Raw genomic sequence first — 57,671 nt, 5'->3', positions numbered from 1 at the left:
TCGATTTTAACAAAGAATAAAGTGCATTTTCTTGCAATTGAAGAGGGAAGCTTGAAATTTTCTACTTATAAGTTACTTTCTCAACTCGGTTTTCTTGTCCTTGTTGGAACATTTGATTTAATAGAAGAAATTAGAATGATTAAAGAGGATTGGGAGCTTGAAAAAATTAGGACTGCATGTGATATTTCTACCAAAGCATTTCTTGAGACTCTTAAATTCCTTAAAGAGGGAATTTCCGAACTTGAAATATCTGCAGAACTTGAATACCGTTTCAAAAAGTTTGGTGGCGAAAAACCATCTTTTGACACAATAGTTGCATCAGGAGAAAGAGGTGCTTTACCTCACGGGGTTGCATCCAAAAAACATATTAATGCTCACGAACCTATTGTTTTCGATTTCGGGGTGTTCTTCGAAGGTTTTGCTTCCGATACAACGCGTGTTGTCTCTATTGGTGAGGTATCACAAGAGGTTCGTGATGTATACAAAGTCTTAATGGAGGCTCAAAGAATTGGAAGGGAAGTTGCAAAGGAAGGTATTTTAGCATCAAATGTTGACAAAACAGTTCGTGACTTTCTTTCAGAGAAAGGCTTTGGGTCGTACTTTACTCATGGTCTTGGACACGGTGTCGGACTTGAAATTCACGAGCTTCCTTATGTAAACGCAAGGTCAAAATATACACTTTTAAGAAATATGGTAATAACAATCGAACCCGGATTATACTTTCCAAATAAATATGGCTTAAGGCTTGAGGATACTGTAATAGTTAAAGAAGACTCGATTGAGAATCTTATAGATCTTCCTCACGAAATAATTGTTGTTTAAATCTCTAAGTTGACTTTTGAAAGTGCTTCTAACATAGTATAGTCGGTTTGATCGATAAGGAGAGGGGTAATTGTAGCATACCCCTCTTTTACGTATTTTGAATCTGTTCCTTCTTCGTATGGGTCTTCAAGAACACCGCCAATCCAATAGAATTCCTTTTGAAAAGGATCCTTTCCAATAAAAACTCTATTTTTATACCTTCTTCTTGATAATTTTGCAAATTTTATACCAGTAATTCTGTTTGTGTTTGGGAAATTAATATTGAAGTAGGTAGTTTTAGAACCTACTATTTTTGAAAGTTTATCAATAATTTTTGTTGAAACATTTGCTGCCAATTCGAAATTTGGATTTTCGAAATCATTTACAGAAATCGCAAAAGAAAGAATTTTATTTATTGCTCCCTCTCTTGCTCCCGCAACTGTTCCTGAGTATATAATATCGTCACCGAGGTTTGGACCCTTGTTTATACCTGAAACAACTATGTCTATGGGCTCATTTATAAATACATCAATAGCAAGGAGGACACAATCGGCTGGAGTTCCTGAAACCCGAAGTGATAATTTTTCTCCAATGTGAAGTGGATATTTTTCAGCACGTAAAGGTTTGTGCAGGGTTGTTGCATGACTTCCTGCGCTCTGCGGTTTTTGTGGTGCAACAACATAAATATTGCCCAACTTAATTAGGTTTCTTGCAAGTACTTTCAACCCTTCCGATTCAATCCCGTCGTCATTAGTAATCAGAATGTTCATCTTTTTTTCACAATATAATGATATACTTTTATTGTGATTTTGCAAGGAGCTTGGCATGGATAACGAAATTGAAATGAATAGGCCTACATGGGTTGAAGTAGATTTGCAATCTATAAGGAATAACTTTTTGAAAATAAAAGAAAAGGTCTTCTTTCGAGATGTGATTTGTGTTGTGAAGGCAGATGCATATGGATTAGGAGCATCAAAAATTGCAGCCACTTTAGAAGAAGTAGGTGCAGACGGATTCGCTGTTGCTTCAATGGAGGAGGCATTAACACTGCGAGAGTCTCAAATTAAAAAACCAATACTTGTTCTTGGATATGTGGACACAAGAAATCTCCATCTTGCATCTCTAAATGAAATTCGAATAACGCTTTTTGATAAGGACTTCATAAAACGTCTTAAAGAGTACAGGAATGAAACACCTCTGAAAATACATGTAAAAATTGACACTGGCATGCATAGACTTGGAATTTCTTTAGAGGAGGTTCCATTTGTATTTGAGGAGTTAAGCAAGTTTAAAAGTGTGATTGTTGAAGGTGTGTATACACACTTTGCTTCTGCAGATTCCGATCCTGATTATACTAGGTTTCAAATAAGCCAATTTAATAGGGTGCTTGAATATTTAAAGGAAAGAAATGCATGTCCAAAAGTAGTGCATGCTGCAAACAGTGCTGCAGTTTTGAATTTTGAAAAGGCATACTATACAGCAGTAAGGCCAGGAATTCTTCTTTATGGTATTACTCCCAATCATCAAAAAATCCAATTAGAAAGTGATTTCAAAGAAGCAGTATCTATAAAAACAAGGATTGTCAAAGTTTCGTATTACAAGAAAGGAGAAAGGATTAGTTACGGTGGAACATATCAAACAGAAAAAGAGTCTCTCATTGCAACTGTTCCAATCGGGTATGCGGATTTTATTCCAAGAAATCTCTCAAATAAGGGTTATGTGCTTGTTAAGGGACTTAAAGCGCCAATTGTTGGAGTCATTACCATGGATATGATGATGATTGATGTTACGGGATTTCCTTATATACATCCTGGCAATGAAGTTGTTATTGTAGGAAGTCAGGGGGAAAATAAGATTACAATGGAAGAATTTGCAACGCTCTCAAATACAATCCCTTATGAAATTTTGACACGTCTCAACAAGCGGATTAAACGTATCTATAAATGAGAATTTGAAAAATTCTTTAATATCTAATATACTAAGTTAAGGAGGTAAAATACTATGGAGATAACAATCACAGCGAAAGGTATTGAGAAGTTGCCAGACTTTACAGAAGAAGAAATTAAGAAAAAAATTGGAAAGTTAGAAAAGTATTTTGATAACATTCAGCAGGCAAATGTAGTAATTAGTAAAGTTCGGGGCATTTTTGAAATGGAAGTGACAATTTTTGCTTCTCAGAAAATAATAAGAGGTGTTGGTAAAGGCTCTTTGATAGATGAAGCACTTGATAACGTTGTTGAAAAGCTTGAGACGCAGGTTAAAAAATTAAGAGATAGGTTGAAGGGTGAAAAACGTATTTCTAAAGAAGAGATTTTTGGAAATATAGAAGAAGAGGAAAGTGAATTCCCAAGAATAACAAAGATAAAGACTTTCCCAGTAAAACCAATGAGTCTGGAAGAAGCTATGCTTCAAATAGAACTGTTAGGGCATGACTTTTTCATTTTTAGAGATGAAGAAACAAACGAAATTAACGTTTTATATAGAAGAAAGGACGGTAACTACGGTTTAATTAAGCCGCAATAATAGACGATATGCTGTTAGATTTTTTAGATCCAGTAAAAAGAAATCTCAAAAAGTACTGGGATATTGTTAGTAAAATAAATGAGGTTGAAGAAGTTATCTCTCCTTTAAGTAACGAAGATTTAGCGAAAAAAACCGAAGAATTTAAAGAGAGGCTTGCAAGAGGAGAAACAACATCAGATATTCTTATTGATGCCTTCGCTGTCGTAAGAGAAGTTGCAAAGCGTACGCTTAATATGCGCCACTTCGACGTCCAAATTCTCGGAGGTCTTGTATTATTTTACGGCGGTATTGCCGAGATGAAAACAGGTGAGGGTAAAACGCTTGTTGCAACACTACCTTTGTATCTCAATGCTCTTGAAGGCCATGGAGGGCATCTCGTAACAGTCAATGATTACCTTGCAAAAAGAGATGCTCTCTGGATGGGTCCTATTTACAAGTTTTTGGGTCTTACGGTTGGCGTTATCCAGCATGAAGAAGCTTTTCTTGTAGATTGGGATGATAAAGAAAAGTTTACTGTAAAACTTGTTCCATGCACAAGGAAAGTTGCATACCTTGCAGATGTGACATATGGAACAAACAATGAATTTGGCTTTGACTATCTGAGGGATCACCTTGTTGTTTCGCCTGAAGACATGGTTCAAAGAGAACTTTACTATGCTATTGTTGATGAAGTTGATAGTATTCTTATAGATGAAGCGAGAACGCCTTTGATTATCTCTGGCCCTGCAGAAGAATCAACAGAAATGTACTATGTTGCTAAAAAGGTTGCAGATAATCTTATAAGGGATGTTGATTACGAAACAGACGAAAAGTTGAAGACAACATCCCTCACGCAAGATGGTGTCAAGAAAATAGAAAAATTACTTCATATCGATAACTTATATGACGAACGTTTTGTTGATCTTGTAAAGCATATTAATCAAGCATTGAGAGCAAAAGAATTTTTCCACAGGGACGTTGATTACATAGTAAAAGATGGTGAAGTGATAATTGTTGATGAGTTTACTGGAAGACTCATGTTTGGAAGGCGTTATAGTGACGGACTTCACCAGGCTATAGAAGCAAAAGAAGGATTAAGGGTACAAAGCGAAAATCAGACACTTGCAACTATCACATTTCAGAATTATTTCAGAATGTATAAAAAACTTGCGGGCATGACTGGAACTGCATTAACTGAGGCACGAGAATTTAAGGAAATTTACAATCTTGACGTTTATGTAATTCCAACAAACAAACCAGTTATAAGAGTTGACCATCCCGATGTTGTATATAAAACTGAAGATGCTAAATTTAGAGCGATTGTAAGAAAAATTGAAGAACTTTACAAGAAAGGCCAACCTGTCCTTGTTGGAACAAGGTCAATAGAGAAATCTGAGCGACTTTCTAAGATGCTTAAGCGACTTGGGATACCTCATAATGTCCTTAATGCAAAATATCACGAAAAGGAAGCAGAAATTATAAAGGATGCTGGTCAGTATAAGGCTGTAACAATTGCAACAAACATGGCAGGGCGTGGCGTTGATATAAAACTTGGCGAAGGTGTTGCCGAATTAGGTGGATTGTTTGTATTAGGAACCGAGCGACACGAAGCAAGAAGAATTGATAATCAATTAAGAGGGCGTTCAGGAAGACAGGGTGATCCTGGCGAATCACAGTTCTATCTATCACTTGAAGATGAATTAATGAGACTTTTTGGTGGAGATCAGGTAAAATCCATTTTAACAACGCTAAAAGTTGACGAAGATGAACCTATTGAGCATCCACTACTTTCAAGAATAATAGAAAATGCGCAGAAGAAGGTAGAGGCATATAACTTTAGTATTAGAAAGAATCTTCTTGACTATGACAATGTTCTTGAAAAGCAGAGAGAGGTAATCTACAAGGAAAGAGAAAAAATTCTAAAAGAACCTTCCATAAGAGATGAGATTGTTGACATGATAAAAGAAGTAATTGCCTCAACAGTTAGTGCACACTTTGTTGAAGAAGATCTCGACGAAGAAAGAAAAACTGAACTTGAAAAGGCGCTTTCAAATCTTATGGGTAGAAATATTAAACTTGGAGAACTTACGAATGTCAAAAAGGATGAGCTGATAGAACAAATTGAGGATCTCGCAGTTAAGTTATACGAAGAAAAGGAAGCGTGCTTTACTCCTGATGTTATGAGGAGCGTTGAAAAATATCTTCTTCTTAGAAATATAGACTCTAATTGGAAAGACCACCTCTATGCAATGGATGAATTAAAAGAAGGAATTGGTCTTAGAGCATATGGCCAAAAGGATCCTCTTCTTGAATATCAAATTGAAAGTAGATCGCTTTTTGATGCTATGCTTGATAGGATAAAATACGATACGGTATTCATGCTTTATCGAGTAGAGCTTGCCCCAAAAGAAGAGGAGAAAAGCAAAATCGACAAAGTTAATAAAAAGAAGAAAAGATGATTACAGACGAAACAAAGAGACAGATTTTAGAGACAATCGAAAAAATCGAAGCTCTTCTTGACCCTGTATGGCTCAAAGAACATGAAGATGCTGTAAAAGCATTGGAAAGTAAGACTCTAAATCCTGATTTTTGGAAGAGTCCTGATTCAAAAGAGACTTTAAAGCTTTTGTCAATGACTAAAAAAGAAATTGCAAAATTCAAACAACTTGAAACCGTTAAAAACGACCTAAATACGCTTCTGGAACTGTACGAAGAAGCCGAAGAACATCTCGATAAAGAAGCCCAGGAAGTTCTTTTCGATGCAAATAAACTTGTAAAAGAGTTTGAAATAGAGAGATTTTTAAGTGAACCATATGATGATCTTAATGCGTTTGTTTCGTTCTCGTCAGGTGCAGGCGGTGTTGATGCACAGGATTGGACTGAGATGCTCTTAAAAATGTATTTGAGGTTTTTTGAGAAAAAGGGATTTGAGGCAAAAATCATTGATCAAACTGTTGGAGAAGAGGCAGGCATAAAGAGTGCAACTGTTTACGTTAAAGGAGAATTTGCATACGGACTTCTTAAAGGCGAATCTGGAGTTCACAGACTTGTGAGAATCTCTCCTTTCGATGCAAACAGAAGAAGACATACCTCCTTTGCACTTGTTGAGGTTGTGCCAGATCTTGGGGAAGTTGAAGATATAGAAATTGATGAGAAGGATTTAAAGATTGAAATTTTTAGGGCAAGTGGACATGGAGGACAAAACGTCCAAAAAGTTGAAACAGCAGTAAGAATTACTCATATACCAACTGGCATTACTGCAACCTGTCAGGACGAGCGTTCACAAACTCAGAATAAGGCAATGGCAATGAAAATCCTAAAATCTAGACTAATGCTTCTTGAAAAGAAAAAACAAGAAGAAACTTTAAAAGGTTTAAAAGGTGCTTTTCGTTCAATTGAATGGGGAAATGAGATTCGCTCATATGTGCTACAGCCCTATAAACTTGTGAAAGATCATCGAACAGGAGTTGAGATAGGAAATGTTGATGAGGTTTTAGAAGGAGAACTTGATGAGTTCATCTGGGCTTACCTTAAATCCAAGAAATAAAATTCTTCAAACCCTAAAAGAAATTTCAGGGATTTTTATTGGCTCTTTTATTTATGCAATAGCAATTAATGTTTTTATTCAACCTAATCACATTGCTCCAGGTGGATTTATAGGTATCGCAATAATCCTAAATCACTATATACCATTTTTAAAGGTTGGTATAACTGTAGTTTTAATGAACATTCCTTTGCTTATTTTAGGTCTTAAAAGGATTGGTTTAAAGTTCTTCTTTGGAACAATTCTCGGAACAGTTCTTTCATCTATCTTAATTGATATTCTTGCTCCGTTTTTACCTTCTTTTACGACAGACCCAATGCTTGCAGCACTTTACGGTGGCTTTATTATGGGTGCTGGTATTGGAATTGTGTTTCGATTTTACGCTTCTACTGGTGGCACAGACTTACTTGCACAAATTATTTATGATTTTACTGGCCTTCCATTTGGTCAGGCTCTTATGGTTGTTGACGTTGCAATAATCATAGCGTCTGGGTTCGTATTCAAAGATATCAATGTACCACTTTATTCTATCATTGCAGAACTTGTTTCCAACTATGCAATTGACCTTGCGCAGGAAGGTTTTATCTCCTATAAAGTTCTTTTTATAATTACAAAAAAGGGTGAAGATATTAAAAACAGAATATTCGAGGAAATTGGAAGGGGTGTTACAGAACTCGAAGTGAGGGGAGGCTATACCCAAGAGCCATGGGATCTTCTTATGATTGCTGTAATCCATACCGAGGTTATGAAAGTGAAGCGAATTGTAATTGAAACTGACCCTGAATCTTTTACAATAGTTGGAGATTCTTCAGAAATTATTGGACAAGGTTTTAAATCACCAAAGGAGAGGTTATGATAGAATTAAAAAATGTTTCTAAAGTTTACCCAAATGGAACAATCGCACTCGATAAAGTAAATTTAAAATTTAACAAAGGTGATTTTGTAATTCTTATGGGAGAGTCTGGTGCTGGTAAAACTACCCTTTTGAAAATAATAAGAGGTGATGAAGAGCCAACCGAAGGTACCGTCCTTTTTGAAGGGGTAGATATTCAAAGATACAACAGAACAAGCCTTCGTAGGAAAATAGGTTTTGCTTTTCAAGATTTGACTTTAATTGATGACAGAACTGTGTTTGATAATGTCTCTCTGCCAATGCAATTTCGTGGAGCAAGTTTTAGAGAAATTCATAATAAAGTTGAGGCTGTTTTAAGCGAAGTCAGACTTAGGGAAAAAATGTATAAACTCGTAAAAGAATTGTCCTATGGAGAAAAACAAAGGGTTTCCATAGCGAGAGCGTTAATTTATGAACCGATTGTACTGTTGCTTGATGAACCTACGGGAAATCTTGACGTGGATACTGCAAGAGCAGTTCTAAATTTTGTTGAGGTCTTGAATGAGAGGGGCACAACCGTTATAATGTCAACACACCATCTAATTGAATTTGGTAATAAACCAAAAGGGATTATTAAAATTAGAAAAGGAAGGATAGTGGGAAAAGAATATGTATAGGCTATTCTATGTATTGAGACATACACTATTAGTTTTAAAAGAAACCAAGAAAATTGCTTTTATTACTGTCCTATCGCTTTTGGTCGGGATGCTTGCATTGGGCTCAACCTATATAATTGGGACAAAACTTTTTCAGAGTTCCCTTACTTTAAAAGAAAAGGTAAGAATTGTTGTTTTTTTTAAACAGAACCTAAACTCAAGTGATGTTGAATCATCTGTTTCAACTATTAGGTCTATAGATGGTGTAAAATCTGTAACACTAACTACTCCTGAACAAGCAAAAGACGAATTTATCAAAATATTCCCTCAATATCAAGGCATTTTAACAAGTTTAGGAAGGAACCCACTTCCTTACTCTGCAACAGTGGAATTGAATGATATTAGTCTCGGTAAAAGAATAACAGATATTATAAAGGATCTTCAAACTGTTGATGTTGTAGTTTTTTCTGAAGATACTGCAAATAAAATTAACAACCTTATTAATGTAATTTATGTCATTTTTTTGTCTGTAATGCTTGCAGTTTTTGCCGAATTTATTTTTACAGTTCAAAATACCACTACACTTTTACTTGATTACAGAAGAAACGACATAAGAGTCCTTAGACTTATAGGCGCTGATGCAGTTTTTACATTTATTCCTTTCACATTAATTGTTGTTTTCCTAAATTTGGTTGCCTGGGTTATATCTTATTATCTTATTGGAAAAGTCAACGAATTAAGTACAGGAATTGTTCAAGGGATAATTCCTTATGCAACTGTTTCGAGCAATGTGAATTTTAATGTGACTCTTTTCGCGCTACTTATCTTTTCAGTTGTTTCTTCTCTTATAGGAAGCCTTATATCTGTTTTGAGGTTTAGAAATGTTAAGTGAAATACAAGGACTTAATTTTAAAAAGATTAGCATTAAATTATTAGCAATAATTTTTATCTTAACGTTAATGTTTAATACCAATGTTGTTAAATCAGGGCTTGAAGAAGAGCAAAGGAAGCTTGCTCAGTATAAGGCTCAACTTGAACAGATTAAAAAGAATATTGTAAGTATTGACAATTCAACAAAGGAAATCAATTCGCTGATAGACAGTCTTTCAGATGAAGTCTCTTATCTTAAAGAGGAAATTAAGAAAACTCAGCAAAAGATAGATGAGCTCAATGCTCAGATTAAAGTTAAAGAGATTGAAATAAAAAATAAGGAAGAGGAGATTGCAAAAAGACAAAAAGACCTTGAAGAGGCAGTAAATCTCTCATATAAACTCACTGCAATTTCTCCAATAGAACTTCTCTATGAAGGAAATGACCCTGAATCTGTTTACAAGAGAATTACTTATATAGGTTATATTTCAGACTACACAAAGAAACTGATGGAACAAGCAGAACAGGACAAACTTCAACTGCAAAAGTTCAAAAGTGATTTATCTAAATCAGAAAAGGAGTACGAAGCAGTTTTGAAAGAAAAACAGGAACAAGAAAATATTCTTCTTCAAGAAATTGATATGAAAAATAGACTTCTTGAGACTCTCAAGCAGAAGAAGACATATCTTTTATACAAACAAAGCGAGCTTGAAGAAGAGATTAAAAAAGAAGAAGAGTTAATTCAAAAATTGATAGAAGAGCAGCGCAAGAAAGGAATTTACGCAGGAACTTTCATCTGGCCGGTTATTGGCCCCGTAACATCAGAATTTGGCATGAGATTTCATCCTATTTTACATATTATGAGAATGCATGATGGTATTGATATTGCAGTGCCAACAGGGACACCCGTAAAGGCATCTGCTTCTGGCACAATCATTGCAACAAAATGGCTTGAGGGATACGGGAATGTTGTAATTGTTTCGCATGGTCAAAACTTTTCAACCCTTTATGCTCATCTCAAGAGTTTTGCCGTAAAAGAAGGCCAGGAAGTTAAACAAGGACAAGTTATTGCGTATTCTGATAATACCGGGTGGTCAACAGGTCCACATCTTCATTTCTCAATCTATAAGATCGATCCAGAAACTGGAAAATCTATGCCTGTTAATCCGAGAAACTATTTGCCGTAGTTATCTTATTACAGGATATTGAATTTTTCTCCTTTTGTTTTCTGGAATGACATTCCACCAAACCCAGATTATAAATTGGCGTAAATATCCAACTTTGTCAAATCTACGAGTTGATGTATAAACTTTGTCAGTCCAAAGATAATAAAACTTGCCAAACCTTTTTGCATTCTTAATAAGGGTCAAATCTTCGTTAAATGTTAGAGATTCATCAAATTTTATTTTTCCGAACACATCTTTTTTTACTATTTGTATGGACATAGAACTTTGGCTTACCCATCTTCCAAAGTTATAAAAATTAAACCACGCTCTTGCTTTGAATGAATTATCAAGCGGTTTTAGCGAAGTTACAATTATTACAGCATCCTTCCTCTTTTTTACAAAATCGTCCAATTCTTTGAGAAAATCCTTATGTAGATGTGTGTCAGCATCGAGAAAAATTAACCATTCTGAATGCTCATCTGTAAGGCTTGCACCAATGTTTTTTGCAATTGATACACCACTTGTTTCAAGCTTTAGTGTGAGCAATTTTATCTTTGTATTTTTCACAAACTCTTCGATTAGTTCATTTGTTTTATCTTTTGAGCCATTTTCAACGACGATTACTTCATATTCTTTTTGCGGGTAATCAAGATTCTCCAAGTTACTCAATGTTTCAAATATATAAGCTTCCTCATTATGGGCAGGAATGATAATCGAAAAAAAACGTTTGTTTCTCCATTGCATCAAATTATAAGGAAATTTTCAAAGAAAAGAAAATTTTCAGAAATTGACTATATTTTAATTTTTGGTAAAATATTTTTACGCCATAAATATTTTGCGTAAATGTTTAGTTTAAAGAGGTGAATTATGCAAGATTCTGAAATGTACATAAAACTTTTAAAAGAAGTTATTGATAATAAGTACAGATTGATACAGGTTCTTATTGAGGAAGGACAAAAATTGTACAAGTTAAACCCAACTGTTTATAACCCGTTCTATGCTTCTGAGTTCATATATAGGGTGCAGGAATATCTTTTGAATAAGGAGAAAGGAAATAGGGAATAAAGTACTTCTTGCTGTAACTGGTGGAGTTGCAGCGTACAAATCACTTGAAATTCTAAGGCTCCTTGTAAAGAAAGGCATAAACGTTAAAGTAGTTATTACAAGGGGCGGAGAGAGATTTGTTACACCTTTTTCTTTTCTTTCACTTGGCGCAGAAGAGGTATATACAGATAACGACCAATTTTCTATTATTAACGGGTCTTCTATACACCTTGCACTTTCAAGGTGGTCAGACCTAATTGCAGTTGTTCCTGCTACCGCTGACTTTATTGCAAAAGTTGCTTCAGGAATTTCTGATAGTTTGCTTTTGACTACACTTCTTGCTTCGAAGAAACCTGTGATTGTTGCTCCTTCGATGAATGAGAACATGCTTCTTCATCCTGCAACCCAGAGAAACATTGAAATTTTAAAAGGCTTTGGCTATAAAATTATAGAGCCAGACGAAGGGTTTTTGGCGGATCTTGCAAAAGGTAAGGGTCGTCTTAAAGATCCAGAAGACATTTTTGAAGAAATTCTTGTTGAGTTAACTCCGAAGAAATTGAAAGGATTAAAAGTGCTTGTAACATGTGGTGCAACAAGAGAATACATAGATCCAGTTAGATTTATTACAAATGGTTCTTCTGGCAAGATGGGTATAGCGTTTGCAAAAGTTGCAAGAAGGTTTGGAGCGGACGTAACATTAATTGCAGCACATACCACAGAAAAATTACCAATGGGCATGAAGATTTTGCGGGTTGATAAAACTGAGGAACTCTTTGAAGTAGTTACAGATGAAGTAAAGAAATGTGATTTACTCATTATGGCGGCAGCACCTTCAGATTATAGACCAGAAGAAATGCTACATAACAAATTACCGAAACTTCCTGAACTAACCATAAAACTTGTTTCAACTGTTGATGTTTTGAAAGAAGCATCGAAATATAAAGATAACAAGATATTTGTTGGCTTTGCGCTTCAAACAAATAATATTATTGAGAACGCAAAAAAGAAATTAGAAGAAAAAAATCTTGATTATGTTTTAGGAAATTCGATAGAAAATATTGGAAGCGATTTAGGTAAAGTTATTCTGATGGATCGATTCGGAAATATTAGTGAATTTGAAGGTGACAAGGAAAGTATAGCAGAGTTTGTTTTGTCAAAAATATTTAAATTTTAATTAGGAGGTTAAAATGGTAAGAAATGAGAAAAAGCGATTTGTAACAACAGAATCAGTTGCAGAAGGTCACCCAGATAAACTTGCAGATCAGATCTCAGATAAAATTTTAGATGAAATTATAAAACAAGATCCGAATGGTCGTGTTGCTTGCGAAACTTACGTAACACATGGCCTTATAATAGTTGGTGGAGAAATTACAACAAGTGCATGGGTTGATATTTCGGAGATTACCAGACAAACTGTAAAAGAAGTTGGTTATACTTCGCCAAAATATGGCTTTGATTATAGAACTTGTGCAGTCCTTAATGCAGTTGGAAGACAGTCCCCCGACATTGCAAGAGGAGTAGATAAAGGTGGTGCAGGTGACCAGGGAATCATGTACGGTTATGCAATTGATGAAACACCTCAACTTATGCCTCTTCCAATAATGCTTGCACATGGCTTAACGCAAAAACTTGCCTCAGTTAGAAAATCAGGTGAACCGAAAAATCTTGCACCATTCCTTGGCCCGGATGGGAAAGCACAAGTTACCCTCAAATATGAAGAAGGAAAAGCAATTGAAGTGACTGATGTTGTTATCTCAACACAACATACAGAGGAACTCCTTGATCCAAGAACAGATGAAATGAGCAATGAAGCAAGACAACTCATCATAGAGCATATTGCAAAACAAGTGATTCCTTCCCATCTTCTCACACCGAACACAAGATACCATATTAATCCGACAGGAAAATTTGTTGTAGGTGGTCCTCAATCTGATACTGGCATGACGGGAAGAAAACTTGAAGTTGATACCTACGGTGGTCTTGCGCCACATGGTGGTGGTGCCTTCTCTGGAAAAGATCCCACAAAAGTTGACAGATCCGCAACTTACATGATGCGTTATCTTGCAAAGAATGTAGTAAAGGCTGGTATTGCAAAAGAATGCCTTATACAAGTTGCATATGTTATTGGTGAAACACAACCAGTATCCTTTATGGTTGATACCTTTGGCACAGGTATAGTACCTGATTCTGAGATTGAGAAGGTGCTCCTTAAACTTGTTGATCTTTCTCCTCTTGGGATAATAAAGCATCTTGATTTAAGGCGTCCTATATACCAAAAAACAGCAGCATATGGACACTTTGGTCGTGAAGAACCTGAATTTACTTGGGAGAAAACTGATTTAGTAGATGCAATAAAAGCAGAATTAAGAATATAATGAGTAAATTTGTGGGGGTCGCAATAGAGGATGCATATCTTCCTTTTGATCTTTTATTCTATGAGGCCCCCGATTTTTTAGATGTTGAGGTTGGTTCAAGAGTCCTTGTACCCTTTGGTAAAAAGAATAAGCCAAAACTTGCTTATGTCCTTAAAATTGTCGATACTCTTCCTTATCAATTATCTCAGGATCAAATAAAAAACGTAATTTCTGTTGTAGAAAAGAATCTTTTCTCTAAGGAAATTGCAAAACTTTTGCTTTTTGTTTCTGAGAATTTTCTCATACCGATACATTCACTTATAAATAAGATTTACGGAACCTATGTTGAGGGAGAATTAGTTCCAATTATAAGTGTAAATGACTTAAAATTGTTTTCCGAATTTAGAGATTCCCTAAAATCTCAAGATAAGAAAAATATTTGCGATTTGCTCCTTGAGGCATCTCCCATTCCGTTAAGTCGACTAAATGAAAAATCTAAAGTCAAAGTGAGTTACTTAAAACAATTTTTAAGGGAGATGGATAAGAAAAACCTTATAAAAATTGAATACAAGCTTCCATACCCATTAAATAAACTGCTTGTGATTAAAAATGAAGAACTTTTTGAAGAGTTAGTTCACAAAAAAGGTGTTTTTAAATCTGTTAAAAATGTACTCCTCCGAATTAAGAAAAATGGAGCTATCCAATATGGCGAGGCTATATATAAAATAAGAAATGGTTTAGCAATTTTGGAATCACTTCTAAAAGAAGGAGTTATTGAAGAAATTGATGAAAATGATGAAAATGATGAAAAAATATTTCCCTTGATAATTAGAGAAAATCCTAAAAGATTGATAATTGATGGTGGAAATTTAAAGGAAAGAGTTTCCTATATTTCTAATTTGGTAAAAAGTGAAATTCATGAAAGTGAGAGTGTATTAGTTGTTGTAAATGAAATCGCTCTAATTAAAAGGCTAAGTGAACTTTACGAAGGCAATTTTCCCGGATTAGTATTTGGGTATACAGGCAAAGAGAAAAGTGAGATTAAAAGGCAGTTAAGATTAGGTAAACGCATCATTATTTCAACGCCATTTTCTTTATTTACAGATATGCCCAATTTACGGTTCATTGTTGTTGAAGATGCTTCGTCAAAATATCATATCCCTCATGAGTACCTTCAGTTTGATACAAGGATCGTTGCCTATAAAAAGAGTGAGCTTGAAAATGCTTCTATTATTTTTTCAACTTATTCAATAGATGATATAATTTACTATTTTCAAAAAGAAAAAGGATTTGAACTTGTCGAGATTAAAAATCTAAAAAAACAGAATAAACGAATCATAGATATGAGAAGAGAGTTAAAATCGGAAAACTTGTCGCCACTTTCTCGTTATCTTGAAAGCAAAATTAAAAAAGCAATATCATCAAATGGAAATGTTGCACTTATTCTAAATAGAAAACCTTATTCTACTTTTATTGTTTGCGGGGAATGCGGATACGTTCACAGGTGTCCTGTTTGCGAAAGTCCTCTATATTTTGATAAAGAAATGAATTTACTTTTCTGTCCTGTTTGCGGGCACACTGAAGAACCAATTGAAAAGTGTCCTCGCTGCGGAAGTTTGTCCTTACTTTATTTAGGTTATGGTATTCAAAAACTTTCTAATTCTCTTAGAAATGCATTTAAGGATACGAATCTCGTTGTTATCGAAGGCGGAAGCGAAGTAATTTATGATTCAAAAAAATTTGAAAAGACAATTTTTCTTGGCACTGAAGCAATGTTCTCGCATTTAAATTTTGAAAATATAAGTTTTTTAGCATTTGTAAGTGCAGATACATTTCTTAACGGAAGCGAAATTAATACGTCTTTTGAAGCTTTAAAATATTTAAGAGAAGGTGCTTTTGAAACTTATCCAAATGATATTTTTATTCAAACATACGAAATGGAAAACTACATAATTGAAAATTTCAAAAAAGATGATGAGTTGGAGTTTATTAAACTTGAATTATCTTTTAGAAAGGAGTTAAATTATCCTCCCTTTGCTTTTCTTTATGAGTTTCGATTAAATAGTAATGATATTTACCCTATATTTAAAATACATGTGCAGGATACAAAAATTTATGGCCCTGTGAGGAAGCTATACCAAAATGAAAATGTATATGAATTAAGTATAAGAACGCAAATTATACCTAAGGAACTTTACAGTATTTTTACAGACTCTTTCTGCAAAAAAATTATTGGAGCAAGAGTTTTTCCTGCCCCAATAATCGTAAATAGAAATCCTGAAGATTAACTATCTTGTGCCAAGCACTACCTGAAAATCCATAAGTTTTCCGTTTCTTGAAACAGTTACTGTTATTCTGTCGTTTGGTGAGTAGTTTCTTATTGTTGAGATAAGGTCATCAGCAGTTTTAATTGTCTTTCCATTTACTGCCGTAATGATATCGTATTTTCTAATGCCACCCATGTAAGCAGGTCCACCGACTACAACATCAGCTACAAACGCCCCTTCGGTATAATGGATATTATAGGAGTTTGCAAGTTCCTGCGTCATTGTTGTAACCTGTACACCAAGGTATGGCCACTTTACTGTGCCTGTCTTTAAGATACTATCTATAACTTTCTTTGCAGTATTTGAGGAAACAGCAAACCCAAGCCCTTGTGCGTTTTGATAAATCATGGTATTAATTCCTATGACTTCACCTTTGAGGTTTACAAGTGGACCACCACTATTTCCCGGGTTGATTGCTGTATCTGTTTGTATTACACCATACATTGTGCTATCGCCTGTGTCGATATTTCTTTCAACGGCAGAAATAACCCCAAATGTAACAGTATGGTCAAGACCATATGGGTTTCCAATTGCAACGACGAACTCTCCAACTTTTAATTTTGAAGAGTCTCCTAATGTTGCGGTAGGAAGGTTTGTTGCGTTAATTTTTACAAGAGCAAGGTCTGATGTCGGATCTGACCCTAAAACTTGTCCTTTGTAAGTTTTTCCATTGCTAAGTGTTACTTCTATTTTCGTTGCATCTGCGATGACATGATTATTTGTAAGAATCAATCCATCTTCTCTTATTATAACTCCTGACCCGAGTCCTTGTTGCGGAATTACTTGCAAAAAGAAGGGTGAGACAACTTGTGTTGTTGATACAATTCTTACAACCGCAGGAGAAATTTTATTTGCAACCTCCTCGACTTGATTTTGTATGTCTATTAAATTTGTAGGAACCTGGACAGTTGTTTGATTTGATCCTGTTGATGCTTGTGAGGTTTGGTTTAAAACCCATGGGAAAAGCGTAGGGTTTTTGAAAACAATAAATGTACCAAAAATACCACCAATGATACTTCCAATGATAATACCCACAATAAGATAAACTATCCAACTTTTTCTCTCTTGATGTTCAAACTCTTCCATAATTTCACCTCCAACAACACAATTCTAAACATAAATTGTGAAGAAATTATGAAGAACTATTCTTCAAGCATTTTTTCTTTTATTTCTTTTACAGCCTTATCTATTTTTATACGTAGAAATCCGAGGTTAACTTTTCTGCTTGATACCACTGCAAGAAATCCATTTCCAATCGAAGAAAAGATAATAAAATCCATCTCGGTTTCTATGAGTACATGTTTTACTTTTCCTGAACCAAGCACCTTTGCTGTGGTTACGCTATTCCGGAAACTTGTCGCACACATGCCTGCAACTGCATCTGGATCAAGATCCTGTGGGAGATTTGCTTCCACTATTAAACCATCTGTGCTTACAATTGCAACCCCTCTTACGCCTTCAACTTTTGAAAGTTCATTTAGTATCGTGTCCATTCGACCCTCCTTTTCCCTGCATTATCTCAATACAATGAGGTATTGCTTCTTTTATTACAAAAAGCGACTCTATTGCACCTCTTGGATTACCTGGAAGATTTATAATTAATGTATCATTTCTAATACCTGATATTCCCCTTGAAAGAATTGCAGTTTTTACTGTCTTAAAAGTTCCCATTCTCATTGCTTCAGAGAATCCAGGCAATTCTTTTTCTATTACATCTTTAGTTGCTTCAGGTGTTACATCTCTTTTTGCTGGACCCGTTCCTCCGCTTGTAAGAATGAGATCAACCTTCATGGTATCTGCATAGTAAATCATCTTTTCTCGTAATAAATCTCTTTCGTCAGGGACAATCGATGCGTCGACCATTTCCCAGCCTGATTCTTCTATGAACTGTTTTAGAAGCGGAATTGTTTCGTCTTTGTTTATACCCTTACTTCTTGTGTCACTTGCAATGATTACCGCAACTTTCAGTTTTAAATTTCCCATATACTAATGATAGCAAAAATTTTCAATATTCAAATATAATTTTATATGGAATATTTTAAAACCATCGCAACAATTTTTGAGTGTGATTCAACGATGGATTTTGCCAGAACTGTCAAATATCTAATAAATCCTCCATTTGTGGTAAGGTCGTATATTCAAAGATCAGGACGTGGTCAGTATGGAAGAGTTTGGAGTTCTTCATTAGGCGGTCTGTATTTTACGGAGGTACTGCATTTAGATAATATTCTTGGGTTTTCTACTTTTCTTTCAATACCTATCATTAGAGTTCTTAAAAAATATGTTAATGATGTCAAAGTGAAATGGCCAAATGATATTGTTATTGGGAGAAAAAAACTTGCAGGGATACTTGTAGAAAAAAGTGATTTTGTTTATTCAGGAGTTGGTATAAATATCTCAAATGAAATTGATAATGAATTTATCAAAACTTCTACACGTTTATCTGACTATGCAAAAGTTAACGAAACTGATTTGTTTTACGAAATTTTAGAGGAAGAGGAAAGAGTAATTGGCGAATTTTTTAAAAACGGCTTTAAAAATTTCGTAAAAGAATACAACGAAAATCTCGTCTTTTTAAGGAATGAAATTGAAGTAGAGTCAAATGGAGTTATCAGAGGGATTGTTGAAGGTGTAGGAGAGTATGGTGAACTAATTTTAAGAACAAAGGATAAAATTGAGAAAATATTTAGCGGGACGATCCTTAACTTCTATAAATAATCTTTCAAAAATTTGTTAGAAATTTAACATTTCTTATTGATTTATGGTTTGAAATGTGTTATAATTTTTATGTATTTTTTCAAAAATCTATGGGAGGTAGATATGTCTATTGAGGACAAATTAAAACAACTTGAGGAGAAGAAAAGTAAAATTAAAAATCTAGATCCTCAAGCCGTGGAAAAGCAACATGAAAAAGGTAAACTCACTGCACGTGAACGAATTGATTTGCTTGTTGATCCAGGAACCTTTGAAGAGTTTGATCCATTTGTAAAAACACGCTCAACCTATTTTGGATTAGACAAAAAATTTATTCCCGCTGATGGAGTTATTACAGGTATTGGTTTAGTAAACGGAAGGAGAGTTGCACTTTATTCTCAGGACTTTACTTCTCTTGGCGGTTCTCTTGGGGAGATGCATGCACTTAAAATCGTTAAAATGCAGGAACTTGCTTTAAAACTTGGCATTCCTTTTATTGCAATGAACGACTCGGGCGGAGCAAGGATCCAAGAAGGCGTTGATTCCCTTAGAGGTTATGGGGATATCTTTTTGAGAAATGTTAGAGCATCAGGCGTAATTCCTCAGATTTCTGTACAGTTAGGCCCTACTGCAGGTGGTGCAGTTTATTCTCCGGCACTTATGGATTTTATCATTATGACAGAGAAGGCAACAATGTATATAACAGGTCCTAATGTAGTGGAGGCAGTGACTGGGGAAAAAGTTACTCATGAGCAATTAGGCGGTGGAATCGTTCACAATGAAAAAAGTGGTGTTGCCCATTTCCTCGCGAAAGACGATGAAGATGCAATAAATACCGTTAAAACACTTCTTTCGTATCTACCTGATAATTATCTTCAAGATCCCCCAATTGTAGAAACATCAGACTCTCCAAATCGTGAAACTCCATCAATTCTTGAAATTGTGCCTGACGAACCAAATGTGCCTTTCGATGTGAAAGATGTTGTAAAAGAAGTTGTTGACGAAAATTCATTTTTTGAAGTTCATGAAGATTTTGCACGAAACGCAGTTGTTGGTTTTGCAAGAATCAATGGCCGAACCGTAGGAATTGTTGCAAATCAACCAGTATATCTTGCAGGTGTTCTTGATATAAACTCATCAGATAAAATTGCTCGATTTATAAGATTTTGCGACGCTTTCAATATCCCTCTTATTACTTTTGTTGATACTCCAGGGTATATGCCAGGCACTGCGCAGGAGCACGGGGGGGTTATAAGACATGGTGCCAAAATTCTCTATGCATATTCAGAAGCAACAGTTCCTAAGATAACAATTATTATGAGAAAAGCCTACGGTGGCGCATATATTGCAATGTGCTCAAGACATCTTGGTGCAGATGTTGTATTTGCTTTCCCTCAAGCAGAAATTGCAGTAATGGGTGCAGATGGTGCAGCAAATATAATATTTGCGAAGGAAATTAATGCTGCAGAGAACCCTGAAGAAATGAGAAAGAAAAAAATCGAAGAATACAGAGAGCAATTTTCAAATCCCTATCTTGCAGCGGAACGTGGTTATGTGGATGATGTAATTAATCCAAAAGATACAAGAAAAGCCATTGCTTATATGCTTGATTTCCTAAGGAGCAAACACGAAGAGCCAATTCTAAAGAAGCACGGAAATATTCCTTTATAGGAGGGCTTATGAATTCTCAAATAACTGAAGGACTCCTGCTTGGATTATATGGAATGGGTTTAACCATTTTTATTCTTTTCTTATTGGGTTTGGTAATATTCCTTTTTAAGTTTTTGAAATTAAGCCCAAAAGAAAGTGTTGAAACCTTTGAAGAAGAACTAAAAAGTATTTCAAATGAAGCATACGGAGAATTAACTTCTAAAAAGATGGTTGCTTTAAGTGTTGCTCTTGCTAAATACTTTAGTGAGAAGGGAGTAGCGTCAGAAGTGAAAGTTTCACGAGTAACACCTACTTATATTAAATCAATAAAGGAGAAGAGGTGGAAAAATGGGTAAAATTTATAAAATAAGAATAGATTCAGAAGTTTACGAAGTAGAAATAGAAGAAGTAATCAAAGAGGCAACGCACAGAGTTTATAGAGAAGTTAAAGCGACTGAGAAGGTTCAACCAAAAGAAAATATCAAAGAAACAGCGCCAAAAGAATCAGAAGTTATAAAAGAAGAATCAAAAGAGGAAATAATTGAAAATAACGTTGAATATGTGTTAGCACCCCTTCCTGGAAAAATCTTAAAAGTAATGGTAAAGCCTGGAGATGTTATTAAAAAAGGGAGTGTGCTACTTACAATTGAAGCAATGAAGATGGAAAATGAAATTTTTGCGGGTTTTGATGCAAAAGTGGCCGATGTTTATGTTAATCCCGGAGATAAAGTTGAGACAAATAAGAAGTTGTTAAAGTTAGTGAGGTAGATATGGGTGGAATTTTAAACATATTGTCTCTTTCCGGTTTTAATGCGCTTACCATAAAAGAAGTAATAATGATTATTATTGCGCTTGTGCTAATTTATCTTGCAATCTTTAAAGATGCTGAACCACTTTTGCTTCTTCCAATTGGCTTTGGTGTGCTTCTTGCAAATCTTCCCCTCTCAGGCATTACTGATCCCCCAAATGGTTTCTTCTATATTCTCTATAAATCACTCGTAGAAACCGAGCTTCTTCCAATAATTATTTTTATGGGTATTGGCGCAATGACTGATTTTGGTCCACTCATTGCAAATCCATGGACTGTACTTATGGGAGCAGGTGCACAACTTGGTGTATTCTTTGCATTACTTTTTGCACTTCTTTTTGGGTTTAACATAAAAGAGGCTGCTTCAATTGGGATTATTGGTGGAGCGGATGGACCAACTGCAATTTACACAACAGTGAAACTTGCACCACACTTGTTAGGTCCAATTGCTGTTGCTGCATACACATATATGTCTTTGGTTCCGATTATTCAGCCACCGATAATGAGGCTTCTTACTACTAAAAAGGAGAGAAGTGTTGTTATGGAGCAACTTCGTCCTGTTTCAAGATTGGAAAAAATTATATTCCCTGTAGTTGTAACAATCCTTGTAGGTCTTTTGTTCCCACCAATAGTTCCCCTTATTGGTGCATTAATGCTTGGGAATCTTTTTAGAGAATCTGGTGTTGTTGAAAGACTTACGCACACTACCGCAAATGAGTTAATTAATATTGCAACTATTTTTCTTGCAACAACAGTTGGATCTACGATGAAAGGAGATACATTCCTCACGTTAAAAACCATCGAGATAATTGTTCTTGGCGTAGTGGCATTTGGTGGGGGAACTATTGGAGGGCTCCTTATAGGAAAATTGTTCTACATCTTTACAGGTGGCAAAGTTAATCCTCTTATTGGCTCTGCTGGTGTTTCCGCGGTGCCTATGGCTGCAAGGGTTTCTCAAAAAGTTGGACAAGAAGAAAATCCTGGAAACTTCTTACTCATGCATGCAATGGGCCCCAATGTATCAGGGGTAATTGGTACTGCAGTTGTTGCAGGAATTCTTATAACACTTCTCACGCACTAAGTATTTGTATTGTTAAGTTATAAAGCGGAGGAATTACCTCCGCTTATTTTTTTATTCGCAAGTCTAAACCTCAAATTGACACTGTTTGCATAACTTACACTCTCATCTCCCATTTTTATTCTTGCCTTATCAATAGCGCTTGCTAATTTTTCATTTTTGTCTTCATGGTGCTCAAAGAGTGTATAAGGTATGTGGCTTAAGTGTCTTGCTGTAACACCGAGAAGGCGCACTTTTTGCCCGTTGTAAATTTCAAAAAATAAATTAAGCACTTCCGAATAAATTTGTGAATCGAGGTTTGTTTTTGGAATATTTTTACTGTGTGAGAATGTTGAAAAGTCCTCATATCTTATTGTAAGAGTAATTCTTTCTGTAAGCAAATTTTTCAGCCTTAATCTGTAACACACGTTTGAAGATAATCGTCTTAAAACGCCTTTTATAATTTCTATATCATCTGTATCAAAATCAAGAGTCGTAGAATTTCCAACTGATTTTTCTTCTTCTTTTTCAAATTCGGCTATAACCTCTGAATTGTCAATACCGTGTGCTGCGTTATAGATAAAAACGCCATAAGTGTGGAAGACCTTAATAAGCTCATTTAACTCGATTTTTTGAAGTTGTTCAATCGTTTCTACATTGAATTTTTTCTTTAAGGCTTCCTCTATTTTCTTTCCCACTCCTGGGATTTTTGATACTGGAAGTTTTTTAAGAAAATGGTCCGCCTCCTCTTTTCTAACAACGAGCAATCCGTTTGGCTTTGCCTCTTTTGACGCAATCTTTGCAACGAGTTTATTATAACTTATCCCTATGGTTGAAGGAAGCGAAAATCTTTCAAAAATTTCTTTTTTAATATTAATTCCAATAGTTCTTGCTTCTTCATAATCCTTTGCCTTATATGTAAGATCTAAGAATGCTTCGTCAATTGAGAACCTTTCGACATTCGGTGCATATTTTATAAGTATTTCGTAAATGCCATCGGAAATTTTTTCATATAGGTTCGCATCGCCTTTCACTAAAATAAGGTCAGGGAACAATTTGAGTGCTTCTTTAACAGGCATTCCTGATTTAATTCCGTAGGCTCTTGCTTCGTATGAGGCCGTTGCAATGACAGACCTTCCATCTGGGTGATTTGTTACACCTATGGGCTTTCCTTTAAGCCATGGTCTTCTTACCTGTTCTATGGATGCAAAAAACGCATCCATGTCGATGTGCGCAATAATTTTTTCCATACACTAAATTATACGAAAAAAATTTCGTATGTCAAGTTTAGCTTTTAAGAGTAATTGATTTTAATGTGATATATACTAAAATTAATTAGGAATAAAAATTTTTAAGGAGGAAAAAATGGATACTGTAAGTGCAATTCTGAATTGGCTTTTCTGGATTTTTATAATCTTGTCAATTCTATCTCCTATATTCCAACAGAAGAACCTTGAACTTCAGAGACTTGATCTTATAAGGAAATTTGAGCAAAAAAGAAAATCAAGAGTTATTCTTCTTATTCACAGGCAAGAAACTATGAGTTTGCTTGGGATTCCCATAAGTAGATATATTAGCATTGAAGATTCCGAAGCGATTTTAAGGGCAATAAGGCTTACACCACCAGAAATGCCAATTGATATCATTCTTCACACCCCTGGCGGTCTTGTTCTTGCAACGGAACAGATTGCGCAGGCACTTGTAAGGCATAAAGGGAAGGTAACTGTTTTTATTCCTCACTACGCAATGAGTGGTGGAACAATGCTTGCTCTTGCATCTGATGAGATTGTAATGGATGAGAACGCTGTGCTTGGACCAGTTGACCCACAAATTGGTAATTATCCTGCAGCTTCTATAATAAAAGTTGTTGAGGAAAAGAATAAAGATAAAATTGATGACGAAACGCTTATACTTGCAGATATCTCAAAAAAGGCGATGGCCCAAGTTAAGGAATTTGTTAAAAAATTACTACTTTCAAATGGAAGGTCAGAAAGTGATGCAGAGAGAATTTCAACCATGCTAACAGAAGGGCGCTGGACTCATGATTATCCAATTACTTTCGAAGAAGCAAAGGAAATTGGGTTAAATGTATCTTCAGAAATGCCTCGTGAGATTTACGAACTTATGGATCTTTATCCTCAAAACCCCTCAATGAGACCATCAGTGCAATATGTACCTCTTCCCTATAAAGCACCAGAAAGGAGCGCCCCTCAAAAGCCTCAAAAATGAGAGACGAAAATATAAGCATAACTGAAAGTGTTATTAGAATAGGTGTTGGTATTCTCATATTTGTGTTAGGATACAGAATAACCGATTTTGTGGGAAGATATGAAAGCGGGGGGTATCCTCGCTCTTCTTTTTACAATTTTGTTTTTAGATTTCACAATGCAATTCAAATAATTTGCTTTTTTGTTGGTTTCATCCTTTTCTTTACTGGTGTTACAAGGTTTTCTCCACTTAAGAAGATACTCTCTTTACGAAAATAATTCTTAAACCAAAAATTGAGATTACATAATAGATGCGAACTTTTCTAAATCCCAATTTTTTGAATGCATTTTGAGAAGGTGTATTGTTTTCCTCGATTTCTACATGAGCAACTTTGTATCCAAGATTGCGATATTTATCGAGAACATATTTTACCTCAGCATAGATAGAAGAAAGTCCTCTAAATTTTTCAAATGTGAAGCAATCGTAGAAATATAATTCTTGTTTGTTTAATTTAAAAAGGGAGAATTTGAAAGGACTATCTGAGAAGAAACAAAATGAGGCAAATTCGCTCTCTATAAATGTAACAACCATTTTGTGTTGGACTGCAAATCTAAATTTTAAGGCATTGAGTTTCTCCTCTCCAAAATAAAAAGAAAGTTTGTTTAGTATCTCATTTTTTACTTCGGAAAGACTTGCGTAAACAGCATGTTCAAACTTCGTATTTGTTTCAAATGTTTTTACTTTGTCCAAATTCAAGGTGTAATGGTAAATCTTTTTTATTTCAAGCACAATCTATTATAATGTGAAAGTGGACGAAATTTTAGAATTTTTTAGAGATGTAATTGATAAAACGATATCAAACCTACCAAAAGACCTCAAAGATAAGATACAAAATTTGGAGTTTATCATTTTAGATTATCCGACAGAAGATTTTCTTGAAAGTAATGGACTTAAAAATCAGACTCTTCTTGGACTTTATGTTGGCGTTCCTTTAAATAAAAGAGGAGCAAATTATAACTGGGTCTTGCCAGACAGAATTTACATATTTATGCAACCTATTATTTATTTTGCAAATTTGGAGCGTATTCCAGTTGAGGAAAAGATAAGAAAAGTTGTGCTTCATGAAATTGGTCATTATTTTGGGATGGGAGAGGATGACCTAAGATTGCCGTGTTGCCTCACGTAATTTTCTATATGAAATATTATCTGGTTGCCTCATCTAAATTATATATGAAATTATTCTGAGTCAAAGGAAAAATCAGTATATCTAAGTCTCTTTTAAGTAAAAGAGGATTTAGTGTTTCATACATTCTCCTGAGATTCTTCTTTATTTCTTCAGATACTAACTCACATTAAAGAATCCTTTGATAGGGTGTCTTGGGTTTGTCGTACTTCTTTAATACCTTACTCCCAATTCTTGTTTTCTCTTTTAGTTTCATTGAAGGTAAGAAAAAGTTCGTATAGAGCCTCAATGTATTGTAGAGTTCATTCATTATCTTCAGTTCCTCATCCGTATCATACCTTATGTATCCTACAGCCCTTCTTACCACAGAATAGTTCTTCTGTTCCACAAAGCAATTATCATTCTTTCTATAAGGTCTTGCCCTTGTAAATGTGATATGCTCTTTTTCACAATAATTCAATAGATGTGCATTGATGAATTCACTTCCATTATCTGAATCAATACCTTTTATTGAAAAAGGGAATCTCTTCCCAATTTCCTTTAATGCATTGAATGTCCATATCTGTGCTTTGTTTTTTTAATCTTTTGTAACCTGTGCTCTTTTTCAACAGGTTATTGCCTTTGTTTCTGTCCATCCAGTATGTATGTCAGTCACATCAAGGGAATAGAGAAATTCTCCTCTTAGATTACCTCCATTGTGCCATGCAAGGTCTACTTCAACAAAGCCTGGCTCTTTCTCATTCCATTCAGAGAATGTCCTTATCGGAATGCTATGCTTTAATAGAGTCCCAGGTTTAGTTAGTGTTTTTCCTTTCATCTTTAACTTAAACTTATCCTTTTCTTTCTTAAGCAACAATCTCTTGTAGCAGGACTTATTGAAAGCAACTTTTCTTTTATCTCTTTAGAGTAAGGGAACTCATTAAAGTTCTCTAAGATAGGTATTATTTCTTTCATATACACATTCAGTCTTTTCCCACATAGGTAATCCGACATCTTCCATAGATATACAAGGGCATCGAAGACTTCTTCACCGTATACCCTTTCCCTTTTTCTCTTCCTTATCTTAAGTCCTTTACCACTATACAGATCATCGCCTATGAATACAGTTCTTTTTCCATTTTCTAAATCAACAACAACTTTACTTCCATATGTTCTCAATACATATGATGCATAACATCTTGAGTATCCTGTGAGTTTCACAAATTCATCAAGCATCCTGCTTTTCTCTTTCTTCGTTACCTTTTGGTATATCGCTGCCTCCTCTTTTATCACAGCCTTTCTCTCTTTCAGGGATAGAATCATAAAGCCTCCTTCTTTCAGTTTCTTTAGAACTTCTTCTACTTTTTTCATTATTTTACCTCCATTTCCATTTTTGAATAGATTTTTATATGAGGCAACGATTCAATTTCATATAGATTTTTGATGAGGCAATTCGAAAACTTTCAAATTTTTCAAAAAAGTACTAAAATTTTTTAGAGTGATAAAAAATAGTTCAATTTAGGTTGTTAAAAATTCTTTCCGTTTTTCTTCAAATTCACGGAACTTTTTTCAAGGTTTTTGTATCTATTATATGAGAGGAAAAATTTTACAAAATTTATGCAGATTTTCTGAAATCCTCTTAAAAGGTATTGACAAGAGAGAGAGAGAGAGAGAGAGAGAGACGATAAAATATAGTGGAAGAAAAATTATAGATTTGAGGGAGAGAGAACTCAAGAGAAATAGTTTCAATATTTTCTTGAGTATTTGTTAGGAGCGGAATCTCCCTCGGAAGGGAAGGTGATGCACTTAAATGAGGGCAAGGCTCCGAAGAAATGGAGGTGAAAAGAGGAAAAAAGAAGAAAAGAATTTAAACACACTTTTAGCAAAAAAGTTTTGAAGTTTGTAATAGATAAGTAAAATTTAACAAAGGAGGTTAAAATGAATACGAAGTTTAGAATGTTTTTGACTGTTTTTATTGTTTTAGTTTGCATTTTTTCAACTTTAAAGATTGTGCATACAAGTGGGCAGGAAGGAGTGAAACAGGATTTGATTGTCACAGAACTTTCAAATGTTCTAAAGGAGTGGTACTATGGGGTTCGTTCAACTAGTTTTAAAAACATAACCGTCAATGTTTCTCAGGCGAATGATATTCAACCTGTAAAAATTGGAGATGGAAAGGCTGAAGCAGTTTTTTATGTAAAAGCAACAATGATTCCAAAAGCAACATTAGAAGAAGCATCACAATCTCCTTTCTTAAAAGGTATGCAAAGGTATCTGAATGAAAATAAAACAAAACTTACTCCCGCTCAAATTAAAACTGTGGAATTAGCAATTAAAGAAAAATACGATGCATTAAAAGACATGGTTAGTAAATTGCATGAAGAAAATGGGACTTTTAAGGTTGTATGTGGTATTACGTCTGAAGGAACAATCGATAAAAACAGTGTAAAGATTTTCTATGATGTTTCTGTTAAAGGGGAGGCAAGATGGGAAGATACAAACAATTCATTTGTTTCTTCTACATTCACATACGACGTAGAGGAGAAGAGAGGTTACACTGAAATTAAGGGTTTAATTGAGAAATTATATTCGTCAAATGTTTCTGCAAATCCAATTTCTCCCAATAGTGTTTATCAGAATCTTTACAACAGAACTAATGCTAAAAATTATGCTGACCTGTATACGAGTGAAGCTCTTCAGAGTAAAACTATTACTTGCTGGATAAACAATACACCAGTAGTTTCTCAATATACAGATATGAGTTATTGGAACAATTCACAATACCCTTTGACGAAGTATTCTAATGGCTACTATGAACAGTTAGCTTGTAATAATTGCGCTGACTTTGTTTCCCAGGCAATGTATTACGGTGGAATGGCTATAGATAATTATTGGAACCCTTCAATTAGAAAAACAGGATTTGGTGGTAAGTGGTGTTGGACTTTTGTTCCCGACCTTACAGACTATATGGTAAGTAGAGGTGATTGGTCTTCATGCTCATATAATAGCTTAGATATTGGAGATGTAGCTGTATTTTGGCGTTATAATCAATATGGCCAAATTGAAAGGTATCACGTTGCCATGGATGATTACTCCTATGGTTATTATGGAATCTATTATAACTATTTTGCAGCGCACACAAATGACGTGAAAAACCACTACTACGATTCATCAAGCAAATATCTTTATAAAGTTAGTTGCTGGAGATTTACACCATGATGACAAGAAAGACAATTATTCTGTTTTTAATTTTGCTCGTTTTGTTTGTATCTACTTCTGGGTGCAATAATAAGATAGAGGCACCCTCCGAGAGTTCCATCCCATTTTTAACATTCTCAGTTAATCAAAAAGCAGGTTATGTTGAGGCATATCTAAATTACTGGGATATCGCAAATGGAAAGATTTTACAGACAAACAAGGTTCTGTATATAGTTAAAGCTCAACCAAACCGTACTGATAAACCTGGAGTTTGGGATTGGAGCATGCCGGTTCACTATTTTGGTCCTCCTTTATCCTGGGATGGGGAAAGCTACATTTATCTTTCAAGTCAATATCATAATGTAAAAAACTCCTTCAATTTCAAAATCACAATGTTTGATGATCCAATAGATTCTGCTAAATTCGCTTCTGGCAAGGTAATTAAAGATTATGACCTCTTTAATTATTCACAGAATCTTCAGGTGCAAATGAAAAATGTTGGAGGTATCAACTATCTAAAGGAGAAATATAGCGATTTTACTTATCGAGTGTTTGATAACAATGGAAAAAAACTTATAGAAAAAGAAATTAAAATCTCCCTCTATAACGATGTATTTCATGGAGGTGTCGATATAGGAGAGGCCTGTCTTTATGAGAAGGATAAGAATGAGGTCAAACAACTTCTTCTCTATTATGATAGTGTAGGAATGGGACATTTTCTTATCTGTACGATTAATTTAGAGAAAGGCACATATGAGTGGAATGAAGTAACTGGCCTTAAAGGATGCATTCCATATATGAACCAATCAGAGGTATCAATTATTGAAGGTAAATTCTATGTTCCTTTGTGTGGTTGTTATATCGGCGTTATAAATCCAGATGATTATACTTGTAAACTTTTCGATCAGCAAGAAATATTTAAATCTTTATCTTTTTATAATGCCCCGATTTATTGTGGTGGATACCCAGCAATTCCGGGTGAGTATAAGGACTTTCTTATTCTTAATGGCACTGTAGATTACGGAGAGAAAACTAAAGACGAAACTCTATCAGAAAATTACAGACACCTCTGGATAGCGTTTAACACTAAAACAAATGAGATTGCTTCGATACTGGAGTGGAGTTCTCTTGAGCCCAAATTCATCGTTGTAAGAGACAGGAATGGAAAGGAGTTATCAAAAGTAGAAACCGATAAACTAATAAAAAATATTAGCAAACTTTATAATGTTAACGGAGAGTCCTATATTAAAGGCTTTTTCATCTTTGAAAATTTTGTTCGATTTCCACATAAAAATGGAGGTTAAGAAAGCAAAGTTTGCAACTACTCTTCGTGAATTTGTTGCTAAATTTATGAGGAATAATAAGGGAGGTAAATGTCTCCCTCAGATTGTATAACACATATTTGAGAATGCAGAAACTATCTAATTAAAAACTCACTTATAAGTTTAAACATTCTTTTAAGAATGGGAAAACCTAAAACTTAAATCAGAAAAAATTTTTAGAAATTCACTTTAAAATTTGCACAACCGTCATGACTAAAAACAATTGATTAAACTATTGTTAAAAGCATGCGAAAGGAATGTATATAAATAAAGTCTAAATACTCTTGCCTAAATGAAGTAAATCTCCAAATTCTCCTTGTATTTTTGTTGCTAAGACATAGGCTTTATATAGAACCCGCTTAAGAAGGACACAGGTTACAGAGGAATAAATTTAAGCACATATTAAAAAGAGTTTTCCTCTCCAAAACATTAAAGACAGGATAACTATGCTCAAAATACATAAAACAAACCAAACTTGCACCACACATTTAAATCAGGCTAAAATGTGAAAAAAATGCCTCAAAACCGTGTTGCCTCACATAATTTTCTATATGAAATATTATCTGGTTGCCTCATCTAAATTATATATGAAATTATTCTGAGTCAAAGGAAAATCAGTATATGATTTTCTCTCTTCTTTCTCTTTCCTTTCCATTTTCCTTATCTTTTTATCATATGCTTTTGAAAGTTCTTTTGAGATTTTATCTAAGTCTCTTTTAAGTAAAAGAGGATTTAGTGTTTCATACATTCTCCTGAGATTCTTCTTTATTTCTTCAGATACTAACTCACATTCAAGAATCCTTTGATAGGGTGTCTTGGGTTTGTCGTACTTCTTTAATACCTTACTCCCAATTCTTGTTTTCTCTTTTAGTTTCATTGAAGGTAAGAAAAAGTTCGTATAGAGCCTCAATGTATTGTAGAGTTCATTCATTATCTTCAGTTCCTCATCCGTATCATACCTTATGTAACCTACAGCCCTTCTTACCACAGAATAGTTCTTCTGTTCCACAAAGCAATTATCATTCTTTCTATAAGGTCTTGCCCTTGTAAATGTGATATGCTCTTTTTCACAATAATTCAATAGATGTGCATTGATGAATTCACTTCCATTATCTGAATCAATACCTTTTATTGAAAAAGGGAATCTCTTCCCAATCTCCTTTAATGCATTGAATGTCCATATCTGTGCTTTGTTTTTTATTGCCTTTGTTTCTGTCCATCCAGTATGTATGTCAGTCACATCAAGGGAATAGAGAAATTCTCCTCTTAGATTACCTCCATCATGACCAACAAGGTCTACTTCAACAAAGCCTGGCTCTTTCTCATTCCATTCAGAGAATGTCCTTATCGGAATGCTATGCTTTAATAGAGTCCCAGGTTTAGTTAGTGTTTTTCCTTTCATCTTTAACTTAAACTTATCCTTTTCTTTCTTAAGCAACCTATCTATTGTAGCAGGACTTATTGAAAGCAACTTTTCTTTTATCTCTTTAGAGTAAGGGAACTCATTAAAGTTCTCTAAGATAGGTATTATTTCTTTCATATACACATTCAGTCTTTTCCCACATAGGTAATCCGACATCTTCCATAGATATACAAGGGCATTGAAGACTTCTTCACCGTATACCCTTTCCCTTTTTCTCTTCCTTATCTTAAGTCCTTTACCACTATACAGATCATCGCCTATGAATACAGTTCTTTTTCCATTTTCTAAATCAACAACAACTTTACTTCCATATGTTCTCAATACATATGATGCATAACATCTTGAGTATCCTGTGAGTTTCACAAATTCATCAAGCATCCTGCTTTTCTCTTTCTTCGTTAACTTCTTGTATATCGCTGCCTCTTCTCTTATCACAGCCTTTCTCTCTTTCAAGGATAGACTCATAAAGCCTCCTTCTTTCAGTTTCTTTAGAACTTCTTCTACTTTTTTCATTATTTTACCTCCATTTCCATTTTTGAATAGATTTTTATATGAGGCAACGATTCAATTTCATATAGATTTTTGATGAGGCAATTCGATTGCTTGGCATTTATTGAATAATCTTTTATAATTTGTTTGGCATGAATTGAAAGGTGGTGGGTGATGGAAATCGAAAGTCATCCCATTCTTCAGTTTAAGAGAATGGGAAGTGTTAAATTTTCCTTCGAAGGAAGATCTGTCGAAGCCTATCAAGGCGAACCTGTTGCAATGGCTCTTTATAGAAATGGCATTGATGTATTCTCAGAAAGCCCTAAATTACACCGTCCTCGTGGTATATTTTGCGCTATAGGTAAATGTTCCTCGTGTCTTATGGAAGTGAATGGTATTCCAAATGTGAGAACTTGCATTCTTACAGCACAAGAGGGGATGGTCGTAAAAAGACAAAAAGGCTTTGGGGAATTACCAAAAAATATAGACAGATTTAGAAGCGCACAGACTCTTTATCCAACAGTCCTTGTAGTTGGTTCTGGACCTGCAGGACTTGAGGCTTCGATCACACTTAAAAAAAATGGAGTTGATGTGCTTCTTCTTGACCAAAACCCAAATCTCGGTGGTCAACTTATAAAGCAAACGCATAAATTTTTTGGTTCAAAAAAGGAAGGTGCAGGTACCAGGGGCATAAAGATTGCAGAGGAACTTATTAGCGAGTTAATTAGCCTCAATGTGAATTATATTACCAATTCGACAGTATTTGCATATTATCCGAACGAAAACCTTGCCCTTGCCTTTAAAGACAATCAACTTTTAAAAATCTATCCGAAATTTACAATATTTGCAATAGGTGCTTCTGAAAAAATGATTCCGTTTGAAGGGAATGACCTTCCCAATGTAATGGGAGCAGGTGCAGCACAAACACTTATGAATGTGTACGGAATTAAGGTTGGCGAAAATATTCTTGTTGTTGGTGCAGGAAACGTTGGCTTGATTGTGTCTTATCAACTGTTGCAAGCGGGAATGAAAGTAAAAGCGGTAATTGAGGCGGCACCTAAAATTGGAGGTTATTTTGTGCATGCAGCGAAGTTAAGAAGATTTGGAGTGCCGATATACACACAAACAACTATTAAAAAGGCGATGGGAAACGGAAGAGTTGAGAAAGTTCTGCTTGTAAAACTTAACGAGAACTTTGAAGAAACAGGCGAAGAGTTTGAAATGGATGTTGATGCAGTCCTTCTTGCAGTTGGTCTTCAGCCGTCTTATCAACTATTGGCGCAGGCAGGTTGCGAATTAAAATATATACCATCTCTGGGCGGATATGTGCCATTAAGAAATGCCGAACTTGAAACTACAAAAAGGAATATTTATGTTGCAGGAGATGTAACAGGTATCGAAGAAGCATCAACTGCAATGATTGAAGGAAAAATTGCGTCTTTTTCAATTCTTAAGAAATTAGGGTTTGATGTGGAAGGCTCATTAAAAGAAACGCAAAATGACCTTGAGCGCCTTAGAAGTAGTCCGTTTTCATTGAAGATAGTTCAGGGGCTTAAGGAGGTAATGTATGAGTGATTACCTTAGAACAGGCTTTATTACAAAAGAGGATATAATTAAAGATTTTCCAAAGCCTGAGCAAATTTCAAAACATCCTGTTGCTATAAGCGAATGCGTACAGGAAATTCCGTGTAATCCCTGTGTTTCCTCGTGCCCAACGGGTGCAATTTCAATGGAGAATATCAAAGATCCTCCAAAAATAGATTATAACCTTTGTATAGGATGTGGCAAATGTGTTATGGTGTGTCCTGGTCTTGCGCTTTTTCTTGTTCATAAAACCAGTTCAGAGTATGAGATTACATTACCATATGAAATGCTTCCTCTTCCAAAGGCAGGTGATTCAGTTTACCTGTTAAATAGAGAAGGCATAAGAGTTGGAATTGGTATTGTAAAAAAAGTTTTAAAGGTGGAAAAAGATACACAGTCATCGATAATAACAGTTTCGTTTGAAGAAGACGATCTTATTTATGAAGTAAGAAACATTGAGGTTATCCATGGATAAGAAAAACATAATTATCTGTAGGTGTGAAGATGTTACATACGAGGATATTATTGAAGCATATAAGGAAGGTTACAGAGATATAGAATCCTTAAGAAGGCACCTAAAAGTGGGAACTGGTCCTTGTCAAGGGAAGACGTGCATACCGCTTCTTCAGAGGATATTATTTGAATTAAACAAAGAGTTTCCTAATAATATAACAGTTCGTCCACCAGAAACGCCAATACCTTTCGGAATCTTTGTAAAGGAGAGGAAAGATGAAAAACTATGATATTTTAATTATCGGTGGTGGCATAACAGGGCTTTCAACTGCATACTACCTTGTAAGAAATGGTGTAAAGAGTGTTGCGATTATTGAAAAAAGTTATGTTGGATCGGGCTCCACAGGTCGGTGCGGCACGGGTATTAGACAACAATTTACAACAAGAGAACATATCGTTTTGATGCGTGAATCTGTAAAAATCTGGCAGTACTGGGAAGAAAGTTTGCCATTGCCAATTCATTTTAGGCAAGGAGGATATCTTTGGCTTTTACGAAGTGAAGAGGCACTCAATGAATATAAAAACCACGTAAGACTTCAAAACCTTTTTGGTGTCCCAAGTAGAATTATATCAAGAGAAGAAATTAAAGAGATTGTACCAGATTTAAACCTTGAAGGAATTATTGGTGCATCGTGGTGTCCTACCGATGGCTCTGCATACCCACAGGATGTGCTTGATTCATTAAGGGTTTTTCTTATAAATAGTGGGATCAAAATTTTTGATTATGAAGAGGTCTTGGATTTTGAACTAAAGAGCGGAAGAATTACCGAGGTTATTACAAATAAAGATAAATACTCTGTTTCTTCTGTTTTGCTTGCAACTGGATCTGACACGAAAAGGTTAGCAAATAAACTTGGAATAGATATTCCTCTTGAGAATTATAAGCACCAAATTGTGGTTTCAGAGCCTCTAAAAATTTTTCTTTCTCCAATGGTTGTTGACGGATCGCTTTATTTTACACAAACTTACAGGGGGCGAATCATAGGTGGGACTGATACAAATGAACCACCTCAGGAAAATCTTGATACAAGTTACGAATTCGTCGAAAAATTTTCAAATGAACTAATAAGAGTGTTTCCGAAACTTGCTTCAGTAAGGCTCATGAGGCAATGGGCTGGGTTTTATGTCGTGACTCCTGACAAACATCCTATCATTGGTGGAACTCCTATACCAAATCTCTACATTGGCACAGGTTATTCAGGACATGGGTTTATGCTTGGGCCAATTGTTGGGAAACTTCTTGCACACTACATAACCCATGGGATGTTCTTTCTTGAAGAGGCAAATAATCTAACTTTATCACGCTTTAAAGAAGGAAAGTTGATTATTGAAAAAGCAGTTATAGGGTAAAAATATTTGTATAATTTTTGTAAAAAATCTTGTATAAACTAAAAAGTTTTGTATAATTTATCAACAAAATATTGGAAAAAATGGACAGAGATATTTTAGAAAGTTATAAGGTTGTAGTTAAAGCATTAAAGGATTACTTTGGAGAAACTGTTGAAATCGTTTTGCATTCGCTTCTCGATGGACAGTCAAAAATCATCGCAATAGAAAATGGCGAAATAACAGGGCGAAAAGTAGGAGATTCCCTTACTGAAGCAGGAAAATATGTAATAGAGAAATTGAAAAATGGGCTTGAATATTTTGGTCCCTATGAAAGTCTTTCCTATAGAAGGAAGAAATTGAGATCAATCACTATCGGCATAAGAAACAAAAAGGGCGATTTAATTGGTCTATTATGTTTAAATATGGACCTTTCAGGTATTGAAGTAATGAATAAATTTACTTCTTACTTTCTTACTTTTGAAGACTCACAAAAAGAAATTTTGAATAAAATTACCACACTCAATTATGATGAAGCACTTGAAAAAACTTTCAATGAGGTTTACTCGGTGCTTTCATCAAAAAGTTCTACAAGTAGTATTGATAATTTTTCTGTTGTTTCTGAACTATATAGACGTGGTTTCTTTAAATTGAAAAATTCTGTAAATTTTGTTGCAAAGAAACTTAGTATTTCAATCTACACGGTCTACGCGTATCTTAGAAAATTAGAGAAAGGAGTTTAGGATGAATCTTCAGGAGTATCAATCAAGAGAATTTTTCGAAAGATTCGGCATCCAAGTAGTTGTTGGGGATGTTGCAAGCAATCCGGAAGAAGCATTAGGAATTGCAAAAAAAATTGGGCTACCTGTTGTTTTGAAGGCCCAGGTTTTAGTTGGAGGTCGTGGAAAAGCAGGTGGTGTAAAAGTTGCAAAAACTGAAGAAGATGTTTTAAAACTTGCAGGCGAAATTCTTTCAATGGAAATAAAAGGTTTAAAGGTTAGGAAATTACTTGTCGCAAAAGCAGTTAATATAGTTAAGGAATTTTACGTTGGGTTTACCGTGGATAGAGGAAGCAAAAAGAATGTTTTAATTGTATCAGAAGCAGGCGGTGTTGATATTGAAGAGGTTGCAAAAAATACTCCTGAAAAAATCTACAAAATTTATATTGATCCTATTATGGGTCTTTTTTCTTATGAAGCAAAGAAGGCCTCTTTGTTGCTTACAAGGGATATGAATATTGCACCCAAGATAGCAGACATCATTGAGAGATTATATAAGGTTTATATTTCACTTGATGCGAATCTTGCCGAGATTAATCCTCTTGCAGTGGTAGATAACAGCGTTGTTTTAGCACTTGATGCAAAAATTGTTATTGATGACAATGCGATGTTTAGACATCCCGAACTTGAGGACCTTAGAGAGCCTACAGAAGAAGAGAAGCTTGAACTTGAAGCAAAGTCAAAAGGTTTCACTTACATAAAGTTGAATGGAAATATTGGTTGTCTTGTAAACGGAGCAGGTCTTGCAATGGCTACGATGGACCTTATAAAGCTCTTTGGTGGAGAGCCTGCAAACTTCCTTGATATTGGAGGTTCATCTTCTCCCGATAAAGTTGCAAATGCAATTGAAATGATTACACGAGATAAAAACGTTAAGGCGATTCTTATAAACATTTTTGGTGGAATCACTCGCTGTGATGATGTGGCAAACGGTCTTCTAAAAGCACTTGATATGACAAAGGTTGATGTTCCGATAGTTGTAAGGCTTACTGGCACAAACGAGGACAAAGCAAAAGAGATACTTAAAGATACACCTCTTATTTATACCGATTCAATGGTTGAAGGTGTTAAAAAAGTTGTTGAAGTTGCAAATGCGAGGTGAGATATGAGCATTCTTGTTGATGAAAATACAAGGGTAATCGTTCAGGGAATTACAGGAAGAGATGGTTCATTTCACGCAAAGGCGATGCTTGATTACGGTACAAATGTGGTCGGAGGGGTAACTCCGTTTAAAGGTGGATCGGATGTCTATGGAATTCCCGTTTTTGATACAGTTGAAGAAGCCGTGAGACAAACAAATGCAAATGCAACTGTAATTTTTGTGCCCGCTAAATTTGCGGAAGATGCAATATATGAAGCAGCAAATGCTGGAATTAAACTTATAGTAACGATTACAGAGGGAATTCCTGTCCAAAGCATGGTTAGAGTAGTTGATTATGTAAAGAAGTTAGGTTTAAGACTCATAGGTCCAAATTGCCCTGGCGTTATTTCTGTAGGTAAAGCAAAACTTGGCATAATGCCTGGAAATATTTTTAAAAAAGGTAAAGTTGGTGTTGTTTCAAGGTCAGGAACACTTACATATGAAATTGTTAAGCACATATCTGATATTGGTTTAGGGGAAACTACTGCTGTTGGTATTGGTGGTGATCCAATTATTGGAATGAAATTCATTGATGTTTTAAAAGAGTTTGAGAGTGATCCTGAAACTGAGGCGATTGTGCTTGTCGGAGAAATTGGTGGAACTGACGAAGAAGATGCAGCAGATTATATTGAAAAGCACTTTAATAAGCCTGTTGTTTCGTTCATCGCAGGAAGAGCATCACCAAAAGGTAAACGTATGGGACACGCAGGGGCGATTGTTACCCCCAACACAAGAACGGCAGAAGAAAAGGTTGCGTATCTTGAGAGTAAAGGTATAAGGGTTGGTAAAACACCTGTTGAAGTTGCAGAGATTCTAAGGGAGATACTCAAAAATGGCGAAAAATAAAGTAATCATTAATAAGAATTTTTGCAAAGGTTGTGGAATTTGTGTTTCTGTTTGTCCTGCAAAGATTCTTCGAATTGGAGAGGATTTTAAAGTAGAAGTTGAAAATGAGGAAAAGTGCATGGGTTGTGGAATGTGCGAAGTATTCTGTCCTGATTTTGCGATTGTAATAAAGAAGGAAGTGAAAGTATGAAAGAAGTGGTAATTTCTGGTAATGAAGCAATTGCATACGGTGCAATTTATGCGGGTTGTAGATTTTTTGCAGGATACCCAATAACTCCATCAACCGATCTTGCAGAAAAAATGTCGTATCTTTTGCCTCTAAATGGTGGCGTTTTCATCCAAATGGAGGACGAACTTGGAAGTATAAGTGCAATAATTGGAGCATCTTTAGCAGGCAAGAAGGCAATGACTGCAACTTCAGGCCCTGGTTTTTCCCTTATGCAGGAAGGACTTGGTTTTGCAAGTTATTCAGAAATTCCTATTGTTGTTGCAGATATTGAGCGAGTTGGCCCATCAACTGGTATTCCAACGTATCCTTCGCAAGGCGATGTGATGCAAACAAGATGGGGAACTCATGGATCCCATCCTGTTATAGTATTCTACCCAAGTTCAGTTTACGAATCATATAAATTGACTGTTGAGGCATTTAATTATTCAGAAAAGTATAGAACCCCTGTTATTCTTCTTTCTGATGAAGTAATAGGTCATATGAGAGAAAAGGTAAGATTAGTAGAAGATTTACCTGTAATCGAAAGGCTGAAACCTAATGTATCAAAAGAAGAATATTTGCCATTCGATTCAAGATATGATGTTCCCCCAATTGCAAACTTTGGAGAGGGATACCGCTTTCATATAACGGGTTTAACGCATGATGAAACTGGTTTTCCAACTTCAGATCCTGAAAAGGCTGAAACATTAATTGAGCGCTTGCATCGAAAGATCTACAAAAATATGGATGATATTGGTAAATTTGAAGCATTTTATACAGAGGATGCGGAGTATCTCATTATTTCTTATGGGGCAACTGCACGAGGCGCAAAGGATGCAGTCATTGAACTTAGAAGAAAGGGTATTAAGGTTGGTCTATTTAGGCCAATAACTATTTGGCCTTCGTTAGAATTGCCTCTTAGGGAAATTGCAGATGGAAAAAAAGTTTTTGTGTTTGAAATGAATCTTGGTCAATATGTCTTAGAGGTTGAAAGGATTTTAAAGAGAGATGTTGTTTTCTTTGGAAAAGAAAATGGCGAATTAATTACGCCAGAGGAGATGGAATCATGTATACAGAAATCTCTTTAGAAAATTTGCGTGAAAATAAACTACCTCATATTTGGTGTGCAGGTTGTGGTAACGGTATTGTGCTTGGCGCCATTTTACGTGCAATAGAGCGCTCAAAAATTGACAAAGACAAAATTGTCTTTGTGTCAGGGATTGGATGTGCTGGGCGTTCTTCTGGCTATGTAAATTTTAATACTCTTCATACCTTACACGGTCGCCCTCTTGCATTTGCAACAGGCATTAAACTTGCAAATCCTGATCTTCATGTGATTGTTGCAACAGGCGATGGGGATCTTGCAGCAATTGGAGGTAATCATTTTATTCATACAGCAAAAAGAAACATTGATATGACTGTTATTGTTTTTAATAACTTCACCTACGGTATGACAGGAGGGCAAGTATCTCCTACCACACCGGATAAAGCCTATACAACAACTACTCCATTTGGGGAAATTGAGGAGCCGATGGATATATCATATCTTGCAGTTGCATCTGGTGCAACGTATGTTGCACGCGAAACAATTGCAAGCCCTTTTGTTTTAGAGAAATATATTTTGAATGGCATTATGCACAAAGGATTTTCATTAATTGAAGCTGTGTCCTCATGTGTTACCGAGTTTGGCAGACGAAACAAACTCGAGGATCCTGCAATATATATTAAATGGTTAAAAGATAAATCAATTCCATATAGTAAGACAAATGCTCTTTCCGTTAAAGACGGAATTGTTGTTGGAGAATTTATTAATGTAGAAAAAGAAGAATTTACTGAAAAGTACTACGAAATGGTTAAGAAGGTGAGAAATGAGGAAAGAGATTAGAATTGCAGGTTCTGGGGGACAAGGAATAATTTCAGCAAGTATTATTCTTGCAGAAGCATCTGGCATTTACGACGGGAAGAATGTTCTTCAATCACAGGTTTATGGTGCTGCGGCCCGTGGTGAAATGTCGAAAGCTGATGTAATTATTTCAGACGAGGAAATAAATTTTCCGGAAGTAAGGATTCCTGATGTTTTGATTGCACTAACACAGGATGCATATGATGAGTTCACAAAGTTTTTGAAGAGAGATTCAATTGTCATTTTAGATGAATTTTATGTGTACCATTTAGATGATAAGTTAAAAAATTTCCCATTTTCCATAACAAAAACTTCTGTTGATATAACTGGTAGACAAATTTCTGCAAATATAGTTGCACTGGGTATTTTGTCGGGGTTAACAGGAATCGTAACACTTGAAGCGTTAAAGAGGGCTGTTGTAGAAAGATTTAAAAATAGAAGCGAACCTAATATTAAGGCGTTAGAAAAAGGATATGAATTAGGAACAAAGGAGGCTATTAATGGAAAAACATTCTAAGTTATCGCAAAAGGTTGGTTTTTTTGCAGGCATCTTAATCTTTCTTATCGTTTTACTAATTAAAACACCTCAGGGGATGGAAGTAGGGGCAAAGATAACAATCGGACTTCTCTTGTGGATGGCTATTTGGTGGGCAACTGAAGCGGTGCCATTGCCAATAACTTCTCTTTTGCCTCTTTTAATTCTTCCACTTTTTCAGGTAATTTCTGCAAAAGACATTGCAAAAAGTTACATGTCTCAAGAGATTATGCTCTTTGTAGGAGGCTTTTTTATTTCTGAGGCACTGGAAGAGTCTGGTTTACACACGAGATTTTCACTGTTCCTTATCGATAAAATAGGGACTTCCCCGAAGAAAATTATTCTTGCTTTCATGATTGCTGTAGGCTTTATATCTATGTGGATTTCAAATACTACTGCAACGGTGATGGCTTTGCCTATAGCATTGTCAATAATAGAATTTTATAAGGGCTTGATTAGAAAAGAAGGTCTTGAAGTTGATACAACTCCAGGCGAATTTAAATTTGCAACAGCATTGATGCTTGGTGTTGCATTTGCGGCAAGCATTGGTGGAATGGGCACTCCAATTGGCACACCTCCAAATATCATTTTCATGAGCATGGCGAAGCAAATGTTTCCGAATGCACCGACTCTTAGTTTCCTTGACTTTACGAAGTTCGGTGTTATATTTATAGTAATATTTTTGCCTTTTACATGGTTTATGCTTACTTCTGTTTTCTTTAAAGCAGGTTTTTCAGGGCTTAAGGAAAGCAAAGAAATTTTTGCAAACGAGCTACGAAAACTTGGAAGGATGGGTAGGAAAGAAAAAATTGTTGCAACGGTATTTTTTATAACGGTGTTTTTATGGATATTCAGAGCAGATATTAATTTTGGAACTTTTACACTAAAAGGATGGTCTACCGTTATTGGTGTTTCAAAATTTGTGCACGATTCAACCGTTGCGATTTTAGCAGCCTTACTGTTCTATGTAATTCCTGTTGATTTTAACAAAGGCGAGACTGTATTAAGCGCTGAATCCGTGAAGAAACTTCCATGGGATATTATCCTCATTTTCGGTGGTGGTCTTGCAATTGCAGATGCGATGGTAACAACAAAACTTGCAGATTATGTTGGAACAAAACTCACTTTCTTACAAGGTGTTAATCTTTTGTGGGTTATTTTTCTTGTTGGTGGCACAGGATTCCTCATTGCACAATTTACATCCCATACTTCAGCAACCTCCATATTTATGCCAATTGCAGGAGCAGTCGCGGTTGCAGCAAAGATTCACCCATATCTTGTAATGCTTCCAACAACTTTTGCAATTTCTTTGGCGTTTTCTTTACCTGCATCAACCCCGCCGAATGTTGTTGTAATGACAGGCGGTTATGTAAAGGTTAAAGATATGTTAAAAGCAGGGTTTACGATTGGTTTAATTGGCCTTGTAATTCTTGTGTTTTATATGTACTTTGTGGGCATTCCCCTTCTTAACATTGCAAGCATGCCTTATTGATTAAAAATTTATCTTTAAGGCCTTGATTAACTCAAGGCCTTTTTTATTTTTATTGACTTTTATTTTTTTGTTGATAAAATTTAAGGATAGGAGGCAACTTATGGGAATGTTTGATGATATTAAGAAGGAATTTCAGGACAAAGTTGATAAAGTCAATAATCTTGAAGAACTAAAGCAAATTGAAGTATTTTTTCTTGGTAAAAAAGGAAAAATACAGGAGTTATTCAAACAAATTAAAAGTATTGCCGATAAAGATAGGAAAGAATTTGGTGAAAACGTAAACAAATTAAAAGAGTATATTGAAAATACAATCAAAGAGAAAGAACGCAAACTTTTGGATATTTTAAAAGAGGAAAAATTAAAGAGTGAAGCAATCGATATTACTGCACCAGGACTTATTGTTGAAAGAGGACATGAGCACATTTTAAATAAAGTAATTGAGGAAGTGAAATCTATTTTTATTTCAATGGGTTTTGATGTCTTCTCAGGACCTGATATCGAGACAGATTATTACAACTTTGAAGCACTTAACATACCTGAGCACCATCCAGCAAGGGATATGCAAGATACATTTTACCTTGCAGAAAAAATGCTTTTAAGAACTCAAACGTCTCCAATGCAAATTAGAACAATGGAAAGTCAAAAACCACCTATAAGAATGATTGCGATAGGAAGATGCTACCGTAGAGATGCACTTGATAGTTCGCACTCACCACAGTTTCACCAAATTGAAGGTCTTGTCGTTGATAAGAATATCTCTTTTGCAAACTTAAAGGCAACCTTATCTGAATTTTCAAAAAAGATGTTTGGTGAGTTGACAAAGGTAAGATTCACGCCTTCCTATTTTCCATTTGTCGAGCCGGGTGCTGAGACTTCAATTACTTGTGTAATCTGTGGTGGAAAGGGGTGCCCAGTGTGTAAATACACTGGTTACCTTGAAATGGGTGGTTCAGGAATGGTTCATCCGAATGTGCTTAGAAATGTTAACATAGATCCAGAGGAGTATCAAGGGTTTGCATTTGGCTGGGGAATCGAAAGAATTGCTATGGTAAAATATGGTATTCCTGATATTAGGTATTTCTTGCAAAACGACATGAGATTTTTGAAACAATTTTAAGGAGGAAACATGATCGTCTCGTACAACTTATTAAAGGAACTTATAGACTTTCCATATACACCGAAAGAACTTTCCGAAAAACTCACTTATGTTGGAATTGAAGTAGAAAAGGTAGAAAACGTAGAGAAGCGATTTGAAAATGTTGTATCTGGGAAAGTGTTGGAGGTTTATCCTATTGAAGGAACAAAACTTTTTAAAGTAAAGGTAGATGCAGGAGATGGAATTGTTGAAGTTATAACGGCTGCAACAAACGTAAAACAGAATGATATTGTCCCATATGCAAAAGTAAATTCAAAAATAAGTGACGGAAGAATAATAAAGGAAAAGGAATTTGAAGGATATTGCTCTCAAGGGATGTTGCTCTCCTACGTGGAACTTGGCCTTGATCCGGACACACTGAGTAATGATGAAAAAGATGGAATTTTCATTTTGCCACCAGACACACCAATTGGAGTTGGTTTTGAGAAACTGTTTCCTGTTGAGGATACCTTTCTTGAACTTTCGCTTCTTCCAGATAGAGCCGATGCCTTTTATGTTTTAGGCGTTGCTCGATGGATTGAAATTCTTCTTGCAAGAGACGAAGGAAGGAGAGCAAATTTTGATAAGTTTAAGTTTGATTTATTTGATGATGCGAATCTCCCAGAAACCCCATTCCCAGTAGAAATTCTACATAAAGAGCACTGCAGTTTTTATTCGGGAAGGCTCATTAAAGATGTCACAATAAAAAAGTCAAGTTATAAGTTGAGAAAGAAATTATTTAGTTTGAGAATTCGTCCTATAAATAACATCGTTGATATTACAAACTATGTTGCACGAATGTATGGACAGCCACTGCATGCCTTTGACTTTGATAAACTAAAAGGGAAAATTATTGTGCGTCTTGCAACTGCCGAGGAAAAAATCAAAACTCTTGATGAGATTGAAAGAACACTAACCTCAAAAAACCTACTTATAACTGATGAAACAGGTCCTATTGCTATAGCGGGTGTAATGGGTGGCTTTGACACAGCAGTAACAGAAAATACTAAGAATATTTTCCTTGAAAGCGCATACTTTACGCCTTCGACTATATCAAAAAGTTCAAGAAGTCTCGGGTTAATTACTGATGCTTCTTCGCTTTTTGAGAAAGGTGTTGACCCCCAATTTACACCAACTGCTTCTCTTATTGCGACAAAATTGATTCTTGAGGAAGCAGGTGGACTTGCTTTTAAGGACAGAGTTACAGATTTTAGGAAACCTAAGGAAAGTGTTAAATTGCGTGTAAGTAAGGCGTCAAGTCTTCTGGGTGAAGAGATGCATGAAGAAGAAATTAAAAAGTATTTTGATATAGAAGGTTTTAATTATATTGAGAAAGAAGGTGTTTTTTCGGTAACACCACCTTCCTTTAGGCAGGATATTTCCATTGAGGAAGACCTTATTGAAGAAATTGTCCGTATGCGTGGATATAATGAATTTTCCGAAAAACCAATTATAGCACCACTTCGAAGTGGAACATTTGAGCCAATCCTAAAATTTAACGCTAAACTGAGAGATATTCTTCTACATCTTGGACTAAATGAAATAGTTACTTCTACCCTTACAAACAAAGAAATACTTACAAGATTTAATTTATATGAAGATAGTGTCATAAAACTTTTAAATCCACTTACAGAAGATATGTCTCTTTTAAGGCCAACTCTGTTTGTTGGAAGTTTTGAAGTAGCACAAAGAAATTTGAATATAAATGTTGAAAACCTTTCGCTCTTCGAAATTGGGAAAGTATTTTTCAAAATGGGAAATGAACTTAGCGAAGAGTATAGGATGTCAATTTTCTTGAAAGGTAATAGAATCGGGAAAAACCCGTATGGAAGGAATCTTCCGTATGATTACTATTATTTGAAAGGGCTTATTGAAAGTATATTTGAAGAATTTGGTATTAGTGCCCAATTTGTAAAATACGAACAACCACATATGCATCCATACCAAACAAGTAAGGTTATCGTAAATGGCAACTTTTTTGGCTATCTTGGAAAAATTAACCCAGATTTATTAGACGATGCATATTACGCAGAGTTAAAGGTTAACGAACTTTTCAAGGAAGCAAACCTCGAGAATAAATTCAGTCAATTTTCGCTTTATCCTCCCGTAAAAAGAGACATTGCAATAATTGTTGATAAGTCAGTTGAAGAGATCTTAGTTAGAAAGGCAATAAGAGACTCCAATATTAAAGAGTTAAAGTCAATTATATTGTTTGATATTTATGAAGGAAAACCACTTCCTGAGGGAAAGAAAAACCTTGCTTACTCATTGGAGTTTATCTCGTATGATCGAACTCTTCAAGGTGCGGAAGTTGACGAGTTTATAAAAAAGATAGAGGAAAATATTATAAACAAAACGGGTGGTACTTTAAGAAAGAATGAATAACTTTAAGGTTGCAAAAGAACTCCTTGAAATAAAAACGTTGCTTGAAATATCAGGCAATACAAGGGATGCCTATACATTTGAACACTCTGCTTTATCGATCCTTGCTCTTGAAAACTCTTTAGAAAAATACACAAATTTTAATTTTCTCCCACCATTTGTAAAGGAAGAAGTTTTTAACTTGCAAGGACTTGGTTATTCGCCACTTAAGGAGCAACTTGAGGCTAAGATACCGAAAGTTTTAAAACAACTTGCAAGCATCCCTGGTATTCGGGTTAGTGATGTCCTTAGGCTATATCATTCACTTAACATTGATTCGTTTGCTGAACTTGAAAAGGCAATGAAAAAGGGTATTGTTAAAAGATTCTTTTCAGATAAATTTGAAGAACATTTAAGAAGAGCCCTTTTTTATTACGAAAGTAGCATAAGGGAATTAAGTCTCTTTTATGCTTGTGCTTATGCTAATGCTGTAAAATTAGCGCTTGCTGGTTTTGGTAATATAAGTGTTGCAGGAAGTGTAAGACGTGGCAAAGAAGTGGTAAATAATATCGATTTTGTTTATGACTTTGAAGAAGACAATCTTATTGAGAATATTAATTCAAACTTCGATATTGTGAATTTCGTAAGAAAAGGCAATTTGATCCAATTCAAAGATATCGATGGTGTGCAACTTAAATTTTTTAGAGTACCAAAAGAATATTTCTATTCAGGTCTTCAATACTATACAGGGTCTAAACAGCACAACAAGGAAATTCAGGAGATCGCAAAGTCAAAAGGTTTTGATATTTCAAAAAGCGGATATGTTCTTTTAAGGGCGAGTTCCGAAGAAGAATTTTATGACAGATTGTCTCTTCAGTATGTTCCGCCTGAGTTAAGAGAAGGAGAAGTGGAAATTGAACTTTCTATAACGCATTCTCTTCCAAAACTTATAACACTATCAGATATTAAAGGAGATCTTCATGTTCACACTTCGTTTTCAGATGGTCTTTCAACAATTTCTGAACTTCACGAAGAAGGTGGGTTCTTAGACTATGAGTACCTTGCGATTACGGATCACTCAAAAGGATTGAAAGTTGCAAATGGGGTGTCTCAAAAAACATATTTAAAAGAAAGTACACTTATTGATCGGATAAACGCCGAAAAATATAGTCCATATTTATTGAAAGGAATTGAAGCAGAGATAAACTTTGACGGCACAGTTGACGTTGATGAAGTTGTTATGAGTAAAATCGACTTTGTAATAGGAGGACTTCATCAGTTTTCAAATACACGTTTTGAAAATACGGAACGGGTTAAAAAAGCAATAAAAAGTGGTATAATTAATATTGTGGCACATCCAACAAATAGAATAATTTTTGTAAGAAAAAGCATTGAGGTTGACATTGAAGAAATCTTCAATTTAGCCTCCAAGTATGGAGTAAGTTTAGAGGTTAATTTATTTCCTAACAGAATGGACTTAAGCACAGGTTTAATTAAAGAAGCTAGACGCGCAAATGTTAAATACTTTTCAGTTGGGACAGATGCACATAACAGAGGGCATTTGTATTTTATGAAATATGGTATTAAACTCTTAAGGAGAGCCTGGATGAAGAAGGAGGAGGTTTTAAATACGTATAGTTTGGAGGAATTGAAAGATTTGTTATGCGTGAAGACACATTAAAGGCGCTCGAATACGACAAAATTTTAAATAAACTTGAAGCACTTTCCTTTACAAAAGGCGGAAAGGAACTATCAAGAAATCTTTTACCTTATGAGTCTTTTGAAGAAACTACTGTTGCATTAAAAGAAACAACTGATGCGAAAAAATTCTTGGAGAAAGAAGGTGATTTGCCTTTTATCGAGTTTATTGATGTTGAGCCGCTATTCGAGAAGATTAAAGTTCTTTCTCTTGTAACTCCTGAGGAAATTTTAAGGGTTTCAGATGTTCTTTCTGCATTTTCGGAAATAAAAGAAATAGGAGAATCTTATAGAGAAACTTATCCTGAAGTCTTTAAATACATAATGAAACTTTCTAACTTTGAAGATATAGTAAAGGCAATAAGGAAAGTTGTAGGGAACGATGGAAAAATTGTAGATGATGCATCGCCACTTCTTAGCATCATTCGAAGAGAAATTAAAACGACATATTTAAGGATTCAATCTATTTTACAGGAGATTTTGTATTCCAGGGAAAATGAGGACGCAATTCAGGATAAAATCATAACTAAGAGAAACGACAGGTATGTAATACCTATCAGACTTAATTCAAAACCATCTTTCAATTACGTTGTTCAGGGAGAATCTGGAAGTAAACTAACACTTTTTGTTGAGCCCATGGCAGTGGTAGAGCTAAACAACAAACTTGTGGACCTATTTTCCAAAGAAAGAAGAGAAGAGGAACGTATCGTATTGGAATTAGAAGAACGTATCAGAAATAAATTTAGTGCAGTTGAAGAATCTTTAAATATCATTTATAAACTTGATTTTATCTTTGCTAAGGCGAGATTGTCATTAGAGTTTAAGGCATCAGAACCAATCCTTGTCAATGAACCTTACCTTGAGTTATATGAAGCAAGAAATCCGTTTATAAATGATGATGTGGTTGTCCCAATCGACATAGAAGTAGGGAAAAATTTTAAAATGCTTATAATAACTGGCCCTAATACTGGTGGAAAAACCGTTACACTTAAAACGACAGGACTTCTTACACTTATGGCAAAGGCGGGAATGCATATACCTGCCATTTCGAATTCAACGGTCGGTTTTTTTAGAGATGTCTTCGCTGATATCGGTGATGAACAGAGTATAGAACAAAATCTTTCAACATTTTCCTCACATATGGTAAGAATAATTGATATTTTAAAGAATGCAACGAAAGATGACCTTGTTTTAATTGATGAATTAGGTGCAGGGACTGATCCTGAGGAAGGTGCTTCCCTTGGGTTTGCTATTCTTAAAAGACTATACAAAATTGGTGCGTCTTCAATTGTAACTACACATCATGGAAAGATAAAAGAATTTCCATATAAGTTTAAAGAAGCACAGAATGCTTCTGTAGGTTTTGATGTGGATACATTAAGCCCTACATATAAACTGTATATTGGAATCCCTGGCGAGAGCCATGCTCTCATTATTGCAGAAAGACTTGGCATGCCTGAGGATGTCCTTAGTGATGCAAGAAGTGAACTTTCTTCAGATTTTATTGAAAAAGCAGAAATCGTAAGTAAAATGCACGAGGACAATAGAGCAATTGAAATAATGAAAAGAGATACTGAAGTTGCAAAGAATGAGGCGATGCGCTTAAAAGAAACATATGAGCAAAAATTAAAAGAACTTGAGGAACGAAAGAGATTAGAAATAAGAAAAGCGTATGAAGAAGCGCAGAGAATTATTGATGAAACAAAAGAAAAGATGAATAAGATTCTCGAAAATCTTGATGTATCTATAAAAAGCCAGAAGGAAATACAAGAAATGAAGAAGGCACTTAAGTCTGAAGAGCAGAAAATCGAAGAGCAACAAGAAAAAACCTTTGAAGAGGTGAATAAAGTTGGGCCCTCTGAAATAAAAGAAGGAATTCTTGTATATGTAAGGACGTTGAAGGCGCAAGGAATAGTACTCCAGGTGAAAAACGATGAGCAAAAAGCAATTGTCCAGATGGGTGCAATCAGGGCAACACTAAAATTTTCAGATCTTGAACCAGTTTCAGAAGAGAAAGTTGAAGTGAAGAAAGAAAAAAGAGGAGAGTTAAAGGAACTTTTTGAAGAGGAACTTCCAATGATGATAGACTTGCACGGTTATACAGTTGATGACGCAATTGATATACTCGACAAATATCTTGATAAGGCGTATTTACATGGTTTGCCTCATGTTTACATAGTACATGGAAAAGGGACTGGTGCTTTACGAGAAGCAATTTTGCAATATTTAAGAAATAATAAACGTATTGCTCGTTTCGAAACTGGAACTCCTTCAGAAGGTGGTATAGGTACCACAATAGTGTTTTTCAGATGAAATTTGTTTTTTTTGATTTAGAAACCACTGGGCTTAATAGAGACGATGAAGTTATTGAAATAGGTGCTATAAAGGTTGTTGATTTTGAGATTGTTTCTACATTTAAGACTCTTGTAAGACCTCATAAGTCCATTTCAAGATTTATTACAAATTTAACAGGCATAACCCTGGAAGATCTTGATAAGGCACAAGAAAGGAACAAAGTAAAAGAGGATTTTAAAAAATTTATTGAAGATTCAATTCTTGTTGCGCATAATGCATCTTTTGACAAAGAATTTCTTGAGAGATTTTTGGAGGAGCCGCTTCAGAATGAAGTAGTAGACACTCTTGAGCTTGCCCGTCTTATTTATCCAGAGTTGAGTTCTCATAGCCTTGAGAAACTTGTTCAAACTCTTAATCTAAAAAAAGAAAAGGCACATAGGGCATTTAATGATGCGTTAATGCTTTACGAATTGTTTAAGAAGTTATTGGAAGAAAGTAAAACATTTGCGGACGAAGACATGAAACTTCTTAAAGACATAATAAGTAGTTCGAGAAATTTTAATTTCCTATTTGAAAATCATGGAGATGCAGAAAAAACTATGCTAAAAATACGAAAAGAGGGTGAAATTCAAACTCTTCCTTTCAGTCAATTGAATTCTACGCATAAAAGGGGTATTTTTTACTTTGAAAAATCTTCAATTGATGAGTTAATTGTTCTGTTGTTAACTTCTGGAAAGTCGCTTATAGTTAGTTACTCAGAAAAACTGCTTGAAAATTTAAAAGATCGGTTGAGTAAATTTAAAGTGTTTGATGCAACTGAGTTCGAAAGTTTTATTTGCGTAGAACGCCTAAATTATTATCTTGAAAATACAGACGCAATACCAAGAGATCTTAGAGTGGACTTTGCAATACTTGCATCTTATTTACTCAAAACAAAAGACTTTGGATTGAGAAAAGCTCCACAACACATTCTTAAAAACAAAATTCTAAAAAACTTGTCTTTATGCAAAAGCAAGAGTTGCAATTTTAATGATATCTGTCCTTTTAAAGAAAGAGTTATGGAAATTGAGAAAAGCGATTTTGTATTGATGAAATATCCAAGTTTATTTAATGGACTTAAGTTTCTTTCGGATTTTAAGTTTGATAGCGTATATCTTCTTGAAGCGTATAGAATTCCAAAAGTTTTTTCGAGTTTAAAGATTAACTTTTCAAGAGAAGACATTGAAATGATTTCAAACTTTGATAGTTCAAGTAACTCATCTGAAATGTTAACGCTCTTCGATAATTTTGAAAACTCATCTAAAGAAGCACAATTCAAATTGGTTTCAAGCATAACAAATTTAGATGGTGATTATTTGGCGGACAAAACCTTCCGTTATAATTATGAGAATATCTCCATTGGATTTTCAAATGCTATGAAGATGTTTTCAACCATTTCATCAATGAGTGATTCTGTAAATTTAGTAAGTAATTATTTTATCCTCAATGGAGAAAACTTTATTGAAAAGTTTACAGGTTTAAGAGGCGTAGTTTCAACTCAAGCGAATGAAGAGAAAATAATGAATATAATCCCTCTTTTCTTACATGCTCCGAATGCAGATGAATTTTCAAGAGAGTTTCTTGATTTATACGAGCAGTTTTCTGATATTAAGCCAGTCCTTTTCATTTTTGAGAATAGAATTCAATTAAATAGCATAAGGGCAGAATTAAGAAACAAATATACTTGGATTGACGAATCACTTTCTAAAGAAGATGGTTTGGTTGACTTTGTTCAATATGAGTTTCCCGTAAAAAACAAATATAGATTGATTTTTGTGATTAAGTTACCAATGAATATTTTAGGATCTCAAGAAAATTACGCAATGTACTATTTGAAGAATTTTATTAAAGATTTTGTTTCGGATGAAAAGAGTGCGGTTCTCTACTTTGATGGAAGACTCAAAGACAGAAATTTTGTTTCAAAGTTTGGGGAAGCGTTTTTGACAACACCCATGCTTTTGGAAAGAAAAGAAAATCTTGTTCAATTTGTTAGGAAATATATCAATACTTAAAGGAACTTTTCCCTATAAATTCTCTTAATATGGATGTAGGCGGCACTTCGTCTGATTGGAGCGGTAAAACATGGTTGAGAAAGTTTAAAAGTCTAAGAGCCTCTGCATATTCTTTTTCTTTATATTCAATTGCTCTAAGGGGGACTTCAGCAAAGTTTCTTAAAATTGGAAGTTCATATATGAGCGCTGAATTGAACATAACATCTGCGTTTTCCTGATAAGGGAAAATATACTTTTCTTCAGCTTCAATGACATCTTTCCAGCGTTTTAGATTTTCTACGGCGGGAATTCCTCTAAAATGTACATCTCTTACAATTCTTCTAATGAGTCTTGTATCCCTTGTCGGAATACGATTAATATTATCGATGTTCACCTGTGAGAGAGCACTAACGTATATCCTGTATTTAACTTCTTCTTTTACGTCTTTCGTAAGGATTGGGTTTAATGCATGAATGCCCTCTATAATTATAAGACCATGTTCGTCAATCTTGACTTTTTTCCCTTTTTCCCTTTTTCCTGTTATGAAATTGTATTTTGGGATATCAACTTCTTCTCCTTGGATAAGTTTGTTAATGTGCTCTTGAAGAAGTTTATAATCTGTTGCTTCAATAGAATCGTAATCAGGGTTTCCTTCTGCGTTAAGAGGCGTTTTCTCTCTTTCAACAAAATAGTTATCCGTTGAAATTACATATGGCTTAAAGCCAAGAACTCTTAAATGAATATCAAGTTTTTTTGCGAAAGTTGTCTTTCCTGATGAACTTGGACCTGCAATAAGGACTACTTTTGCCTTTCTTTCTTGAATTTGTTGCGCTATTTCTGAAATTTTCTTTTCGTGGAGAGATTCTTGCATTTTTATTATGTTGGATATTCTGCCGTTTATAATGCTTTTGTTAAGTTCGCCAACGGTTCTTACGTCAAGAAGATTTGCCCACTTTTTTCCTTCATTAAAGGCTTCAAGCAATCGCTCGTATTTGGGAAGGGTGTTTAAGACATTTGGGTTTTTCCTATCTGGAAGCAAGAAAAACAACCCACTATTTACCCTTACTATATCAACGACTTTTATCATTCCCGTGAAGGGAACAAGTGGGCCTGCAAAATATAGGTAGATGTCGTCAAGTTCATAGAGAGAAATAACATCTTTTGCCAAGTATTCAATTGTTTGGATGTCTTCAAATCGACCTTCTTTTTCGAGTTTTCTTATTGCAGTTTCCTTTGTGAGGTCAAATTTTCTTATAGGTTTGTTATTCTTTATTAACTCAAAGAATTGGCTCTTTAATTTTTCTACAAGTTCGTCTGAACTATTTTCAATTTCTCCATAAAGCGCTTCCCCTATAGAATGCATTATTGTAAGTTTATGTTCTTTTGAAATCTTCTTTAATGCAACAGTTGCAAGAAAAGCTATACTCCTTTCATAAGTTCTTCTTCCTTCACCTTCTGTAACTGGAAGAAGCTCTATACTTCTCACTTCTTCAACTTCATCAAGAAATCCCATTAACTGGTTATTTACGATAGCACAGGTATATGGATATTGTGCTTTTTCTATTTCAATTATTTTCTTTCCCATAGCACTGAGATTATATTTGTTTTTTGGAAAATTTCAAATCCTATTTATTCTCAATAATGTCTTTGAGGTTTGTAAATTCACTAATTCTCCTCACCGCTTCGGTTGCTAACTTATTTGTAACATGCGTATATTTCATTGTTGTATTTAGGGAACTGTGTCCTAATAGTTCTCCAATAGTTATTGGGCTTATACCAGATTCAAGCGCAAGAGTTGCAAATGTATGCCTCAGCTTGTGAGGTGTTATCTTTTTTTGAATACCTGTTTCTTTTGCGTATCGCTTTACCATAAGTTGAATAGTTAAAGGAGAAAACTTTTTCCGTCGTTTGCTTTCGAAGAGATATTCTGAATGGTGTTTTTCCTTTAAGTGTTCCTTAATTATATTTGATAGTTCTAACGAAATTGGAACAAACCTTTCCTTATCTCCTTTCCCCTTGATTCTTACGTAATTTTCCCCAAGATTTACATCTTCGATTTTTATATTGATAAGTTCTCCAACTCTTACACCTGTATAGATGAGAAATGCTATGATGGCGAAATCTCTCTTGTTTTTCTTTACAACCTCCAAGAATTTTTTCACTTCATCCTTTGTTAAAAATGTAGGTAGTGTTTTTGATGTTTTTGGTGGGTCTAATGTTTCAAACTCAATATGAAGTTCTTTTTTAAGAAATTTTGCAAAGCTTCTTAAAATTAGCGTTTGAGTTGCCCTTGCGTTCTTTGAAATATTTTTCTTTAAAAAGTATTTTTGTATAGATTTTGTATCAGGTATTTGGAACTCTCTTAAGAAATCATTTATTATGTATAAGTAATTTTTAATTGTTAAAGGCGAATATCCCTTTAACATCAAATGCATTGAAAATTCATGAAGAATTTTCTCCTTGTTAAATTCTGCTTTCATATTTTAAATTATACCAGAAAAATTTTTAAGGAACTTATGAGAAAAAACTCTTTTTAATTCCTTGACTTAAATTATTAATGTGATATAAATAATTGTATCATGAATGAATTTATTGGAGTTGATTTAGGTGGAACAAAGATATTTGGGGTAGCATTGAATGATAATTTTGAAATACTTTCAAGTAAAAGAGTTCTAACAGGCGATGTAAATGATCTATCCTCAATAATTGAAAAGGTTATCAATCTCATTAACGAACTGAAAACAGAAAATACAAAAAGTGTAGGTTTTGGAGTTGCTGGTTTCGTTGATTTTAAGAATGGTATTATACACGGATCCCCAAATATTCCTGCGTTAAAGGAAGTCAATTTAAAAGAAATTGTTGAGAGAGAAACAGGTTTGTATACGTTTATCGATAACGATGCAAAGACTGGTGCACTTGCAGAACTGTATGTGGGAAGTGACAAAAATTTAAAAGATTTTTTGTTTATTGCTTTCGGCACTGGAATTGGCTCTGCGATAGTTACTAACGGATCCATTGTACGCGGGAAAGACAACCTTGCAGGAGAAATAGGGCATATTACTCTTGATCCAAATGGACCCCTTTGCACATGTGGAAAATATGGTTGCTTTGAGGCATTTGCATCTGGTCCATCAATAAGAAGAATTTATCTTGAGCGCATCAATAAAACTACCAAATCGCCATTACTTGAAAGTATTAATTATAATTTTGACCTTATTGATACACCTCTTATATTTGAGTTTATAAATACAGACCCAATTGCAAAAGAAGTTCTATATGAAACAGCAATGCATATTGGTCATGGTCTTTCAATAGTTGTAAATCTTTTGAATCCGGAAAAGATAATAATTGGTGGAGGGATGGGTCAATCATTAAAACTTATCTTTAACGACATTATGGATAGTTTTTATAAGAATACACTTAAAATTCCTGGAAAAAGTGTTCAGTTTGAATTTTCAACCCTGGGCAATGTTGGTGTTGCCTTGGGAAGTGGAATTCTTGCATCAATTAACATTTAGGAGGTTTTTATGAAAGACACTTTGGACGTTGTTTTGCTTTTGGGATTGCCTGCATCGGGCAAATCAGAAATTAGAAAATTTATACGGAGTCTTGATGAAAAAATCCGGGTAAGTGAGTTCCATCTTGGTAATGACATTCACATTGATGATTTTCCTTATGTGTTCTTTATGAGGAGAATCGATGAAGAACTTGAAAAACTTGGAGAGAAAAGAATTTTTTATGCATCAAACGAAAGCCCTTTCACAGAGGGTAGAGACTGGCTTACTTTGACTGAACTTATAAACCTCGAATTTAAGGATATTGTTGAAAGATCTACTCACAATGAAGATTTTGCATTTGCTACGCTCACAAGAAGGATTGATGAGGCCGCATCCAGGTTTGATATTGAAGAACGACTTACAAAACTTTCTCAAAACGTTTTCAATGTGCTTTCTTCAAAATTATCAAAAGAAGCAAGAGATATAATTTCAAATATAAATAGAAGTGCTAAAAGCGATATAGAAAATTCTACCTTTGTAATTGAGTTTGCACGCGGTGGTGCCGATGGCTTAACTCCTCCTCTTCCATATCCGTATGGATATGAGCATACTTTAAATGCCCTTGACGGAACGATTCTTAAACTCAGTTCAATCCTATACGTGTGGGTAACACCAGAGGAATCAAGGAGAAAGAATTTTGAAAGGGCAAATCCAAATGACCCAGGCTCAATACTTCATCATGGGGTACCACTCGAAGTAATGCTTAAAGAGTATGGCGTAGATGATATGGAATACTTGAAAAATGTGTCTCCGAAGAAAGATCACATTTTTGTTGAAAAGAAAAACGTGTTTGTGCCTGTTTCTTTCTTTGATAACAGAGTTGATAAAACAACATTCTTGCGTGATGATCAGAGTAAGTGGGATAGAGAGAAAGTTTCTCTCATTTATAACGAACTAAAAGTGTGTTTTGATAAGCTTCACACCTTAAAGAAAGGAGTTTAAAATGGAAGATCTTGTTATTAAAAGAAGACCAAGAAAATATTATAGAGAAGATTTTACCGTTGAGAATAAAGAAAATTTTGAGAGAGCATTAAGAGATTTACTCAATGAGCCAACAAACAATAAAGATGAATTGCTATGCTTCCTTGAAAAATGGGGAGAGTTATCCGATATTTTGGAAGAAACCTATGCATGGAAATACATAAACATGACAAGATTTATGGATAAAAAGGAGTATCAAGATGATTTTAACAAATTTTATTCAGAGGTTGTAAGTCTTGCCATGCAGTACGATTTTATGCTTAAGAAAAAGTATTACGATTTACCCGCAAGACATGAATTTACAGAACCTGAGTTTAAACATCTTGATACAATCATTTCAAATGCAATAGAAATCTTTAGAGAGGAAAATATCCCGCTTTTCGTAAAAGAACATGAAATCTCTAACAAATATGGAGAGATAATTGCAAAATTAACTGTTAATTTTAGAGGAGAAGAAAAGACTTTCTCTCAAATGAATGTCTTCTTAAAAGATCCAGATAGAGGGATAAGAGAAGAAGCATGGCAAAAGAAATATGAAGCACTTAGTAAAGTATCAACCGATCTTGCAAAAATCTTTGATCAACTTAAGGAGATAAGAGTAAAGCAAGCAAAGAATGCAGGATTTGAAAATTATAGAGACTACAAACATATTGAAAAAGGTAGATTTTCTTACACAGTTCAAGATGTCCTCAATTTTCACGACGTTGTTAAGAATACGGTTGTGCCATTTTTAAAGGAGAGAAATGAGATAAAAAGACAAAAACTCGGTCTTGATTCGCTGCGTCCATGGGATACTTCAGTTGATGTAGATAACCGGATTCTAAAACCATTTAATACAATTGAAGAATTTGTTGATAAGGCAATTAAAGTGCTTGGACACGTGGATGATGAATTTGGGATAAATCTTTTGAAGATGAAAACGTCAGATTTTCTTGATCTTGAAAATAGGATTGGCAAAGCACCAGGTGGCTACAATATGGGCCTTCCTGAGCACGGTTCATCTTTTATTTTTATGAACGCCGTTGGTCTTAATTCAGATGTGCGAACGCTTCTTCATGAATCGGGCCACTCACTTCATAGCAAATATACCTCAAATATCCTTATTCATCCTTTCAAGGACTATCCAATGGAGGTTGCAGAGCTTGCCTCAATGAGTATGGAGATGTTTACCGTCGATTAT

General features: G+C 34.9%; 55 protein-coding genes (2 of these 55 cut by a window edge). 42 read left to right on the top strand and 13 right to left on the bottom strand.

Features of this window, described 5'->3' with window-relative positions; all coding sequences use genetic code 11:
• Positions 1 to 822 carry the 3' portion of a M24 family metallopeptidase gene (locus tag CSE_RS05130; protein ID WP_014453583.1) on the top strand. It extends 231 nt beyond the left edge of the window, so 822 of the gene's 1,053 nt are visible here — the last part of the coding sequence; its start codon lies off the left edge, out of view; it ends in the stop codon at positions 820 to 822.
• Here the strand turns inward: CSE_RS05130 and surE are convergent.
• A complete protein-coding gene (gene surE / locus CSE_RS05125) occupies positions 819 to 1,571 on the bottom strand; it encodes a 5'/3'-nucleotidase SurE (protein WP_014453582.1) in 753 nt (250 codons plus the stop codon). The two genes, CSE_RS05130 and surE, sit on opposite strands and share 4 nt — an antisense overlap.
• A gap of 55 nt (positions 1,572 to 1,626) precedes the next feature.
• On the opposite strand from surE, the gene alr reads away from it, so the two are divergent.
• Genes alr through CSE_RS07945 form a run of 8 tightly spaced genes read left to right on the top strand, consistent with a single transcriptional unit; the run spans position 1,627 to position 10,392 of the window.
• Positions 1,627 to 2,748, top strand: coding sequence for an alanine racemase (gene alr, locus CSE_RS05120; RefSeq protein WP_014453581.1), 1,122 nt, complete (start codon positions 1,627 to 1,629; stop codon positions 2,746 to 2,748).
• 54 nt (positions 2,749 to 2,802) lie between these two features.
• Positions 2,803 to 3,324 (top strand): ribosome hibernation-promoting factor, HPF/YfiA family, encoded by a 522-nt coding sequence (hpf, locus tag CSE_RS05115; protein ID WP_014453580.1) that lies wholly within the window; start codon positions 2,803 to 2,805, stop codon positions 3,322 to 3,324.
• 8 nt (positions 3,325 to 3,332) lie between these two features.
• Positions 3,333 to 5,762 (top strand): preprotein translocase subunit SecA, encoded by a 2,430-nt coding sequence (gene secA, locus CSE_RS05110; protein ID WP_014453579.1) that lies wholly within the window; start codon positions 3,333 to 3,335, stop codon positions 5,760 to 5,762.
• Entirely contained in the window at positions 5,759 to 6,850 is a 1,092-nt protein-coding gene (gene prfB / locus CSE_RS05105) for a peptide chain release factor 2 (protein ID WP_014453578.1), read from the top strand. The genes secA and prfB overlap by 4 nt, the downstream gene beginning before the upstream one ends.
• Entirely contained in the window at positions 6,813 to 7,703 is an 891-nt protein-coding gene (locus tag CSE_RS05100) for a YitT family protein (protein WP_014453577.1), read from the top strand. The genes prfB and CSE_RS05100 overlap by 38 nt, the downstream gene beginning before the upstream one ends.
• On the top strand, positions 7,700 to 8,356 hold the full coding sequence (locus CSE_RS05095) for a cell division ATP-binding protein FtsE (RefSeq protein WP_014453576.1): 657 nt from the start codon (positions 7,700 to 7,702) through the stop codon (positions 8,354 to 8,356). The genes CSE_RS05100 and CSE_RS05095 overlap by 4 nt, the downstream gene beginning before the upstream one ends.
• Positions 8,349 to 9,227: a cell division protein FtsX gene (locus tag CSE_RS05090; protein WP_014453575.1), complete on the top strand. Its 879-nt coding sequence runs from the start codon at positions 8,349 to 8,351 to the stop codon at positions 9,225 to 9,227. The genes CSE_RS05095 and CSE_RS05090 overlap by 8 nt, the downstream gene beginning before the upstream one ends.
• Positions 9,217 to 10,392, top strand: coding sequence for a murein hydrolase activator EnvC family protein (locus CSE_RS07945; protein WP_014453574.1), 1,176 nt, complete (start codon positions 9,217 to 9,219; stop codon positions 10,390 to 10,392). The genes CSE_RS05090 and CSE_RS07945 overlap by 11 nt, the downstream gene beginning before the upstream one ends.
• Here the strand turns inward: CSE_RS07945 and CSE_RS05080 are convergent, their stop codons facing one another.
• A complete protein-coding gene (locus tag CSE_RS05080) occupies positions 10,393 to 11,115 on the bottom strand; it encodes a glycosyltransferase (RefSeq protein WP_014453573.1) in 723 nt (240 codons plus the stop codon).
• 295 nt (positions 11,116 to 11,410) lie between these two features.
• Between CSE_RS05080 and coaBC the strand changes: the two genes are divergently transcribed.
• Genes coaBC through CSE_RS05060 form a run of 3 tightly spaced genes read left to right on the top strand, consistent with a single transcriptional unit; the run spans position 11,411 to position 16,057 of the window.
• Entirely contained in the window at positions 11,411 to 12,589 is a 1,179-nt protein-coding gene (gene coaBC, locus CSE_RS05070; RefSeq protein ID WP_083836377.1) for a bifunctional phosphopantothenoylcysteine decarboxylase/phosphopantothenate--cysteine ligase CoaBC, read from the top strand.
• A gap of 13 nt (positions 12,590 to 12,602) precedes the next feature.
• On the top strand, positions 12,603 to 13,790 hold the full coding sequence (metK, locus tag CSE_RS05065; protein ID WP_014453570.1) for a methionine adenosyltransferase: 1,188 nt from the start codon (positions 12,603 to 12,605) through the stop codon (positions 13,788 to 13,790).
• A gap of 11 nt (positions 13,791 to 13,801) precedes the next feature.
• Positions 13,802 to 16,057, top strand: coding sequence for a primosomal protein N' family DNA-binding protein (locus CSE_RS05060; RefSeq protein WP_156785900.1), 2,256 nt, complete (start codon positions 13,802 to 13,804; stop codon positions 16,055 to 16,057).
• Here the strand turns inward: CSE_RS05060 and CSE_RS05055 are convergent, their stop codons facing one another.
• Genes CSE_RS05055 through CSE_RS05045 form a run of 3 tightly spaced genes read right to left on the bottom strand, consistent with a single transcriptional unit; the run spans position 16,058 to position 18,079 of the window.
• Positions 16,058 to 17,182 (bottom strand): S1C family serine protease, encoded by a 1,125-nt coding sequence (locus tag CSE_RS05055; RefSeq protein WP_014453568.1) that lies wholly within the window; start codon positions 17,180 to 17,182, stop codon positions 16,058 to 16,060.
• Positions 17,183 to 17,238: 56 nt separating this feature from the next.
• On the bottom strand, positions 17,239 to 17,589 hold the full coding sequence (locus tag CSE_RS05050; RefSeq protein ID WP_014453567.1) for a roadblock/LC7 domain-containing protein: 351 nt from the start codon (positions 17,587 to 17,589) through the stop codon (positions 17,239 to 17,241).
• On the bottom strand, positions 17,570 to 18,079 hold the full coding sequence (locus tag CSE_RS05045; protein WP_014453566.1) for a MogA/MoaB family molybdenum cofactor biosynthesis protein: 510 nt from the start codon (positions 18,077 to 18,079) through the stop codon (positions 17,570 to 17,572). Before CSE_RS05045 ends, CSE_RS05050 begins: the two co-directional genes overlap by 20 nt.
• A gap of 45 nt (positions 18,080 to 18,124) precedes the next feature.
• On the opposite strand from CSE_RS05045, the gene CSE_RS05040 reads away from it, so the two are divergent.
• The 5 genes from CSE_RS05040 to CSE_RS05020 all read left to right on the top strand — a co-directional run bounded on the left by CSE_RS05040 (position 18,125) and on the right by CSE_RS05020 (position 22,329).
• Entirely contained in the window at positions 18,125 to 18,814 is a 690-nt protein-coding gene (locus CSE_RS05040; protein WP_014453565.1) for a biotin--[acetyl-CoA-carboxylase] ligase, read from the top strand.
• 102 nt (positions 18,815 to 18,916) lie between these two features.
• Entirely contained in the window at positions 18,917 to 20,461 is a 1,545-nt protein-coding gene (locus tag CSE_RS05035; RefSeq protein WP_014453564.1) for an acyl-CoA carboxylase subunit beta, read from the top strand.
• Between the two features lie 8 nt (positions 20,462 to 20,469).
• Positions 20,470 to 20,796: a hypothetical protein gene (locus tag CSE_RS05030; protein ID WP_014453563.1), complete on the top strand. Its 327-nt coding sequence runs from the start codon at positions 20,470 to 20,472 to the stop codon at positions 20,794 to 20,796.
• Positions 20,789 to 21,208 carry a biotin/lipoyl-containing protein gene (locus CSE_RS05025; RefSeq protein WP_014453562.1) on the top strand — a complete coding sequence of 140 codons (420 nt, stop codon included), beginning with the start codon at positions 20,789 to 20,791 and terminating at the stop codon, positions 21,206 to 21,208. Before CSE_RS05030 ends, CSE_RS05025 begins: the two co-directional genes overlap by 8 nt.
• 2 nt (positions 21,209 to 21,210) lie before the next feature.
• Positions 21,211 to 22,329 carry a sodium ion-translocating decarboxylase subunit beta gene (locus CSE_RS05020; RefSeq protein WP_014453561.1) on the top strand — a complete coding sequence of 373 codons (1,119 nt, stop codon included), beginning with the start codon at positions 21,211 to 21,213 and terminating at the stop codon, positions 22,327 to 22,329.
• A gap of 17 nt (positions 22,330 to 22,346) precedes the next feature.
• Here the strand turns inward: CSE_RS05020 and dinB are convergent, their stop codons facing one another.
• Positions 22,347 to 23,555 (bottom strand): DNA polymerase IV, encoded by a 1,209-nt coding sequence (gene dinB / locus CSE_RS05015; RefSeq protein WP_014453560.1) that lies wholly within the window; start codon positions 23,553 to 23,555, stop codon positions 22,347 to 22,349.
• Between the two features lie 115 nt (positions 23,556 to 23,670).
• Between dinB and CSE_RS05010 the strand changes: the two genes are divergently transcribed.
• Entirely contained in the window at positions 23,671 to 24,534 is an 864-nt protein-coding gene (locus CSE_RS05010) for an SDH family Clp fold serine proteinase (protein ID WP_014453559.1), read from the top strand.
• Positions 24,531 to 24,791, top strand: a complete 261-nt coding sequence (locus CSE_RS05005) for a YgaP family membrane protein (protein WP_014453558.1) — start codon at positions 24,531 to 24,533, stop codon at positions 24,789 to 24,791. The genes CSE_RS05010 and CSE_RS05005 overlap by 4 nt, the downstream gene beginning before the upstream one ends.
• On the opposite strand, the gene CSE_RS05000 is transcribed toward CSE_RS05005, so the two are convergent.
• Entirely contained in the window at positions 24,763 to 25,302 is a 540-nt protein-coding gene (locus tag CSE_RS05000) for a GNAT family N-acetyltransferase (protein ID WP_014453557.1), read from the bottom strand. The two genes, CSE_RS05005 and CSE_RS05000, sit on opposite strands and share 29 nt — an antisense overlap.
• A 19-nt stretch (positions 25,303 to 25,321) precedes the next feature.
• Here CSE_RS05000 and CSE_RS04995 point away from each other — a divergent pair, with 19 nt between their 5' ends.
• The gene (locus CSE_RS04995; RefSeq protein ID WP_041726093.1) at positions 25,322 to 25,699 is read left to right on the top strand and encodes a metallopeptidase family protein; all 378 of its coding nucleotides are present in this window, start codon (positions 25,322 to 25,324) and stop codon (positions 25,697 to 25,699) included.
• 166 nt (positions 25,700 to 25,865) lie between these two features.
• Here CSE_RS04995 and CSE_RS07940 read toward each other — a convergent pair whose 3' ends face one another.
• From CSE_RS07940 to CSE_RS04985, 3 genes are all read right to left on the bottom strand, one after another.
• Positions 25,866 to 26,156 (bottom strand): hypothetical protein, encoded by a 291-nt coding sequence (locus tag CSE_RS07940; protein ID WP_014452680.1) that lies wholly within the window; start codon positions 26,154 to 26,156, stop codon positions 25,866 to 25,868.
• 144 nt (positions 26,157 to 26,300) lie between these two features.
• Entirely contained in the window at positions 26,301 to 26,513 is a 213-nt protein-coding gene (locus tag CSE_RS07935) for a hypothetical protein (RefSeq protein ID WP_014452681.1), read from the bottom strand.
• A gap of 2 nt (positions 26,514 to 26,515) precedes the next feature.
• Positions 26,516 to 27,046 carry a hypothetical protein gene (locus CSE_RS04985; protein WP_014452682.1) on the bottom strand — a complete coding sequence of 177 codons (531 nt, stop codon included), beginning with the start codon at positions 27,044 to 27,046 and terminating at the stop codon, positions 26,516 to 26,518.
• 567 nt (positions 27,047 to 27,613) lie between these two features.
• On the opposite strand from CSE_RS04985, the gene CSE_RS04980 reads away from it, so the two are divergent.
• Entirely contained in the window at positions 27,614 to 28,894 is a 1,281-nt protein-coding gene (locus CSE_RS04980; protein ID WP_014452684.1) for a hypothetical protein, read from the top strand.
• Positions 28,891 to 30,177: a hypothetical protein gene (locus tag CSE_RS04975; RefSeq protein ID WP_014452685.1), complete on the top strand. Its 1,287-nt coding sequence runs from the start codon at positions 28,891 to 28,893 to the stop codon at positions 30,175 to 30,177. The genes CSE_RS04980 and CSE_RS04975 overlap by 4 nt, the downstream gene beginning before the upstream one ends.
• Positions 30,178 to 30,754: 577 nt before the next feature.
• Here the strand turns inward: CSE_RS04975 and CSE_RS04970 are convergent.
• Positions 30,755 to 32,131, bottom strand: a complete 1,377-nt coding sequence (locus tag CSE_RS04970; RefSeq protein WP_014453554.1) for an integrase catalytic domain-containing protein — start codon at positions 32,129 to 32,131, stop codon at positions 30,755 to 30,757.
• 150 nt (positions 32,132 to 32,281) lie between these two features.
• Here CSE_RS04970 and CSE_RS04965 point away from each other — a divergent pair, with 150 nt between their 5' ends.
• The 17 genes from CSE_RS04965 (at position 32,282) to CSE_RS07930 (ending at position 51,974) form a co-directional block, all read left to right on the top strand.
• A complete protein-coding gene (locus CSE_RS04965; RefSeq protein WP_014453553.1) occupies positions 32,282 to 33,682 on the top strand; it encodes an FAD-dependent oxidoreductase in 1,401 nt (466 codons plus the stop codon).
• Entirely contained in the window at positions 33,675 to 34,166 is a 492-nt protein-coding gene (locus tag CSE_RS04960; protein ID WP_014453552.1) for a 4Fe-4S binding protein, read from the top strand. Before CSE_RS04965 ends, CSE_RS04960 begins: the two co-directional genes overlap by 8 nt.
• Positions 34,159 to 34,434, top strand: a complete 276-nt coding sequence (locus CSE_RS04955) for a (2Fe-2S)-binding protein (RefSeq protein WP_014453551.1) — start codon at positions 34,159 to 34,161, stop codon at positions 34,432 to 34,434. The genes CSE_RS04960 and CSE_RS04955 overlap by 8 nt, the downstream gene beginning before the upstream one ends.
• Positions 34,421 to 35,554, top strand: a complete 1,134-nt coding sequence (locus CSE_RS04950) for an NAD(P)/FAD-dependent oxidoreductase (protein WP_014453550.1) — start codon at positions 34,421 to 34,423, stop codon at positions 35,552 to 35,554. The genes CSE_RS04955 and CSE_RS04950 overlap by 14 nt, the downstream gene beginning before the upstream one ends.
• Before the next feature lie 80 nt (positions 35,555 to 35,634).
• Positions 35,635 to 36,273 carry a helix-turn-helix transcriptional regulator gene (locus CSE_RS04945; RefSeq protein WP_014453549.1) on the top strand — a complete coding sequence of 213 codons (639 nt, stop codon included), beginning with the start codon at positions 35,635 to 35,637 and terminating at the stop codon, positions 36,271 to 36,273.
• Position 36,274: 1 nt separating this feature from the next.
• Positions 36,275 to 37,411 (top strand): ADP-forming succinate--CoA ligase subunit beta, encoded by a 1,137-nt coding sequence (sucC, locus tag CSE_RS04940; RefSeq protein WP_014453548.1) that lies wholly within the window; start codon positions 36,275 to 36,277, stop codon positions 37,409 to 37,411.
• Positions 37,412 to 37,414: 3 nt separating this feature from the next.
• Complete coding sequence (gene sucD / locus CSE_RS04935; RefSeq protein ID WP_014453547.1) at positions 37,415 to 38,296, top strand: succinate--CoA ligase subunit alpha; 882 nt, start codon at positions 37,415 to 37,417, stop codon at positions 38,294 to 38,296.
• Positions 38,283 to 38,486 (top strand): 4Fe-4S binding protein, encoded by a 204-nt coding sequence (locus tag CSE_RS04930; RefSeq protein ID WP_014453546.1) that lies wholly within the window; start codon positions 38,283 to 38,285, stop codon positions 38,484 to 38,486. The genes sucD and CSE_RS04930 overlap by 14 nt, the downstream gene beginning before the upstream one ends.
• Positions 38,483 to 39,592, top strand: coding sequence for a 2-oxoacid:acceptor oxidoreductase subunit alpha (locus CSE_RS04925; RefSeq protein ID WP_014453545.1), 1,110 nt, complete (start codon positions 38,483 to 38,485; stop codon positions 39,590 to 39,592). Before CSE_RS04930 ends, CSE_RS04925 begins: the two co-directional genes overlap by 4 nt.
• Positions 39,571 to 40,389 carry a thiamine pyrophosphate-dependent enzyme gene (locus CSE_RS04920; RefSeq protein WP_014453544.1) on the top strand — a complete coding sequence of 273 codons (819 nt, stop codon included), beginning with the start codon at positions 39,571 to 39,573 and terminating at the stop codon, positions 40,387 to 40,389. Before CSE_RS04925 ends, CSE_RS04920 begins: the two co-directional genes overlap by 22 nt.
• Positions 40,373 to 40,924 carry a 2-oxoacid:acceptor oxidoreductase family protein gene (locus tag CSE_RS04915; protein WP_014453543.1) on the top strand — a complete coding sequence of 184 codons (552 nt, stop codon included), beginning with the start codon at positions 40,373 to 40,375 and terminating at the stop codon, positions 40,922 to 40,924. The genes CSE_RS04920 and CSE_RS04915 overlap by 17 nt, the downstream gene beginning before the upstream one ends.
• Positions 40,908 to 42,434, top strand: coding sequence for an SLC13 family permease (locus CSE_RS04910; RefSeq protein WP_014453542.1), 1,527 nt, complete (start codon positions 40,908 to 40,910; stop codon positions 42,432 to 42,434). The genes CSE_RS04915 and CSE_RS04910 overlap by 17 nt, the downstream gene beginning before the upstream one ends.
• 100 nt (positions 42,435 to 42,534) lie before the next feature.
• Positions 42,535 to 43,551 carry a phenylalanine--tRNA ligase subunit alpha gene (gene pheS / locus CSE_RS04905; RefSeq protein ID WP_014453541.1) on the top strand — a complete coding sequence of 339 codons (1,017 nt, stop codon included), beginning with the start codon at positions 42,535 to 42,537 and terminating at the stop codon, positions 43,549 to 43,551.
• A gap of 9 nt (positions 43,552 to 43,560) precedes the next feature.
• Positions 43,561 to 45,954, top strand: a complete 2,394-nt coding sequence (pheT, locus tag CSE_RS04900) for a phenylalanine--tRNA ligase subunit beta (RefSeq protein WP_014453540.1) — start codon at positions 43,561 to 43,563, stop codon at positions 45,952 to 45,954.
• Complete coding sequence (locus CSE_RS04895) at positions 45,947 to 47,611, top strand: PHP domain-containing protein (protein ID WP_014453539.1); 1,665 nt, start codon at positions 45,947 to 45,949, stop codon at positions 47,609 to 47,611. The genes pheT and CSE_RS04895 overlap by 8 nt, the downstream gene beginning before the upstream one ends.
• Complete coding sequence (locus tag CSE_RS04890) at positions 47,593 to 49,941, top strand: endonuclease MutS2 (protein ID WP_014453538.1); 2,349 nt, start codon at positions 47,593 to 47,595, stop codon at positions 49,939 to 49,941. Before CSE_RS04895 ends, CSE_RS04890 begins: the two co-directional genes overlap by 19 nt.
• Complete coding sequence (locus tag CSE_RS07930) at positions 49,938 to 51,974, top strand: 3'-5' exonuclease (protein WP_014453537.1); 2,037 nt, start codon at positions 49,938 to 49,940, stop codon at positions 51,972 to 51,974. Before CSE_RS04890 ends, CSE_RS07930 begins: the two co-directional genes overlap by 4 nt.
• On the opposite strand, the gene CSE_RS04880 is transcribed toward CSE_RS07930, so the two are convergent.
• Both CSE_RS04880 and xerA read right to left on the bottom strand, forming a co-directional pair.
• Positions 51,964 to 53,538: a nucleoside kinase gene (locus tag CSE_RS04880; protein WP_014453536.1), complete on the bottom strand. Its 1,575-nt coding sequence runs from the start codon at positions 53,536 to 53,538 to the stop codon at positions 51,964 to 51,966. The two genes, CSE_RS07930 and CSE_RS04880, sit on opposite strands and share 11 nt — an antisense overlap.
• A 40-nt stretch (positions 53,539 to 53,578) precedes the next feature.
• On the bottom strand, positions 53,579 to 54,433 hold the full coding sequence (xerA, locus tag CSE_RS04875; RefSeq protein ID WP_014453535.1) for a site-specific tyrosine recombinase/integron integrase: 855 nt from the start codon (positions 54,431 to 54,433) through the stop codon (positions 53,579 to 53,581).
• Between the two features lie 99 nt (positions 54,434 to 54,532).
• Here xerA and CSE_RS04870 point away from each other — a divergent pair, with 99 nt between their 5' ends.
• The 3 genes in view from CSE_RS04870 to CSE_RS04860 are tightly spaced (at most 9 nt apart) and all read left to right on the top strand, a layout consistent with a single transcriptional unit that may run on beyond the window.
• A complete protein-coding gene (locus CSE_RS04870; RefSeq protein WP_014453534.1) occupies positions 54,533 to 55,471 on the top strand; it encodes an ROK family protein in 939 nt (312 codons plus the stop codon).
• Between the two features lie 9 nt (positions 55,472 to 55,480).
• Positions 55,481 to 56,452 carry a DEAD/DEAH box helicase family protein gene (locus tag CSE_RS04865; protein ID WP_014453533.1) on the top strand — a complete coding sequence of 324 codons (972 nt, stop codon included), beginning with the start codon at positions 55,481 to 55,483 and terminating at the stop codon, positions 56,450 to 56,452.
• A 1-nt stretch (position 56,453) separates the two neighbouring features.
• Positions 56,454 to 57,671 carry the 5' portion of a M3 family oligoendopeptidase gene (locus CSE_RS04860; protein WP_014453532.1) on the top strand. The gene runs 492 nt beyond the window's last position, so only the first 1,218 of its 1,710 coding nucleotides appear in the window; its start codon is at positions 56,454 to 56,456; its stop codon lies beyond the right edge, outside the window.

The organism is Caldisericum exile AZM16c01, from assembly GCF_000284335.1.
In the GTDB taxonomy this organism is placed as follows: Bacteria; Caldisericota; Caldisericia; order Caldisericales; family Caldisericaceae; genus Caldisericum; species Caldisericum exile.
Note: the sequence above shows the minus strand (reverse complement) of the source record. Positions and strands in the feature narration are given on the sequence as shown.

Bases quoted from the DNA above. Each gene is read 5' to 3' on its own strand.
- surE (WP_014453582.1), bottom strand. From the start codon at position 1,571: ATGAACATTCTGATTACTAATGACGACGGGATTGAATCGGAAGGGTTG.
- alr (WP_014453581.1), top strand. From the start codon at position 1,627: ATGGATAACGAAATTGAAATGAATAGGCCTACATGGGTTGAAGTAGAT.
- hpf (WP_014453580.1), top strand. From the start codon at position 2,803: ATGGAGATAACAATCACAGCGAAAGGTATTGAGAAGTTGCCAGACTTT.
- secA (WP_014453579.1), top strand. From the start codon at position 3,333: ATGCTGTTAGATTTTTTAGATCCAGTAAAAAGAAATCTCAAAAAGTAC.
- prfB (WP_014453578.1), top strand. From the start codon at position 5,759: ATGATTACAGACGAAACAAAGAGACAGATTTTAGAGACAATCGAAAAA.
- CSE_RS05100 (WP_014453577.1), top strand. From the start codon at position 6,813: ATGAGTTCATCTGGGCTTACCTTAAATCCAAGAAATAAAATTCTTCAA.
- CSE_RS05095 (WP_014453576.1), top strand. From the start codon at position 7,700: ATGATAGAATTAAAAAATGTTTCTAAAGTTTACCCAAATGGAACAATC.
- CSE_RS05090 (WP_014453575.1), top strand. From the start codon at position 8,349: ATGTATAGGCTATTCTATGTATTGAGACATACACTATTAGTTTTAAAA.
- CSE_RS07945 (WP_014453574.1), top strand. From the start codon at position 9,217: ATGTTAAGTGAAATACAAGGACTTAATTTTAAAAAGATTAGCATTAAA.
- CSE_RS05080 (WP_014453573.1), bottom strand. From the start codon at position 11,115: ATGCAATGGAGAAACAAACGTTTTTTTTCGATTATCATTCCTGCCCAT.
- metK (WP_014453570.1), top strand. From the start codon at position 12,603: ATGGTAAGAAATGAGAAAAAGCGATTTGTAACAACAGAATCAGTTGCA.
- CSE_RS05055 (WP_014453568.1), bottom strand. From the start codon at position 17,182: ATGGAAGAGTTTGAACATCAAGAGAGAAAAAGTTGGATAGTTTATCTT.
- CSE_RS05050 (WP_014453567.1), bottom strand. From the start codon at position 17,589: ATGGACACGATACTAAATGAACTTTCAAAAGTTGAAGGCGTAAGAGGG.
- CSE_RS05045 (WP_014453566.1), bottom strand. From the start codon at position 18,079: ATGGGAAATTTAAAACTGAAAGTTGCGGTAATCATTGCAAGTGACACA.
- CSE_RS05040 (WP_014453565.1), top strand. From the start codon at position 18,125: ATGGAATATTTTAAAACCATCGCAACAATTTTTGAGTGTGATTCAACG.
- CSE_RS05035 (WP_014453564.1), top strand. From the start codon at position 18,917: ATGTCTATTGAGGACAAATTAAAACAACTTGAGGAGAAGAAAAGTAAA.
- CSE_RS05030 (WP_014453563.1), top strand. From the start codon at position 20,470: ATGAATTCTCAAATAACTGAAGGACTCCTGCTTGGATTATATGGAATG.
- CSE_RS05025 (WP_014453562.1), top strand. From the start codon at position 20,789: ATGGGTAAAATTTATAAAATAAGAATAGATTCAGAAGTTTACGAAGTA.
- CSE_RS05020 (WP_014453561.1), top strand. From the start codon at position 21,211: ATGGGTGGAATTTTAAACATATTGTCTCTTTCCGGTTTTAATGCGCTT.
- dinB (WP_014453560.1), bottom strand. From the start codon at position 23,555: ATGGAAAAAATTATTGCGCACATCGACATGGATGCGTTTTTTGCATCC.
- CSE_RS05010 (WP_014453559.1), top strand. From the start codon at position 23,671: ATGGATACTGTAAGTGCAATTCTGAATTGGCTTTTCTGGATTTTTATA.
- CSE_RS05005 (WP_014453558.1), top strand. From the start codon at position 24,531: ATGAGAGACGAAAATATAAGCATAACTGAAAGTGTTATTAGAATAGGT.
- CSE_RS07935 (WP_014452681.1), bottom strand. From the start codon at position 26,513: ATGAAAGGAAAAACACTAACTAAACCTGGGACTCTATTAAAGCATAGC.
- CSE_RS04985 (WP_014452682.1), bottom strand. From the start codon at position 27,046: ATGAAAAAAGTAGAAGAAGTTCTAAAGAAACTGAAAGAAGGAGGCTTT.
- CSE_RS04980 (WP_014452684.1), top strand. From the start codon at position 27,614: ATGAATACGAAGTTTAGAATGTTTTTGACTGTTTTTATTGTTTTAGTT.
- CSE_RS04975 (WP_014452685.1), top strand. From the start codon at position 28,891: ATGATGACAAGAAAGACAATTATTCTGTTTTTAATTTTGCTCGTTTTG.
- CSE_RS04970 (WP_014453554.1), bottom strand. From the start codon at position 32,131: ATGAAAAAAGTAGAAGAAGTTCTAAAGAAACTGAAAGAAGGAGGCTTT.
- CSE_RS04965 (WP_014453553.1), top strand. From the start codon at position 32,282: ATGGAAATCGAAAGTCATCCCATTCTTCAGTTTAAGAGAATGGGAAGT.
- CSE_RS04960 (WP_014453552.1), top strand. From the start codon at position 33,675: ATGAGTGATTACCTTAGAACAGGCTTTATTACAAAAGAGGATATAATT.
- CSE_RS04955 (WP_014453551.1), top strand. From the start codon at position 34,159: ATGGATAAGAAAAACATAATTATCTGTAGGTGTGAAGATGTTACATAC.
- CSE_RS04950 (WP_014453550.1), top strand. From the start codon at position 34,421: ATGAAAAACTATGATATTTTAATTATCGGTGGTGGCATAACAGGGCTT.
- CSE_RS04945 (WP_014453549.1), top strand. From the start codon at position 35,635: ATGGACAGAGATATTTTAGAAAGTTATAAGGTTGTAGTTAAAGCATTA.
- sucC (WP_014453548.1), top strand. From the start codon at position 36,275: ATGAATCTTCAGGAGTATCAATCAAGAGAATTTTTCGAAAGATTCGGC.
- sucD (WP_014453547.1), top strand. From the start codon at position 37,415: ATGAGCATTCTTGTTGATGAAAATACAAGGGTAATCGTTCAGGGAATT.
- CSE_RS04930 (WP_014453546.1), top strand. From the start codon at position 38,283: ATGGCGAAAAATAAAGTAATCATTAATAAGAATTTTTGCAAAGGTTGT.
- CSE_RS04925 (WP_014453545.1), top strand. From the start codon at position 38,483: ATGAAAGAAGTGGTAATTTCTGGTAATGAAGCAATTGCATACGGTGCA.
- CSE_RS04920 (WP_014453544.1), top strand. From the start codon at position 39,571: ATGTATACAGAAATCTCTTTAGAAAATTTGCGTGAAAATAAACTACCT.
- CSE_RS04915 (WP_014453543.1), top strand. From the start codon at position 40,373: ATGAGGAAAGAGATTAGAATTGCAGGTTCTGGGGGACAAGGAATAATT.
- CSE_RS04910 (WP_014453542.1), top strand. From the start codon at position 40,908: ATGGAAAAACATTCTAAGTTATCGCAAAAGGTTGGTTTTTTTGCAGGC.
- pheS (WP_014453541.1), top strand. From the start codon at position 42,535: ATGGGAATGTTTGATGATATTAAGAAGGAATTTCAGGACAAAGTTGAT.
- pheT (WP_014453540.1), top strand. From the start codon at position 43,561: ATGATCGTCTCGTACAACTTATTAAAGGAACTTATAGACTTTCCATAT.
- CSE_RS04895 (WP_014453539.1), top strand. From the start codon at position 45,947: ATGAATAACTTTAAGGTTGCAAAAGAACTCCTTGAAATAAAAACGTTG.
- CSE_RS04890 (WP_014453538.1), top strand. From the start codon at position 47,593: ATGCGTGAAGACACATTAAAGGCGCTCGAATACGACAAAATTTTAAAT.
- CSE_RS07930 (WP_014453537.1), top strand. From the start codon at position 49,938: ATGAAATTTGTTTTTTTTGATTTAGAAACCACTGGGCTTAATAGAGAC.
- CSE_RS04880 (WP_014453536.1), bottom strand. From the start codon at position 53,538: ATGGGAAAGAAAATAATTGAAATAGAAAAAGCACAATATCCATATACC.
- xerA (WP_014453535.1), bottom strand. From the start codon at position 54,433: ATGAAAGCAGAATTTAACAAGGAGAAAATTCTTCATGAATTTTCAATG.
- CSE_RS04870 (WP_014453534.1), top strand. From the start codon at position 54,533: ATGAATGAATTTATTGGAGTTGATTTAGGTGGAACAAAGATATTTGGG.
- CSE_RS04865 (WP_014453533.1), top strand. From the start codon at position 55,481: ATGAAAGACACTTTGGACGTTGTTTTGCTTTTGGGATTGCCTGCATCG.